Source organism: Austwickia sp. TVS 96-490-7B (genome assembly GCF_019331795.1).
GTDB lineage: Bacteria > Actinomycetota > Actinomycetes > Actinomycetales > Dermatophilaceae > Austwickia.
Genome location: NZ_JAHPZL010000004.1, coordinates 169,212 through 226,007 on the forward strand (window position 1 = coordinate 169,212; position 56,796 = coordinate 226,007).

Here is a 56,796-nt window from a genome sequence, read left to right on the forward strand (position 1 = left end):
CCCCGCTGCGGATCCGGATCAGCACCCCGATCACACCGATTCCCCGAAACAAAACTACTGCCGTCGGTAAACGTCGATGTCGTCAAGGGGCACGAGTTCTGGCACAACCGACAGGCTGACAAACTACTGCGATGCGCGAAGGAACCCAGCTCATCCACCGACAACAAGCCAGCACCAACGGGTGCCATCGACCCCGCGAGCGCTGTGTCGACGTACCGTTCCTGTGCGATCAGCGCCGCCCCGTATGCACCCATCAACCCGGCGATATCCGGGCGCACAACCTCACGCCCAGTCAACAATTCAAATGCGCGTAACACGGCGTCATTAAGGAATGTCCCACCCTGAACCACCACCAGATCTCCCAGATCCTGGGGGTCCTTCAAAGCAATCACCTTGTATAAGGCATTACGCACCACCGAATAGGACAACCCTGCCGCGATCTCCCCGACCTCAGCACCCTCCTTCTGCGCCTGCTTCACCGCAGAATTCATGAACACTGTGCACCGGCTACCTAAATCCACTGGTGCGACAGCGGTCATTGCGACCGCCGAGAAATCAGTGACATCAAGACCCATCGTCGTGGCAAAACTCGACAGGAATGAACCACACCCAGAACTGCACGCCTCATTGACGCAGATTGAATCGACAGCACCATCCTTGACGCGCAGATATTTCATGTCTTGACCGCCGATGTCGACGATCGAACTCACCCCCGGCGCCAATCGAGACGCAGCCCGATAATGCGCCATTGTCTCGATCTCTCCGTCCTCAGCCCGCAACGCCGCCTTGACCAGTCCCTCCCCATATCCCGTCACGCAGGTACGCGCAATCCTCGCCGCCGACGGCAGCTGCGAGTGCACCGCAGCGAGGATCCCCACGGCGCCGGTCACCGGGTCCCCCTCGTTGGAGGCGTAATGGCTGAACAACAGCTGACCGTGCTCGTCGACCAAGGCGGCTTTGATCGTTGTCGATCCAGCGTCGATACCGAGGAAACACGCGCCACTAGCCAGGTCTAGATCAGCCCGAGGCACTTGATGTTGGCGGTGCCGCGCGTCAAAGTCGTCACGATCGCGTCGATGAGCAAACAACGGTGGCATCCGGTGGGTCGGGTCAGCGTGCTGGTCGGCCTCCGTCGAGCGGCAAATTACCTCGGCCAACTCCACCGGCGGACCGGAGGCCGACAGTGCTGCACCGAGCGCGACGTATAGCTGCGCCCGAGGTGGTGAGGTGACGTGCCCTTTGCCGTCGAGTGCGCGTGCGAATGCCTCTCGCAACTGCGGGAGAAAAAACAGCGGGCCGCCGAGCAGGGCGACCTCGCCGCGGATGGGTCGGCCGCAGGCGAGGCCAGAGATGGTCTGGTTGACAACGGCGGTGAAGATTGACGCAGCAAGATCGGCGTGCGAGGCACCTTCGTTGAGCAGGGGTTGCAGGTCAGATTTAGCGAAGACCCCGCAGCGGGAAGCGATGGGGTAGAGCTGGGTAGCGGTGGCGGCCAACTCGTCCAGTCCGGTCGCATCGGTGTGGAGCAGCGTGGCCATCTGGTCGATGAAGGCACCGGTCCCGCCAGCGCAGCTGCCGTTCATCCGTTGTTCGAGGACGGGATGGAGGTAGGTGATCTTGGCGTCTTCACCGCCGAGCTCGATGATGACATCGGTGGTGGGTGCATACCGTCGGACCGCTTCGGTGCCAGCGACGACTTCCTGGACGAAGGGCACGCCGAGGCGTCCGGCGACAGACAGCCCTGCTGATCCGGTGACCGCGGGAATCACGGTGGTGCGCGGGAATTGTGCGGCGACATCAGCGAAGAGCGTGGCCAGTTCGCCAGCAACATCGGCGTGGTGACGCCGATAGGTCTGGAAGTGCAGTCGGTCGTGGGTTTCCCCCAGCTCCAGAAGCACCAGTTTGATGGTGGTGGATCCGATGTCCAGTCCCATCCGCAGCGGTGTCCGCGGATCGGGGGGAACCTCAGCAGTGGACAGGACATGGGCGCTCATCGGTGAACCTCCGACCCCAGAGGGGAATCCTCAGGCTGGTCCCGTCGACGCTAGTCCGGGTCAGGGCCCTTTTCAACGCGTTGAAATCATATATTTCATTGCGCAATAAAATGGTCCGCTGAGGGAGGAGTCGCACCCCGGGATATCCCTCCCCACACAGACCGGTCTATGGTGCGGACGTGACCATTGGTCCACGGACCCGCCGCGGCCCCCGACATGCCGACGCCGAGAGCACCCGAGCCGCTATCCTGCGTGCCGCCCGGAGCTCCTTCAGCCACCACGGCTACGCCGGAACCTCCCTGCGAGCGATCGCCCGTGATGTTGGCGTCGACGCTTCTCTCCTCTCCTACTACTTTGGCTCCAAAGAAAACCTGTTCAACCAGGCCATGGAGCTGCCGCCCAGCCCACGTGACGTCGTGGCCGACGCGCTCACCCACCCCCCACATGCCCTGGGAGAAGCGCTCACCCGCGGACTGCTGCGCGCCTGGGCCGAGGAAGATCACCGGGTCGCCGCTCAGGGCGTCCTGCAATCCCTCTCGACCCGTGACGACTTCGCCCACCATGTGCTCGACTACGCCATGCAACATGTGGTCGGTCCGCTCGCCGCAGCATTGGGAACTCCTGACGCGCTGGTACGCGCCAGTCTCGCCGTGACTCAACTCACCGGATTGGCAATCGCTCGCCATGCCATTCCGGTGCCCTCGGTGTCCTCCCTGGATGAAGACACCCTGGTCGCCGCGGTGGCGCCGGTCGTCCAGCATTACCTCACCGGGGATCTCACCTGCCATCCCATCGGTGAATGCTCCACTCGGTGATCCAGCTGGTGGGATCACCCGTGGGTTCCCCGTGAGGTGATCCGAGGGGCGGAGGGTGGCGCCGTCGGTGTTCCGTCGGACGCACAATAACGACAGCGACTCCTCGCAGATCCTGCGTCACCGCAGGTCAGCTGTGACAGTTGGGGTCATAGCCGAGGCTATGTACGTCCGACGGGACGGTGCGGGGTCTCACCTGGGCAGCACACTGGCATGTCAGGAGGCAGCTTTGAACACCCACCCGCCGCAGGACCAGACTGGACTGCTCCGTGCTGACATGACCACCCGTGCTGCCTACACCAGCGATGCCGGGCTCTACCGTCGCTTACCCGCTGCGGTCCTCGAACCCCGGGATGTCGCTGGGATCCGCGCCGGTCTGGAGCTGGCCCGGGAGCGGGGCTGGCCCGTGGTGGGCCGTGGCGGTGGCACCTCCGTTGCTGGCAATGCCGTGTCGACCGGCTTGGTGATCGACCTGTCTCGACATGTCGACCAGATCCTGGCGATCGAAGTGGCAACTCGCACCGCGCGAGTCGAACCGGGAGTGGTGTGTGATGCCTTGCGGAATGCTGCCACGCCACACGGATTGACATATGGACCTGACCCGTCAACGCATTCCCGAGCGACGATCGGGGGGATGGTGGCCAACAACGCGTGCGGTTCGCATTCGGTGGCCTGGGGGACCTCCGCGGCGAATCTGCGTCAGGTACGGATGATGCTGGCCGATGCCCGGGTGATCGACGCCGGTCAAGGGTGGTGTTCAGATCCGGTCATTGAGGCAGCGCTGCGGGACCTTGTTGCTCAGAACGAGGAGCTGATCCGTGCCGAGTTGGGACGTTTTCCCCGGCAGGTGTCCGGGTATGGCCTGCATTATCTGCTGCCCGAGCATGGATTCGATGTGGCGAAGGCGTTGGCGGGCAGCGAGGGCACGCTGGGGATTTTCACCGAGTTGACGGTGGCTTTGGTGGAGCCCCCTGCGGCGACGGCACTGCTGGTGTTGGGTTTCGATGACGTATTTGCTGCTGCTGGCGTCGCGGCCGGGTTACGTCGTCCAGGGGTGTTGACCATTGAGGGCATGGGTGCGGACCTGGTGGCGGCGTTGCGGACTCGCCCCGGACGGGAACAGGCTGGTAGAGAGTTACCCCCAGGTGGGGCGTGGTTGTACTGCGACGTCGCGGGAGCCACGGTGGTGGAGGCGGCTGCGGCCGCGCAGGAGGTGGCGGATTCGGCGGGGGCACGGCATCGGCGCATCGTGACTGATGATGCCCAGCGGCGCGCGCTGTGGCGGATCCGAGAGGAAGCGGCGGGGATCGCGACGCGTCGGGCTGACGGTGGCGAAGCGTGGCCTGGCTGGGAGGACTCTGCTGTGCCGGCAGAGCACCTGGCCGATTACTTGCGGGAGTTATACGCGTTGATGGCGTCCCGTGGGCTGCGGGGCATCCCGTTTGGGCATTTCGGGGAGGGCTGTGTGCATGTGCGCATCGATTTCCCGTTAGGGACCTCGCAGGGTGTCAGCGATTATCGGGAGTTCATCACTGCCGCTGCCGAGTTGGTCAGCAAGTATGGCGGTTCAGTGTCCGGGGAGCACGGTGATGGGCGAGCCCGCAGCGAGATGCTTGCCGTGATGTATTCGCCCCGAATGTTGGAGTTGTTTCGCCAGTTCAAGGCCATTTTCGATCCGGAGGGACTGTTCAATCCAGGAGTCTTGGTCGACCCTGAACCCCTCGACGACGGTCTACGTCCCGGGCCAGGCCTGACTCGCCATGACCGCGATATCGTCCACGCCCTGTCCAGGGATGGGGGGAGCTACGCCCGTGCGGTGACCCGCTGCGTCGGGGTGGGCTTGTGTCGGGACTCCTCTGGGGCGATGTGTCCGTCGTACCAGGCCACCAAAGATGAGGTGGCATCCACTCGGGGGCGGGCCAGAGTGTTAGCGGAGATGATTCGCGGCGAACACCTTGACGGGTGGCGCAGCGACGAGGCGCGCCAGGCTCTTGACCTGTGCCTATCGTGCAAGGCATGCGCCAGTGAGTGCCCGGTCAACGTGGATATGGCGACATACAAGTCAGAGTTTCTGCATCACCATTACGCGGGGCGGCGCCGACCGATGGCGCACTACTCGATGGGGTGGTTGCCGGTGGCTAGTGCGGCAGTGTCGGCGGTGCCAGGCCTGGGGTCGGCGCTCAACCGGGCGGTGCGGGTGCGCTGGGTCGAACGGGGCGTGATGCGACTGGCAGGGGTGGAGACCCGCCGCCGGATGATCGCGTTTGCGCCGGTGTCGTTCGTGCGATGGTGGCGGGGCCGTCAGCGTGATCAAAGCACGCCAGGGGAAGCGGTACGGCGCCAGGTGGTGTTGTGGCCGGACACTTTCAGCAACCATCACCGTCCATCCGTGGCGATCGCCGCGACGGAGGTGTTGGAAGCGTGCGGGTATGACGTGATCGTCCCGACCACGCCAGTGTGTTGCGGTCTGACATGGCATTCGACCGGACAGTTGACGATGGCGCGGCGGGCACTGACCCGCACCGTGGAGGTGCTGTCGCCGTACGTGCATGACGGCCTGCCGGTGGTTGTTTTGGAACCCAGCTGCGCGGCAATGCTCGCCGACGCTCCTGAGGTGGTGCCGCACGATCCGCGGGTGCGCGCGGTGGCAGAGGCAGTCACGTCCTTCGCGGAGCTGTTGGCCTCTCATGACGGGCCGTGGCCGTTCGGGACCTTAGATGTGTCGGCGGTCGCGCAGGTCCATTGTCACCAGCGAGCCACCCGCGGCTATGACGCGGATCGGGCGGTGCTGCAGCGTTTGGGTGTGGACCTGTCTGAAGTAGACGCTGGGTGTTGCGGATTGGCGGGCAACTGGGGTTTTGAGCCGGGACATTTTGAGGTCAGCCAGGCCTGCGCCGAGCGGGACCTCTTTCCCAAAATTCGGGAGCACGGCGGCGCGGACGCTGTCGTCACCGCGGATGGGTTCAGTTGTCGCACCCAGATCGAGCAGGGCACCGGGGCGCACGGACGTCACCTCGCTGAGCTGGCACGGATGGCGTTACGTCGATGAGCAAAAAGCACTGGCTGTCAGGTCAGGTCACCGCGTAGGTCGATGGACTGGTCCAGCTGCGGTGAGTGGACCGGTGGAGATGTCCCACGCCATCCGAGCTGCACCGACCAGTGCAGCGTCATGTCCGAGGGTTGCTCGACGAACGGGGAGTTCCCACAGTTCGGGGATGAGAGTGGCTCGGAAAGCGCTTTCCATCGGGGTCCACCATGTCGCGCCAGCTTCCGGGATGGGGCCGCCCACGACGACGATCTCGCAGTCCAATGCGTTGGCCAGGTCACCGGCGGCGACCCCTAACGCGGCGGCGCAGTGGGAGACGACTGCGGTGGCCTGCGGATCGCCGCGTTCGGCGGCGAAGATGACAGCTTGCCCAGTGGGGAGCCGGTGTCCGCTGCGCCGTTCGTATTCGTCGCGGATCCCCGGCCCGGAAGCGATGGCCTCAACATGGTTGGGTTTGCCGCAGGAACAGGTCAGTCCCAGAGCACCTGGAGAGGCAAGATGACCAATTTGACCTGCGACATTATGCGCCCCATACCAGGGGCGACCCTGAGTGAGGACCGAACCGTAGACGCCGGAGCCGACACCGACAAAGATCGCGGTCTGTGCTCCGGCAGCTGCTCCTCGCCACGCCTCCCCCAAGGCGTAGGTGTGGACGTCGTTGCTGGCAGACACCGGGAGTCGAGTGTGCCGAGAGACCACATCGGCAAGATCGGTGCCGGCGTATCCGCTGTAGTGGGTGGGTGCGGACAAGACCCGACCACTCGGGGAGATCACCCCCTCACTGCCGATGCCAATACCGATGGGAAAGCGCCCGGCCGGTGCCTGGATCCGGGCGCGTTCGATGAGGTGGATGGTCTCAGTGAGGATGCCTTCTCCACCACGACGAGTCGGAGTGGGAGATTGCTGGACGGCTCCGCGGGCACGTTCGGCGACGAGTTCCCCGGAGCGGTCCACCAGCGCCACCGAGATGGAGATGCCGTCGATGTGGACCGCGATGACGAGTTCTCGTTTGCCTCCGACTGTCATGACTTCAGGTTCGACCGGACGGCACGGCGTTGTAGCGGATAATCCCGCTGGTCTCGTCCAGGGGCGTTGCCGGGGTCAGCTGCGGCGAGTGTCGACGTGAAAACCCTGGGCCCGCAACCGGTCAGCCAGGACTGCGCCGATTCCTGTGGCTGGGGTCAGCACTCCAGCACGCTCAGGGAGCGCGTCCTGGTTCAGGACCAGGGCCAGCGCAGATTCGCCGAGCATGACGGCAGTGCCGCCGTACCCGGGGTCACGCAACGCCCCGACGCGAGTGATCCAGTGTGCACCACGCTCAGTGTCCGCGTGGACTTCCAGGAGGAACCGCCCGGAGGCCATCCGCCGCGGGGAGGGTCCTTCGCCAGGTTGGGGCAGCACTCGCGACAGGATGGATCGGCCGGTGGGAGTGCCAAATCCAGCAGTCAAGGCTTCTTGCCCCACAGCGAAAGCAGCGGCTTTAACCGGTGCCAACAGGGACTTCTCAAGGTAGAGACCCTCTTGATAGCGCAGGCCCCGGCCGTAGGACCAGTCGGTGAGGGCGTTGCTTCGGCGCACCACTTGCCCGTTGTACGGCGAAAGCAGGTAGGGCGCTTCCCACCCGGGAAGGTCCCGGCTGCGTCCCACCCCGGAGTGGCTGTGGCTGGGGTCGTACGCCGGTTCGGCAGCCCGGTCAGGGCTCAATGCGTAAGGGTCGTCGCCGAGCCTGGCTTGGGCAGGGTCGCTACGGCGGATCCGGATGTCATGTTCGAGAGAAGCCAACGTGCCCCCAGAGGCACCGCCGCGCACGTGACGCCAATACCCCTGAGTGACGGAGAGGTCACCGTCACCAGCCTCGCGGGCAGCGAGTGCGGTCAGGAGCACGGCCAGGTCGGAGGGCAGGGCATCCGCGCCACAGCTGTGAATGATGCGGGCGCCGCTGTCATGGGCGGCAGCGTCGTACCGGTCGATGCTGTCCCGCACGAAGAAGACTTCTCCAGTGAGGTCGACGTAATGGGTGCCTGCGGCAGCGCAAGCAGCGACCAGGGGCAGGCCATGTTCGGCGTAGGGCCCGACGGTGGTGACGACCACGGTGGCGCGGCGGGCCATCTCGTCGAGGGTGTCGTGCCGGGTGGAGTCGACCTCTAAGAGCGGCCAGTCTTGGGCGGTGTCGCCGAGTTCGCGTCGTACGGCGGTGAGTTTGTCCCGGGAGCGTCCGGCGAGTGCGACGGTGATGGTGCGGGGGGCATGCGCGGCGAGATGGCGGGCGGTGAGCCGGCCGACGAATCCGGTGGCGCCGAACAGGACGATGTCGATCTCTCGCGTGCTCATAGCCTGGACCTTACCGATCGGGGCAGACGAGACGGGTCGGGGAGTCGAAGTTTCGGTGGTCGGGGAGTCGCTGTCCACCGGACACGCCGAAGGTCCTTGCAAAAGTGATGCGGGAGAAGCCTTCAGCCGGGATGGTCGCCGCCGATGGGGTAGCCGACAACGCCGGAAGGTGACGGCGTGACCTATTCGTTGCGGAATCTGACGAGGGAGTCCCATGGACGTCACGACGACCACCCGGCCGCCCCGGCACGCCCACCTGGCTGATCTTCCTGCGTTGGCGGAACGGGACATGTTGACGTTGTATGCGGCTCACCTGGACGTGCCGCCGCTGGCGCCGAAAGCGGTCCGGGTGGAGGGTGGCCAGTGCTTGCAGATCGATGGGGTGTCGCTGGATGAGGATTTGTTTGTCATCCCGATCTCGCATCAGGGGATGATGCCGGATGACGCGAATGCGCATCTGGCTCGGGATGTCTTTTCGCTGTCGTTGGTGACGTCGTCACGCCCAGGTGCTCGGGCGGTGTTGTTGTTTGCGTCGTCGGCGGCGTTGGAGTCAGCGCGCGGCATGATTGGCGGCCTGGGCCGGGACAGCGGGATCACTTTGGATCTGGTGGATCTGGGTCAGGAGTGGACGGAGCGACTGGTGGAGGCGCACCGACCGGCGGGGCGGCATCGCGCGGTCACCGAGGAGGCCCAGACACGCCGTCGTCCAGTCTGATCGGGTGCGGGGAACCCTGTCCACGCGTGCTGAGGCACAGCTGTTGACCGCGTGGCCTCACTGATGACGATGCGCTGACGGGAACTCAGTGACGCTCGTCGCGGGGGGTGGTGGGCCACCGACGACCGCCTCGACCGGACAAGCTACTGATGATCCGGGAGGTGTCGAGCCCTTGCAATTCGACGTGGTGCAGTTGACGGCGAGTCGTGCGGGTGACTTGGGCGCCACGCATACCGACAGGGTTGGCACTCATAATCGAGCCTCCATGTTCTTCACCGCTCGGCAGCATCCATGCCACCGGCCGGCCCTCACCGGCCGGATTAACTTTACCCAGTCTTTGAAGTTAATGCCAGCTTTTTTTCAGCTTAAACTGTCGATAGATGAACTGTTAAGCACGATGGCAGGCGAGATTAGCCATCACCTGCAAGCACAGCGGGACTGTTTGCAAAGACCTGGTGAAGTCTACTCGAGGCATCATCATGAAGCGACCCGCGAGATCGACCGGACAAGCCCCCTCACCAGCGGTTGTGGAAACGTTCCACGAGGGTTTCGCGGCTCACTCTGAGCCTGCATGGTCGAGATCGTTGACGGCTCCATCCAGGCTGGTGAGCGTCACCCCATGCCGCCCCAGCATCATCGGCTCACCTCCCGCACCTCGCCGGGACCAGCCTTCTCGCCGCAGCATCATCGCCATCAGGGAACACCACCAGCTCACCGTTCGTTGAAGCAGGTTCATGACCCTCCCCACTCACCCATAGGAAGGGCCTTATCGATGAGCGTCCCACTGACTGCATGGATCGCCGCCTTAGCATTGATCGTCGGGCTACTGGTTTACGACTTCTTCTTCCACGTCCGGAAGGCACATACTCCGACACTGCGCGAAGCTGCAGTCTGGTCTGCCGCCTATGTCGGCATTGCCCTTCTTTTCGGGATCGCGGTACTGATCCTCGGCGGCCAGGAAATGGGCGCCGAATACTTTGCCGGGTATATCACCGAAAAAGCACTTTCGGTGGATAACCTATTTGTCTTCCTCATCATCATGACCAGCTTCCGCGTCCCCAGCGCCGACCAGCAGAAGGTCCTCCTGTTCGGGATTGTCTTCTCACTGTTCGCCCGCACCGCGTTCATCTTCGTGGGGGCAGCGCTGATCAACTCGTTCGCCTGGATGTTCTACATCTTCGGTCTCATCTTGCTCTTCACCGCAGGTCACATGATCGTCGGTCATGACGACGGCGACGATGGGGCGGACAACGTCATCATCCGAGCGGCTCGCCGCTTCTTGCGCACCACCGAGCAGTACGACGGAGACCGGCTCTACACGGTCGTCGACGGCAAACGCATGCTCACTCCGATGCTGCTGGTGATGATCGCGATCGGCGGCACCGACATCCTCTTCGCCCTGGACTCGATCCCCGCGATCTTCGGGCTGACCCAGTCGACGTTCATCGTGTTCACGGCCACCGCGTTCTCGCTGATGGGGTTGCGCCAGCTGTACTTCCTGCTCGACGGCCTGCTCGACCGGTTGATCTACCTGAAGTGGGGTCTTTCGGCGATCCTGGCGTTCATTGGCGTGAAGTTGGTGCTGCACGCCTTGCACGAAAACACAGTCCCCATCATTAACGACGGGCACCCGGTGACGGTGGTCGAAGTTTCCACGCAGGTGTCGTTGACAGTCATCGTCGGAGTGCTGGCACTGACCGTGGTGGCCTCTCTGCTGAGTCCCAAGGGCAAGGCGCTCACCGTGATCAACAACACCCGCCGCCATGTCGATCAGTACCTTGACTTGACGTTCGAGTCCGATCCGGCACTGCGGGAGCGCAACTACCTGCGACTTCTCACCGAAGAAGCCGCCATGAAGAGCATCGCTCCTCGTTTCCGGCACCTGATCCGCCAAGAGCCACTCCTGCTCGATAGGCTGGCCGAAGCACACCAGACGCACGACGCCTATCTGGAACATCGCCCGGATCTTGCCGAGGGGATGAGGCAACGCGTCGACACTCACCGGGAGCAGCTTCCGTGATTTACGCCGCCGCACGCCGCCGCGCCGCTGTGATCAGCGCCACGGCGGCGTGTCTGGCACTGAGTGCCTGTGGCGAGGCGGGTCCACTCACTCAGGATCAGGTGGAGAAGGCGTTGCTGACCGAGGCCACCATCCCGGTGAAGGGCTGGACCGCAGGGGCACCTAATCATGTCGCCCCTGAGAAAGACGTCTCAGGCATCGGTGCGCTACTCGGGGACAATTCCGGCGTCAATCAGGCGTGCCAGGGGGCGTTGACCGCGTTTAGCGGCGGGCTACCGACGCCGCAAGGCTTCGGGACGGTTTCGTTCACCCACGCTGGAGACGGCCCGCTGGGACCCCATGAACTCGTGGTGACTGTGCGCTCGTTCGCCGATGAAACTCCAGAGATACCCAGTGGCCGTCAAGCGGTTCAGGACTGCCCGTCGTTCACGATCGATAAAGCTGGACAGCAGCTCGCGGTCACGATGGAGTCACCCGGCTATGACATCCCCGACTCTCAAGCCCTGGGCCTTGACTTGACCAGTGGTGATCAGCATGCCCGCTTGGATTTGCTTCGGGTACGCCGAGGTAGCTCCCTCGTCACCGCCAGCCTCACCGGTCCCAATGGTAAGACCAATCACGATATCCTCGACGCGGTGATCAAGGCACAGCTCGATCAAATCAAGCGCGTGTCAGACTGATCCGCCCCAGGTGGCCCCGCCCAGATCTGATCCCCACCACCTGGATGTCCCCCATGGCGGCTGGGTCGTGAGTTCCGCCTGCCGTCGCCCACCCGCGACGCCTGACACCAGGACGACGCATGACATCCAGATTCCGACGTACCACCACCATCGCCACCGCAGCCAGCCTGCTGACCCTCGCGATGGCCAGCACCGCCCAGGCCGCCGACCCCACCCCTGGGGCATCCGGCACCACCCCTGCTACCGCCAGCGCGTCACCCAGCCAGACCGCAACGCCACGTCAGCCAGCATCCAAGAGCCCTGTTGCTGGAACCTTCCAGAAAACCCTTGACACCATGGTCGCTCCGGCTGCCAAGGGCGGGGCACCAGGCGAGCTCGGGGCGTACGTCGCCGCGATGGGCCATTTTGAGAGCCCCAAGGGTTCTTGGTCTGGGACCGCTGGGGTCGCCAACCTCTCCACCAAACGCCAACCGGCCCTGACCGACCAATTCCGCGGCGCCAGCAACCTCAAACCCATGGTCGCGGTCTTGGCCCTGCAAGAGGTCGAAGCCGGCCGATGGAAGCTGGACACCACCGTCGAATCAGTCCTCCCCGGGCTACTCCCCGGCGACTACGGCAAAGTCACCCTCAAACAACTCCTCAGCCACACCAGCGGCATCCCCGAATACATGGCGGGCTACATCCCCAACGCCACTGATAGCAAGACCATCCTGATGGTCGCCAGCAAAAAATATCAGCCTGAAGAACTCATCAAAGTTGCTCGTCAACTCCCCTGGGATACTAAACCAGGCGAGAAGCATGACTATAGCAACACCAACTACGTCGTCGCCGGGATGATGGTGGAAAAGATCACCGGCAAGAAGATCAGCACCCTTCTGAAGGAACGCATCTTCCCCACCAGCGGCGGCATGCGCAGCTCCTACTATTCAGAGAAGCCAGAAATTTCCGGCAACCATCTGACCGACTACGGCTTCTACCAGAAAAAACGAGTCGACTTCACCCCGGATCACCCCAGCTTCCTATCCCACGCTGGCGCTCTCGTGACCACGCTGGCAGACCTCGAATCCTTCTTCCACGCCCTGGCTACCGGCAAACTCCTCAAGCCTGAGACCGTTGACCTGATGACCCAGCCGATAGACGAGCCTGGATCCTACGGGATGGGTCTGATCCGGTTCACTGACCGGTGCGCTGGGAAGGATGGGAAAGAAGGAGTGATGATCGGACACAGCGGCGGCACCTTCGGTACGTCCTCCTTCGGCATGGTCTCCCGCGACGGAACCCGTCGGCTCAGCTTGGTCTTCACGGGGCGGCACCACCCCGAAGGCCCCGATACCTTCAAAAAGTTCATCTGGGATGCACAACGTGCCACCTGCACCGGCAAGGCTCTTCCCAACCCTGCGCCCGCTCCAGGCAAGCCCACTAAGCCAGCCAACCCCTCAGCCACACCGACAGCTCCTTCTGCGACAGCATCCAGCCCCTCGGCGACACCGTCGGCCACCCCGGGCAAGCCTCAACCCACCACCACTCCTAGTGGGACACCGAGTACGGCCCCCCAGTTGCGCTCCAAGGACCTTTCAGTCCTAGAGATTCCGGACAGCCTGGATAACGCTCGACGCTCCCGCTGATCGCACCGTCGAGTCCAACTTAGCGAAGGCGTTCCTGGTCTGCAGCACACAGGCCAGGAACGCCTCCTGCGATCACCGCACCCTTTCACACACCTTGATCGCCAGCCGCTGCGCTAGCGACGCCTGACACCAGGACGACGCATGACATCCAGATTCCGACGTACCACCACCATCGCCACCGCAGCCAGCCTGCTGACCCTCGCGATGGCCAGCACCGCCCAGGCCGCCGACCCCACCCCTGGGACTATTCAGAGAAGCCAGAAATTTCCGGCAACCATCTGACCGACTACGGCTTCTACCAGAAAAAACGAGTCGACTTCACCCCGGATCACCCCAGCTTCCTATCCCACGCTGGCGCCCTCGTGACCACGCTGGCAGACCTCGAATCCTTCTACCACGCCCTGGCTACCGGCAAACTCCTCAAACCTGAGACCGTCACCATGATGACCACGCCCGTCGATCAAAATGGCACCTACGGAATGGGGCTCATCCTTTTCAAGGATCGATGTGCTGGCGCTGATGGAGAGGAAGGAGTGATGATTGGACACAGCGGCGGCTCTTTTGGCACCGGATCCTTTGGCATGGTCTCCCGCGACGGAACCCGTCGCATCAGCATGGTCATGACTGGCCGACACAACCCGAACGATCTCACCACCTTCAAGAATTTCCTCTGGGAAGCACAACGCGCCACCTGCACCGGCACAACCCTGCCCAACCCTGGCGCCACGCCATCCAAGCCCACCGGCCCCTCTGTGAAGCCGACACCGACGGTGACACCGTCCACCCCACGTCGCTCGCAGCCCACCACGGGCATCCCCTCCCCCAGCGTCAAGCCAGACACCGCAGCTCAGCTGCGCTCCAAGGACCTTTCAGTTCTAGAGGTCCCGGACGCTCTCGACGAGAGCACACGAGCCCGCTGACCGGGACCGTGTGGCTGTGATCCCACCGGGGCGCTCCTGGCTGACCCAGAGCAGACCAGGGGTGCCCCTCCTAGGGCCACCCCCGCCTCAGACAACAACATGATCACTATCAGCCCCAGCTGACTCATTGGTAAGACCAATCACGATAGTCTCACGGTGGTGATCAGGGCGCAGGTCGGCACCACCGACTCTGCGGCCGTCTGACCCGCCCCAGGTGGTCCATACTCAGGCCCGATCCCACCCACCTGGATGTCCCCCGCGGCGTGGCAGGGCCGACCGTTCCGCCTGCCGTCGCCCACCGGCGACGCCCGACACCAGGACGATCTATGACATCGAGTTCACGACGTACCACTATCGCTGTCGCCGCCAGCCTGTTGACCCTCTCGTTGGCGGGTACCGCCAACGCTGCTACCCCCACCCCCGCGCCGCCCACGACCGGCACGCCCACCACGTCGGCGCCTGCCAAACCCACTTCGTCTGCCTCGTCCACCACGAAGCCCACCGCCGCCGGGCTGCCCGAGTCCACCCTGCGCAAAGCCCTCGACGATGCTGTCGCCGTCCCGCAGGGCGGCAAACCCGGCGATGGCGGCAATGCCATTGGCATCATGGTCGATGTCCGCAGCCCTAAGGGAAATTGGAGCGGCACTGCCGGCGTCTCCTCACTCCAAGACAAGCGCAAGGTGCAGATCACCGATCGCTTCCGCGCCGCGAGCAACACCAAGACCATGGTCGCCGTCCTGGCGATGCAGGAGGTCGAAGCGGGCCGATGGAAGCTGGACACCACGGTCGACAGCGTCCTGCCGGGACTGTTCCCCGAGTCGCACCGTAAGGTCACCCTCAAGCAGCTGCTCAACCACACCAGCGGCGCTCCGGATTATCTGCACACGATGATCCCCGACCTCTTCGACATCCCCGCCGTCCAGAAGAGCACCGCCACGGCCCGCAGCGATGAAGCCCTCATCAAGCTGGCCCGTGAGATGCCCTGGGATGACAAGCCGGGAGCCAAGCACGACTACAGCAACACTAATTACGTCGTCATCGGGATGATGTTGGAGAAGGTCACTGGCAAGAAGATGCCAGCCCTCCTTTCCGAGCGTATTTTCACCAAAGCTGGGATGACAGATAGTGTCTATGCGACCAGCGCTGGTATTAGTCAGGCCCATCTGACTGATTACGCCATCACAGATAAGGGGATTTTCGACTTCGATAAGCAGCACCCTTCGTACCTGAGCTCTTCTGGCGCGGTGGTCAGCACCATTAAAGACATGTCTGCTTTCTATGCGGCGTTGACCAGCGGAAAGTTTGTCAACCAGAAAACTCTCACGATGATGGCTGAGCCAGTCAGCGCCACAGAGCGCTATGGCCTGGGCATGATTGTTTTCGGTGACCTCTGCCGGGCCAAGGACGGCTCAAAGGGGATGATGATCGGTCACACCGGCGCATCATTGGGTACGTCATCTTTTGTGATGACCTCACTGGACGGGAGCCGTCAGATCACCCTGGCGCTGACCGGTCGCCAATACCAGAACCGCAAGCCCGGCGCTGAAATGTTCATCGCTCAGGCGCAGAAAGCCACCTGTTCCGGCCCCAGCGACGATCTGCCCAACATGAACCCTGCCCCGCCGAAGAGCACAGAGACCCCGAAACCCACCAGCAGCGCCAAGCCGACCAGCAGCGCCAAGCCGACCAGCAGCGCCAAGCCGCCAGCGGACAAGGCTCCGAGTGCCTCTGCGAAGCCGACGCCGCGCGCCGCGCTGCCCCAGCAGATGGAGATTCCGGTCCCTGACATCACCGAAGCTGACCGCGCGGCACGCTAACGCGATATCGCACCGCTTTGTCGTCCCCGCCACATCCGGCAGGGACGACAGAGCGGGTGGAGCCGACTGCCCGGGTGAGGCTGACCGGCCGAGCCGAGGTGAGCGCGCGCCCACCAGCTCAGGCGCCCACCCCCATCGACACCATCGCCAGCGGCTCGCACGAGACCGCCATGGTCCGCAGGTCGACTCGGGTGACGCTGTCGTGCGGAAGCTCTTTCCACCCCGCCGTGTCCAGTCCGGCTGAGGCCACGACCAATGATCCGTCCACGAGCCGACGCCACCGCATCGTGAAATAACGCTCGTCGTGGTGCAGCGGCAAGTCGTCGACCTGCCAGTGCGGGATCTGCGCTTCGCGGCTGCTGTTGACCACGACCATCTCGGTGGCCGACAAGGTCACTGAGTTCAGGCTGACCTGCGGGTACGCGGTACGAATTCGCCGTACGGCGAGCGCTGCTGCTTCGGTGAGCGGCAGTCCAGCAGCGACTCCCTCGCGGATCAACGCGAAGTAGAGTTCGGAATCGGTGGTGCCGGTCACTTTGGCTAATGCTGCTGGGCCGACCATGGCGCGTAGCACGGCGGTGGGGGCGATCGAGCCGTTGTGGGCGAAGGCCATGCCGTCGGCTCGGAACGGGTGGCTGTTGTCTTTCATCACCGCCATCTGGTCGGTGGCCATCCGCAGGTGAAAGATGCGCGATCGGGATCGGGGCCGATCCATCATCTGGGTGAGACGGTCGTCGTCGTATCCGGGGCGCACTGTCCGGCGGCGGCGAACAACGGGGCCACGCGAGCCGTCCTCGATCCAGGCTGTGCCCCATCCGTCGTCGTGGAGGCGGGCCATGAGTCGATAGGTCTGGCACTGCTCGGTCCCGATCAGCTCCTCGACCGCCACGGCGTGGGGTGCGGCGTAAGCGAGCAATCGGCACATGATGTTCTGCTCCTCTAGCACGGTGGGGGCGTGATGTCCACCGCTCCCATCGGCAGGCGTGCGGCACTCCCGACCGTGAACATCAGATTCCTGGGGTGAGGCTGTTGCGTAAGGCCCAGGATCAGCGGGAATACGGCGGAAGAGGGGTCTGTGCTCTCTCGCCTAGCATCGACGGTGTGTAGATCCGACGACATCAAGGTCGCCGAACGCGGAGAGACGGGATCGCGACGTGAACCGGCAGGACATCCTCGATCAGGCCCTGACCATCCTGGATCAGTATGGTTTTGCCGACCTGTCGATGCGTCGGTTAGCGACCGCGTTGGGCGTCCAACCCGGCGCGCTGTATTGGCATTTCGCCAATAAACAAACTCTGCTGTCTGCGGTGGCAGAAGTGATCTTGGCTGACGTGCCGACCGGGGGTATCTGCGATACGGGTTCGTGGCAGGACGGTGTCCGAGAGTGGGCGACCTCGTTGCACCATGCTTTGCTGGCTCATCGGGATGGGGCAGAACTCGTCGCTTCCGTTTTGGCGTTGCGCCCTGAGCATGTCGATCCTGCCCGGATCGCTACCGCGATTCTGCATCGGGCCGGGCTGCCGGCTCTGCAGGCCGAAGCAGCGGCCGCCGCGCTGGTGCATTACGTCGTAGGCCACGCGGTGGATGCCCAAAACCGTGCGCAGGCGAGGCTTCTCGGGGTGCAGGAGGCGGTGAGGGACGGCGGTGAGGACTGGGCGGGGGATTCTCGGTTCCGTTATGGGCTTGATCTGTTCATCGACGGTCTCGACCGCAGACTCACCGAGCGGACACCTCCCTGCAGCACCGTGTCGGCGCTACTGTGAGGTCACACCGACCGCTGGAGGCCCGTGCGCATGGAACCGATCAGGCTCATCGTGCCGCCTCGCCCCGCCGACAACCACCGCATCTTGCGGCCCCGGCACGCCGAGACGCCGGACGGACGGGCGACATCTGAGGGACACCGCAGTCTCCTGGGTCCGGTCATTCGACATACGCTCCCGGAGCGACGTCTGGCGGCGATCGGCGCTTGGTGTCTGGTGGAACATTTCGGTGACCCTGAGACTCGACCGGAACGGCTGGAGTCCCCGGCGTATCCCGAGGTGGGCCTTCAGTCGTTGGTGTGGCCGTTGGATGGGCTGATCCGGCGCCGGGACAGTGCTGGCACTGATGTCCTCATCCATCGGGGGCATGTTGCGTTGGGCACTGCTGGCCGGGGAGTCACCGTCACCGAAATGGGGGTGGACGACCCACGCGGTGGGCGTCACGCGCGCCGTTCGTTGCACGGAGTACGGCTGGCGGCGGCGCTGCCGAGCCGATTTCGGGACATGGATCCGGTTTTTCAGCAGGTCGACGAGCCGCCACGTGTGGCGACTCCGACGATGCAAGCCACCGTGTTGGTGGGCGCGTTGGCCGGTCCCCACGAGGATCGGATCTCACCGGCGGTCGTACATACCCCGCTGATGGCGGCGGACCTCACGTTGAGCACGGGGACCGAGCGGCTTGCTCTCGATCCGACGTACGAGCATGGCATTTTGCTGTTGGACGGGCAGGTGTCAGTCGGAGGGACTCCCCTGTCCCGGGGGGAATTGGGCTATGTCCCGATTGGTCGGGCCCGCCTGGACCTGGCGACCTTGACCGGTTGCCATCTGCTGATGATCGGGGGGACCCCGTTCACTGAGGAGTTCATCTTGTGGTGGAACCTACTCGCGGCCAGCCATGACGAAGTGGTCACGGCTCGCGCATCCTGGGAGCGCCAGGACGATCGTTTTGGCACGATCCCTGGTGGACCGCCTCGTGCGGGTGCGCCGCAGATGCCACCGGTGCGGTTGCGCCCTCGACGAGGGTCGGTCCGCCATGGCAGGCCGTCCTGAGCGACCTGGTCCCGGGCAAGCTGCGATCCGCGTCCTGACCGTGATGCCAGGACGCGGACCTCAGTGTCAGCGGCTCTGCAAGGCGTCCAGGGCGATCCCGACGGCGGCGGCGACGCGCCAGTCCAACGGGCGACCGTTGACCACGGGCGGCAGCGTCATCTCGTAGCGGTCCAGCAGCTTCGCCTGACGTTCGTGGGACAGCAGGTTGGTGCCGTCTTCAGTGACGAAGTCGAAATGGACCTGCCAGGGGATCATCTCGTTGAAGTCGTTGATCCCGGGGATGAAGTTGGTGACTCGACGCAAGGTGGCGACGGCCTGGTTGCGTTCGGTGCCGGTGGCGGCGTAGCCCGGACCTTCCAGGTGCCAGGTGGAGCTCTTCAGTGAGGCGGTGCCGTCCTTGCGGATCTTCGCGATCGGCTGGCCGTCAGCGTCCAGGATGTCGCTGGTGGTGGCGAAGGCATTGATCCCGCGGGAGTAGACGGACACCAGTTCGGTGGTGCGGGTCTCGTCGGTGTAGATGTGGATTTCGCCGCGTAGGGTCAGCACCTTCTCCTGGGCGAAGGCGATCACTTCGCCGGGTTCGCCGGATTCGTCTACGGCGTGCACCCAGTATTTGTTGACGACCGCGGTGATCTTCTGCTTGATGAACAACCGGGAATGGTCGGTGTCTAGCGGGGTGCGGCCCAGCTCGCCACCGTCATCGTATTGTCTTCTCTCCGACGTCATGGGGCACAGTATGGACGACCTAGATCAGCGTTTTCCGGGATAAAACGGCAGGCTGGCGACGCCAGTGGCACTCACCGGCGTTAATGGAGCGGACTCCGGAGCGGGATCGATCAGGGCCAGTGACCCGCGAGCGCCACCACAACAGAGCTGACAACCCGTGGACCAGCGGTTTTGACGGAATGACCGGAATCAGTCGGGATCGTCCGTGGCATCACCAGCGCGCATCACATCCAGCAAATCGTCATAGAACTCTCAGTGAATTCGTGGTCACCGTAGGGGACTGGTCCCGACACTTCGGACCCCACCCACCCCCGGCGCATCATCTCGGACCAGAATGGCCCCATGACCGACGCGCTGTGGCCCGCACCCCCGATCACCTTGACCATCGCTGGCTCCGAAGCGACCGGCGGCGCCGGGGCTCAGGCCGACCTGAAAACCTTCCACGCTCTCGGCACCTTCGGGATGGCGGCGCTGACCTGCATCGTCAGCGTCGATCCGGCTGCCAACTGGGGGCACCGATTCGTCCCGATCGACCCGCAGGTCATCGCTGATCAGCTGGAAGCACAACTGGCTTGTTACGACGTACACACCGTCAAGATCGGCATGCTCGGCACCCCCGCGACCATCGACACCGTCGCCCAGGTCCTCAGCTCACGCCCCTGGACCCATGTCGTCCTCGACCCAGTCCTGATCTGTAAGGGACAAGAGCCTGGCGCCGCGCTCGACACTGACCGGGCCCTCATGGACCAGATCCTGCCGCAGGCCACCTTTGTCACCCCGAACCAGTTCGAAGCGATGACGTTGTCGGGGATGACCTCAATCACCTGCGAGGCCGACCTGGTCGAGGCCGCCCGCCGAATCCACGAGCGTAGCGGCGCAGCCGTCCTCGTGAAGGGCGGAGTGCGCATCAGTGGCCCGGAGGCGGTGGATGTGTTCTACGACGGCGACATCCTGGAGGTGCTTCGCGTCGACAAGATCGGTGAGCACGCAGTCAGCGGCGCCGGATGCACCTTGGCCGCTGCAGTGACCGCCGAACTCGCCAAAGGCGCGTCCCCCGTCCATGCCGCCCGTACGGCGAAGGCTTTTGTCACCCGAGGCATCCAGGCCCGGATCAGCGGCAATGCCCCCTTCGATGCACTGTGGCAAGGTTCACCGTCATCCCAGAGGTCAGCGCCGTCACAGGGATAAACCCCATCCCAACGACCCGACCTGTCACAGAGAGACGCCCGGAACAGCGCCTGACGAGGCGTCAGGCATGGCAGCATGACGGTGTGACCGATGTGCTGCCGCTGACCGAGTTCGATGACGACCCAGTCGACGTCATCACTTCCGCTGTCGACCACTCCCTGTTGTCCTTGCCACCGCGGGGTGTCCTCACTCTGCTGGGTGCGACCACTCCGACGTGGGCTGCCGATCACGGCTTCACTACCGTGGCGCAGATCCCCACCATCACGATGGATTTCCCAGTCTGGGTGGGCCAACACCGCGGCGTGGACGTGGCCCTGTTGGAAGTGCCTCTCGGTGCGCCCGCAGCGACGATCGTGGCTGATCATGTGTTCCGCCACGGCATCCGCGCCGCGGTAGCTGTGGGGTCATGCGGGGGCCTGGTGCACTTCGACGAAGGTGAATTCGTCGTACCCACTCGGGCCCTGCGCGACGAAGGCACGTCCTTCCATTACCGCCCGCCGTCGCGATGGATTGAGCTGGACGAGGACATGGTGCACGCCTGCACCTCCGCCATCGATGACGCTGGCTTCGCCCACGCGACCGCCTCGACCTGGACCACTGACGCTTTCTTCCGGGAGACCCGCAGCAAGATCGACGCCCGCCAGCAGGAAGGGTGCACCGTCGTCGACATGGAATGCTCGGCGCTGGCCGCCTGCGCCCGATTCCGAGGTGCCCGATACGGGCAGATTCTCTTTACGGCGGACACCCTCGCCTCCGAGGTCCATGACGTTCGGGACTGGGGCCGGGCCAGTCACTCCACCGCATTGCGACTTGCCTTGGACGCGGTGACCCGCGCCCCACTGCCTAGCTGAGCTGAGCAGCCCCCGGAGGGGAAGCTGCTGGGGGCCGCGCCACTCGCGGGGACCGGCCGACGCTGACACTAGACCTCAGCGACCCAGCTCGCACGCTGACTTCAGCTCCGTCAGGATTCGCACCCGACGGCGACGTCCTGGCAAAGCGATGGGCGGGCATCGCACCTGCGCTGGGCTCGCGGGTTCTCGCCGGTCCACCACCAGAGCACACCCTCGAGATGTCAGGTCAAGGACACGCCCGTCCTCATACCAGGACAGGTCCGCGATCTCCGCGACGTCGACATCGACGAGGACGCTGTCTCGAACCGCGACGACAAACCGCTCCCCCACTCGGTATTCGGTCCCCGAAAGATGCCTGCTGGTTGCCCGGGAGCTCAAATACATCATCACTCCCTGTCCAACGGTGTACGCCGAGCCCCAGAGCACCCCAATGGATGCGGCACTGGCCCAGCTCGCGTCCTCACCACCGAGTTCCGCCATACCCACCGCAATCACCAAGGACACCAAGGCTCCCAGCCCCACCGAACTCACGATGATCATCGGCCAGGCCAGGTCGGTCGAGGACCGGACCACATAACGCCACGTCCCTGCGGTGCCCGCCACCTCAGGAGCTTGGTCGCCGCTGATCTCGGTGGCTCCAGCTGTGTCCGTAGACTCATTCGACGAAGCAGCCTCGTGCTGACCGGGTCCATCCGGTGAGGCTCGCCTCCTTGACCTTCCATTCATGTGACGATGGTGGCACCTCTTTGGGGCACAGGGCAGTAGGAACTCACCACCACTTCGTCGGACGTCCCACCCACCACGCCTACCGCCCTACCCGCGAACACCCGCCCCATCGCCGCGACCCACGCCAGGCCGGTCACCGAAAAGCCTTAACCGTCAACCCCCTTCGGAGGGATCACCAGTCCCGCGGATTAACATATGCGTCATGATGAATGTCGCCGCTTACGCCGCCCCCGCCCCCGCCGCCCCGTTGGAGAAAACGACTATCACCCGACGGGACGTCCGTGAGACCGACGTGCTCATCGAAATCTCGTACGCCGGGATCTGCCATTCCGACATCCACACCGTGCGTGATGAATGGGGCAAGATGCGCTACCCGCTCGCCCCGGGACACGAGATCGTCGGCGTGGTGCGTGAAGTGGGCTCCGGTGTGACCCGGCACCAGGTCGGAGACATGGTCGGGGTCGGCTGCATGGTCGATTCCTGCCGGGAATGCGACGCCTGCGCTGATGGCCTGGAGCAGTACTGCACCCAGGGCAATGTCGGCACGTATGGCTCCACTGGATTCGACGGTGAGATGACTCAGGGTGGCTATTCCACCCACATCGTGGTCGAGGAACGGTTTGTGGTGAGCATCCCAGAGGCCCTACAGGGTGACCGTCTCGCTGCGGCCACTCCGCTGTTGTGCGCTGGTGTGACCCTGTTCAGCCCGCTCAAGCACTGGGGGGTGCGTCCCGGTACGAAGGTCGGCATTATCGGCATGGGCGGTTTGGGCCACGTCGGGGTGAAGATCGCCGCCGCGATGGGCGCCGAGGTCACGGTCTTGTCGCACAGCCTGTCCAAGAAAGAAGACGGGTTGCGTTTCGGGGCGACCAACTACATCTCCACCAGCGATGAAGAAGCCATGAAGGGCCTGCGTGGCAGCCTCGACCTGATCATCAACACGGTCTCGGTCAACCTGCCCATGCACCAATACCTCGGGTTGCTTCGGTACGACGGCACCATGGTCGAGTTGGGAGTGCCGACCCAGCCGTTGGAGGTGCCAGCGTTCGCGCTGATCGGTGCCCGCAAGTCGCTGTCTGGGTCCTGCATCGGCGGTATGCCGGAGACCCAGGAGATGCTCGACTTCTGCGCCGAGCACGGCATCACCTGCGAGGTAGAAATGATCCCCGCGGAGAAGATCAACGAAGCATACGACCGGGTGGTGGCTTCCGATGTCCGCTACCGCTTCGTCATTGACGCGAAGACCTTCTGAGCACGTCCGCCTTCACCAGAGCTGGCTGACGATCCGGCTCACCTTGAGTCGGCAGCTCCCTCTGGGCGCGGCATCCGAATCTCGATCCGGGTGCCGCCCAGAGGGCTGGCACCAGCCTTGATGGTCCCACCATGCCGTTCGACGATACGGCGGCAAATCGCCAGGCCCAAGCCGCTGCCAGCATAGTGAGCGGCGTGTTCCTGGGCGCGATGAAACTCGGTGAAGACAGCTTCTTCTTCCCCTGCCGGGATACCGACCCCAGCATCATCAATGCGCAGGACAACGTCATCTGCTTCCACCGCAGCGCTGACGTCGACTCGGGGTGCCTGCCCCTCCTGGACATACTTCATGGCATTACTGATCACATTGTCGACAACCTGCCGCATCATCACCGGATCTGCTGACATCTCCACCGGGGCATCGACATCGACGCTGGCCGGCGGCCCCGACATACGGACAAGCCGTTCGGTGATGACCTGACGGACCAAGTCCTCCACCACAAACCGGGAGGGTTGGGGTACGCCGTCACGGGCCACCGAATAGTCGGTCAGGTCATTGAGAAACGTTTCCATGCGTTCGGTCGCTGCCCGAAGGGGCGCCAACATATCCCGCGTTGAGGTCCCGTCCGGGGGCGCGGGCAGGTCATCAGCGAGAATTTCGAGCCACATCACCAGCGCCGCTAACGGTTGCCGCAGGTCGTGTGCGGCAACTCGGGCAAAGGTCCGCAGGTCATCGACATGACGCCGTTCGACGGTCACATCCCGCACGATCAGCACGGTCCGGGCGATGTCATCGGTGTCGATCCTGGTCACGGCCACCTCCAGCGTCCCATGTCCGGAATGGTGCGGCCCAGACAGTCCCGGACGGTCCATGTCGGTCGGCCCCTCGGACTCGGTGTTGACGATGTCCACCAAAGCCGGGCACAGATCGAGAGGCTGATCGCCTGGCGACAACCCGACAAGCCGGGTTGCTGCGTCGTTGACTACCACCGCTCGCCCCGCCTCATCCAGCACCACCACGCCTTCGTGCATGGCAGCCACGACTGTGCTCAACAGGCGCGCCTGCAACCCGGCGCGATTGCCCGCTTGTCTCGCCGCGACAGCTTCTCGACGGACCTGATGCAGCAGCGCAACCCGTTCTTCACGATCCAACGAGGTCGACATCGCCACCACAAACACGATGAGAATCACCGAATGCGCCAAACCAGCTTGGTCAGCGGCGGTGTCCCCACCAAACGGCGGATGTCCGGTGGTGGCCATCACCGTGATCACGAGCGCCACCACCAGCACATAGGCGTATACCTGCCGGGGGGAGAAAAGAGTGGCCGTACCGATCCCAATGATGATCACCGCGAAAGACACGGCGCGTTCTGCTTGGAATTGAGTGGCGCCGACGATCAACGCTCCGGACAATCCGGCCGCGATCACGGCGATGGCCCAGCTGCCACGGGTCATCATCCGGTGGCTGGAGGTCCCGAGGAAAAGCAACGCGCCGGCCCCCAGCACCACAATGCTGACAACATTGCGCAGCATCCAGAACATCGTGGTCAAGAAGCTGAGACGTCCCGACACTAGGCCAGATAGCGGGAACGTGAACCACGCTGCGCTGACGCCGATCAGGCACGATCCGACAAAACAGCGAAGTTCCCGTGCCGTAGTCAACTGCGGCAACCCGTTGCAGCGGGCGATGAACACCAGACTCGTCACCAGCGCGCCCACCACATTGCTCAATCCGGCAAAAGGCACGATCACCCAGGGCAGACCGGTGACCAGATTGACAGTGACCGACCCGGTCCAGATGAGCCCCGCTGCCACCCACAGCGTTGGCTGGGTCCACCATCGGCGATGGCACGCTAACGGAAACAACCACGCAAAGGCCACCCCCACCGCCGGCCAGGTCGCCGAAATCAAACTCCCCGGGATGATCAGGGATCGGCCAGCAATGACTGCGACGACGTACGTCGGAAAAAACAACAAGCAGGCACGTACCGGCGAGACAGCCGGATTCAGTCGATGACGCCATCCGGTGTCGTCGAAAAGTTGACGAGAGATGGGTGAGATCTCAGCGACCTCAGGCTCGCGAGAATCCTCATCCAGGAACGTCTCAACGAACCCTTCCATCAGCACAGCCTGATGTGGGGGGTCGGGACGTCGCCGGTGGAAGCGAACCCCACTGACCTCGGGACCTCGCGACACGGGACAGCTCGGGGGCACGGCAACCTCCAGCGAGCGTGGATCCCCGAGGAAACCAGAATAAACACTGACCCGCGGTGAGCGGGCAGACCGGAGAGACTTACTGATCCGGGTCGATCTCCTCAAGCTGTCCGGCGTCAACCTCCCAGCGCCTCGTCAACCGGACGGTCTCCACCATGCGGCGGTCATGGGTCACCAACAACACTGTCCCCTCGAAGGCGTCGATGGCGTGTTCGAGTTGTTCGATGGCAGCCAGGTCAAGGTGGTTGGTGGGTTCATCGAGGACCAACAGGTTGACTCCGTTGGCTTGAAGCAGCCCCAGACCGGCGCGGGTCCGCTCCCCCGGCGACAGCGTGTCGCACGGGCGAGTGATGTGGTCTGCGAGCAGGCCGAATTTAGCCAACACGGTCCGTACGTCGGCGGTGGGCCAGGTCGGCACCTGGAGTGCAAAAACCCGGCCGAGTTCCTCAGGAGTATCAAAAACCGCCCGGGCTTGATCGATTTCTCCGATGACGACGGCTGATCCCGGCGCGACATTCCCTTCATCAGGGGTGATACGCCCTAACAGCAGGCCGAGCAGGGTGGTTTTCCCCGCACCGTTGGGCCCGGTGATCGCGATGCGGTCACCGCGGTTGATCTGCAGATCCACTGGCCCTAAGCAGAAGTCACCGCGGCGTACCACGGCGGATCGGGCCGTGCAGACCACATCTCCAGATCGGGCGGCGGCAGCGATTGTCATCTGGAGCTGCCACTCCTTGCGGGGTTCGACCACCACATCGAGCCGCTCCAACATCCGATCCGACTGCCGGGCTTTCGATGCTTGTTTCTCTGCGTTAGCTCGATGACGATGCGCGATGAACTTATCTTTCTCCGCGCCAGATTTCTTCGCGCGCACCGCTGCTTTGACACCTTTACTCATCCAGGCGCGCTGCCGACGAGCACGGGCTTCCAACTCGGATTTGCGTTCGGCGTACTGTTCGTAGCTTTCCTGGGCGCGCCGCCGGGCGATGCTGCGTTCCTCCAGGTAGGCGTCGTAGGAGCCGCCGTACACAGTGACCTGCTGCAATGCCCGGTCGATGTCGACGACTGAGGTGACCATCCGGGACAGGAACTCGCGGTCGTGGCTGACCAGGACGCAGGGGACGTCGAGTCCGGCGACGAAATCCTCCAGACGAGCTAGACCGGCACCGTCGAGGTCGTTGGTGGGTTCGTCGAGGAGGTAGGCGTCATATCGGGAGAGCAGCAAAGCGGCGAGCCCAACTCGGGCTGTTTGTCCACCGGAGAGGGAGGCCATACGGCGGTCCAGGTCCACCGTCAGACCCAGGTCTGCGGCGACGACGTCCAGGCGGTCGTCGAAGTCAGCGCCGCCTAGGGCCAGCCAGTCTTCTAATGCGGTGGAGTAGGTGTCGTCCGCGTCGGCCAGGCCAGCCGCGAGATCATGAGCGGTGTCTTCCAACGCCTGGCTGGCTGCGGCGACTCCGGTACGTCGGGCTAGCTGGTCGCGGATGGTCTCGCCGGGGCGGATGTCAGGTTGCTGGCGCAGGTAGCCCAGATGCGCGTGGCGCGGGACGACACTCACTGTGCCACTCTCCGGTGGTCGCTCTCCGGCGAGGATCTGCAGCAAGGTGGTTTTGCCTGCACCGTTGGGGCCGACCAGGCCGATGACATCGCCGGGGGCGACAATCAGATCCAGACCGGTGAAGAGTTCACGGTCCCCGACGGCGGCGGTCACGGACCTGGCCTGGAGGGTAGCGCTCATGTCCCCCATCCTGGGGTAAGTGGTGGTGAGCGCAAACCAGTTATCCCGCAGGGGCGCCGCAGCGCGCACAGACCGCGATGGGCCCATCCTCAGGAACCTGGCGTGCCACTACCATCGTTGCAGGAAGTGGATGTGACTTCCGTGGCGTGGGCGCCGGCGCCCCGACACCTCCGGGAAAGGCGAGGCATGGGCCTGTTCGACGGTATTCGTAACCAGTTCATCGACATCATCGAGTGGCTGGACGACAGTCGCGACACGATCGTGTGGCGGTATCCCCGCAATGACAATGAGATCAAAAATGGCGCGAAGCTGATTGTGCGGGAATCTCAGGTCGCGGTGTTTGTCAATGAGGGCCAGATCGCGGACTCATTCAAGCCAGGCACCTACGAGCTAACGACCCAGAACCTGCCGATCCTGTCTGACTTGAAGGGCTGGAAGTACGGTTTCAACTCGCCGTTTAAGGCTGAGGTGTACTTCGTGAATACCCGCCAGTTCACCGACCTGAAGTGGGGCACGCAGAACCCCATTATGGTCCGTGACCCGGAATTCGGGATGGTACGTCTACGGGCATTCGGTGGATATTCGATGCGGGTGATCGAACCGACCCGATTGCTGCGTGAATTGGTCGGGACTGACCCGCAGTTCCGTACCGAGGAGGTCGGCGAGTACCTGCGGCAGATGGTCGTTGCCCGCTTGTCGAAGGCGTTGGCGACATCTGGGGTCAGCATGCTCGATCTGGCTGCCCGGCAGTCTGAGATCGGCAACTCAGTGGCTGCGGTGCTCTCGGAGGACTTGGATTCGGTGGGGATCACCATTCCGGCGTTCTTCATCGAGAACATCTCGGCCCCGCGTGAGGTCGAGGCGGCGCTGGATAAACGCACCTCGATGGGCGTGTTGGGCAACTTGGACAATTACGTGAAGTACCAGGGTGGGCAGGCGTTGGAGTCAGCCGCGGAGAACCCTGGCGGCGGAATGGGCTCCACGGTGGGCATGGGCATGGGCATGGGGATGGGGCAGGCGATGGCAGACGCGATGCGTCCGGCCGCGCCCGCACCGGCGCCGAGCGCTCCGGCGGCTCCTGCTCCCGGTGGGCCACCGCCACTGCCAGTTCAGGAGCAGTGGTATGCCGGGGTTGATGGGCAGCAGGTCGGCCCGATGGGTCGTTCGGAGCTGATGGACCGGTTGCGCACTGGTCAATATCCAGGGTCAACGCTGGTGTGGCGGGCCGGGATGGCGGCGTGGACTGCGGCCGGTGAGGTCGCGGAGCTGACTGACCCGAATCGTCCTCCGGCTCTTCCCGGCCAGTGAGTCAGCCTCCTGTCCCACCGCTCCCGCCGTTTCCAGGGTCAGGAAACGGCGGAGCGGGGCCTGCCGGGGGTGGGGCGCCCGGACCTGCCGGGCCTGGTCCGATGCCGACACCTTCCGGTCCTGCGCCGAGCTGGCCTGGTCCGGATGCCCCGGCCGGTACGGCAGCGCCAACACCAGCTGTTCCGGTATCAACGACGTTCCCCTGTGTGGCTTGCGGGGCACATCTGGCTTTCCAGCCCGGCGCGCACTCCTTGCGATGTCCTTATTGTGGCGCTGACCAGCCGGTCCCCGACGATGGTTCAGACGATTCCATCGATGAGCATGACTACGAAGCGTGGCTGCGATCAGCAGATAAGCCCCGCGGGCTGACTGGGCCACATGTGGTGTCCTGTCCGCGGTGCGCGGCAACGACCACCACCACTGACATTTCGCTGCCATGTCCGTTCTGTAGCGCGCCAATTGTGGTGGCAGTCGACCCTGGGGAGCAGATCGTCCCAGAAGGGGTGGTGCCTTTCGGGATCGACAAGTCCGCAGCGAACACCTCGATCCGGCAGTGGACGGGGTCACGCTGGTTTGCACCGAACGATTTGAAAAAAGTCGGGACGGCGGAGCGGTTAAACGGCACCTATGTGCCGCATTGGACGTACGACGCAGCGACGACGTCACAGTACTCGGGGATGCGTGGCATCTATTACTACGTCACGGAGACTTACACCGACAGTGACGGGCGGACCCAAACTAGGCAGGTGCGGCACACCCAGTGGTGGCCAGTGTCGGGCACGGTGTATCGGGGTTTTGACGATGTCTTGGTGATCGGGTCCAACAGACTGGCACCTGATGACGTGGAGCGGTTGACTCCGTGGGTGCTGGATTCGGCTGTTCCCTTCAAGCAAGGTTTCCTCGCCGGATATCAAACATTGCGATACGACGTGGAACCCGAGCAGGGATTGGAGGTCGCCAAGGAGCGGATGCAGTCGGTGATCCACAACGACTGTCTCGCGGATATCGGTGGCGATGAGCAGCAGGTGTTGTCGGTAAACACCGCCTACAGTCAAGTGACTTTCAAATTAATGCTGTTGCCGGTGTGGGTTGCCGGATATCTCTATCGCGGGAAGACGTATACCGTTTACGTCAATGCGCACACTGGTTCTGTGGTGGGTGAGCGGCCGTACAGCATCCCAAAGATCGTTGCCGCTGTGTTGGCCGCGCTGCTGGTGTTGGGTGTGATCGTGGGTGTCTACCTCAGTCAGCAGAAGAAGTCACCGCGTCCGTCCAAGTCGTCGATCAACCGGTCCCAGGTGATGGACGTGCCAGCTGACATGCTCCACCGCATGGCTTTTGCCCCATGAGTCCGTCTTGTCCTTGGGGTCGGGGCGTGCTTCTGCACGTCCTAGCCCTACGCTGAGTCGCATGCCGTCGCTGCCGTTGTTTCCGCTGGGTGCAGTCCTGATCCCTGGGCAGGAGATGCCGTTGCGCATCGTCGAAGGCCGGTATCTGGTGCTGTTGCGGGATCTGCTGCGACGCCGGTCTGCGCAGGAATGCGACGAGGTGGGGATCATTGGCGTCCAGGCCGGTCACCAGCGCGGCCCTGAGGGCACCATGGCGCTGCACGATGTGGGCTGCGCTGCGTCGTTGGTGGCAGTCGATGAGGGCGATTCAGGCTCCTTTGAAGTGGTGGTGCGTGGGGTGCGTCGGTTCCGGCTGGATGGGGTGGAGGAGCACCGCCGTACGCCGTACCTGACGGGCTTTGTGACGTGGCTGCCGGAACGCATCAGGGACACCGAGTCGGTGGTGGCGCTGTCTGAGCGGCTGCGGACCGCGATCCGGGGATACCGGGACGAATTGGGGATGGAGGAATCAGCGCTGCCGTTGGATCCGGTGGAGCTGTCCTGGCAGACGATGGAGCACGTGCTGATGGACCTTCCTGATCGTCAGCGCCTCCTGGCTGCGAAGGATGTGGATTCCCGATTGCGGCTGGGGCTGACTCTGGTCCGCCAGGAGATGATCCTCCAGCGGGAGCTGCTCGCTTTCCCGGGTGCCTATGCGCCTATCGAACCGGCACTGAACTGAAGACCCTATCGCGGCACTTCAACAGTCGAAATGATGTCATCATCATGACTTCTCAATCAGAGAAAGCATGAACATGCGGGCTTTATATACGTGATAGTGCACCCTTTGATGACAATCTGACCAATGTGGAGACTCATCACAACTACTTTTGATGGATTCCTCACTGCGCCAGCGCGTCTCATGCTAGGGTGCACACATCGACATTGCGCAACAAAAAGGGACGGTGGCCTTTTGATTCATTATGCCGAGCCAGCAACTGGTGAGATCAGGAGAGGATAATGTCAAACATTTCCTTATCGCTGATGCTATCCGTCGTGGTCACAGTGGTGATCGGATCTCCCCTCAACAACCCCTTGGGTGATCCATTGAGCATCGCCGTGACGTCGATGCTCTTCGCTGTCACGTGGGGCACCGCTTATGCCTTGATGGCGGGGTTTGATAAGTACGTCACCCCCCGATTGTCCGGCAATAAGGGCATCGCTGATTAATTGAGGTGCACCGCCCGTGAGGCCGGGGATATCCTGAAGGTATCCCTGGCCTCACCGCCACGATAAATTGAATAATTGAGGGCGGTATTCACGAGGCGTTAGCGACCCACCCCCTACACCCCGGGAAGCAATCGATACACGCTTGTCACCATGCACATATATAAAAACATCGGCCGCTTTGAGCTCATTGGGTTAGCTGACTCAAATCTCTCAGGGAAGCGGCCGATGCGGTGCCAGTTTACAACAGGACTCGATCACGATGCACTCGCCAGGCGGGTAATCGAGATTTTTCACTCCCGGGGAGAGGACTTCAGCAGACACCGGTTGGCCATCAAAGAACAAGTTATCCTCACCATGGAACTCCTACGGAACAATCTGTCACAGATATTCCTTGCTGATCTGCTAGATATTTCACAACCCACCACCTCTCGCATCTATCGCAGGATGCTCCTCGTCATCGATGAAGCCCTGACCTTCACCGGCATCTCCTTTGAGGAAGCCGCTAGTGATGGACGAGTGATCTTGATCGACGGCACGTAAGTCCCAACTGGCAACCGCCCAGCTCAGGGGCAAGAGGTCACCAAAGCCAGCTACTCCGGCAAACGCCGGTGCCAGTGTGTAAGCATCCAGGTTGCCTCAACTTTGACCGGACAACTCCTTGCCACGTCTATGCCCGTTCCTGGAGCTCGACACGACTCCCCTGCCCTCGACCTCACCGGCTGGTCACACATCCGCACGAAACACCACACACCATGGATCGCCGACACCGCCTACATCGCCCAGGGCGCACTGGCACCCCTCAAAAAGAAGAAATGAAAAGAGCGAACCGACAATGAAAAACATTACAACAAAGGGCGTTATTCACGAGGCATTAGCGGCTCGCGCCCTGAAATTATGTCGACTTCCGAATGATCTGCATGAAATAACCTCGGAATACATAAAGCAGCGCCGCGCTCCCCAATGGAGCCCACTCCGTTTTAAAGAATGCCAGGGTGCCCTTCCGTCGGACCTTCCTCCATGCCATCATGTCTCTTTGTGTCCAGGAGTCAGATCACAGCATGCGGGCGCCAAAATGAGCAGAGGAACCAACATTCATTAACCGTCACCATGTCGTTAAATTAATCGCCACGGAGGTCTTGTCGCAGACAAGTATCTTTGGTATGGTTCGATTACTTCCTTGACACACATTCTTAGGGGGTAAAAGTGCGATATGTAAGTCTCATCTCTTATTCTCTTTGCTCTACTCTATTCTTCGGAATTTCTTCTACCGCAGACGCTTCTGCATCAAATCTAGCCGACAACTCTCACAAAAAAATCAGTTTCATTAGCTACAGCTGATAATACTGTCGATACCGTAAAGCTCCAGCGGCTTTTATCACAGTGGGAATCAATGTCTCCGGAATCTGCAGCAAGGTGGCTGTTCCCGAACGACATCTCTTTACAAAAAGAGTACATTGAGGCCGAGCATGCACTTCAAAAAGCTAAAAAATCAAATCGATCCAATGGATATGCATTGCCTGCGGTAATTGCGGTAGCAATTCCAGTTGTTGGCGCCTGCGCAATGGGTGCACTCGGGTCGGCTGGCGCCCATACGGTAGTTCACTATGTAAGAGCAAAAAAATTGACTCAGCAGAAAATTATGCATGGGGTGCGGTTGAAGGGTGCCTTTCATCTTCTATACCGGGTGGTGTGGCTCTTTCTTGGATGTTTAAAAAGTTTAAGAAACCTATCATGAATGCCGTCATTGCGATAATTATTAAGGCGACTCAATGATCGACACCTCTCGCGCAAATCAGGAAAAGAACGAAAAGCACTGGGTTTTACATGTCCAGGCTTTCTCATATGCGCTGCTTTTTCTGGCAGTTTATGTTGCCGACAAGAGCTTAAGAGTGGGTGGCTATGGATTCCACGACTATGTGATTGCCGCAATAGTACACTTGGCGCTAGGTTACCCATTTGCGCTTTGTGCGATTATATTCATAAACAAACTTAAGGAGAAATATAAATAATTGAGGGCGTTATTCACGAGGACGGCGCCGGTGTTCGTGCGCGGGATACACCCCGAGCAGACGCAGCTCGGTGGTGAAGAACTCCAGCTCTTCCAGAGCTAACGCCACCGGCCGGTCCTCCGGATGACCTTCGACGTCGACCATAAACATGGTGACCGCGAACTCGTCTCCCACCATGTAACTCTCCAGGCGGGTCATGTTGACCCCGTTGGTAGCAAACCCGCCCAAAGCCTTGTACAACGCAGCGGGGATGTTGCGGACCCGGAAGACGAAACTCGTCATCGTCGGCCCGCGTAGCTCTTCCCGAGTGGGGAAGCGCCCCTCCCTGGCCAGCACCACGAACCGGGTGGTGTTGGTCGGATCGTCCTCCACATCGGTGGCGAGGACGTCCAGGCCGTATAAGTCCGCGGCACCTCGTGGAGCGATCGACAAACGCGTCGGGTCACCCCAGTCGAGGACTTCCCGCGCCGATCCCGCGGTGTCCCCCGAAATCACCGGACGCAGACCATGTCGGGAGATGATCCGCCGACACTGCCCCAGCGCGTGCACGTGGCTGTGCACCGTCGTGGCCCCGTCCAGGGTGGCCCCTGGAATCCCGAGCAGGTCAAACCGGATCGGCAGAAAAAACTCCCCGACGATATGCAATCCCGCGGTCGGCAACAAGGTATGGATGTCAGCGACCCGCCCTGCCAGCGAATTGTCCAAGGGGATCATCGCCAACTCGGCGGCACCGTCCGTCACAGCACCGAACGCATCCTCAAAACTGGCGCAGGCCACCGGCTCCCAGGTCGGGAACATCTGTTGGCAGGCAAGGTGCCCATTGCATCCTCGTTCGCCCTGATAGACGATCCGTGGCTGCCCGCGGTCCACGATCACTTCACGCAGGGGATGCCACCACCAGAGAGCGCGGTCATCGCGCCAGTGGACGTGTCCTCGTTCTTCCCACCGCCACCGACCGTCTTCGGCGCCAACGGTGCCGCCGACGTGGAACTCCCGGAAGCACCCGGCTTACTCGGTGCTGCTTTGGCTGAACCGCTCGGGGTGGCAGCCTCACCGAACTTCGCCGGCACGTGGAAACCGATACCAATGACAACTCGCATCGTTCCCGCAGGAAGCGTAGATACTTCTTCTGCAGTCACACCCAATGAGGTCGCCAGAGCTTCAGCAGCTGGCCCCTGCCCGGGCGCATACTCGATGAGGGTCTTGCCCTTCGGCGTGGGCGAGGTGGATGCGCTGCCCTTGCCGTAGCCCTCTTTGGCGAGGCCCTCAAGCATCTTGGTCCCGGCTCCATCTTGTCCGGACGCATTCATCACGTTCACGGTGGGCTTGGGACCGGTAGGGGTGGCACTGCCGCTGGGCTTGACGCCACCTTTAGCGACCTTTTCGCCAGCCAACAACTTGGCCACGGTCGCCTGGACGACGGGGATGTCTACCTTGTTGGACCAGCCGCCGTACTTGTCGATGAAGTCACCCTGAATCGGCAGGGTGTAGAAGGTCATTTTTCCGTCGGCTAGCTGAGGTGCTTGAGCGCCCAAGCTCAACAGATTCAGACCATCCACGACGATGTTGTCCTTGGCGACTCCGACCAGCCCATTCAACTTCACTGGGTTGACGAAGGTGCCCTTTTGCTTCAGCTGGTGAGCCAAGGAGGCGATGAACGCCTGCTGACGCCGCTCCCGGTCCAGGTCGGTGAAGCTGAGGTCACCCAGCTGGTCACGACGCTGGCGAACGAAGGCCACGGCCTGCTCCGCGGAGATCTCCTGCTTGCCTGCCTTGAAATCGGCCCCCGAGTAGCTGTCTTTGGTCGCCTGCTTCAAACAGACCTGGATCGGTTGGACCACTTTGGCAAGCTGGTAGAAGGCCACCATGGTGACCTCGATGAACGCGTTGATCCGCACGGACGGACCGAGGAACTTCTCGACGGTCTTGATCTCCTGAGCACGTCCAGCTTCCCGGCCCTGCTTGTGTTTTTCCACGTCAGACATGGATTTGTCGTTCTTCAAGGACGCTGTCTTGGCATCGAAGGCCGACCCGTAGGCTTCCTTGATTTTGCCGTCACATCGGTTATTAGGACAGCCGGGGAACTCAACGAAATTGTCCCGAGGGATCTGGATGACCGTGGCGTTCTTCCCGTTAGCCGGGATATGCAGGAGCATGAGCACGTTGGTGTTCATGCCACCGATCGTCTCGTTGCCGGTGTGCATCAACTGATACATCTCTTTGGGCAGCGGTTTGCCATCGATGTCGAGGCGGCTGTCCAAACCCATGACCAGGATGTTCAGGTCGTCGGTGAGTGACTTAGCTCCACCGTGTGCGTCCTCCAACGCATTCGAGCGACGAACGCCGGAGTCCAGGTTGAAGTAGGTCCATCCCACGTAGGTGATCAACGCGCACACCACCACCATCGCGGTGCCGCCCACCCAGTTCATCGCTCGCCGCAGTGGCCCACGCTTGGGCGCAGGACGGCGATCTGATGGCGGCTTCGGCGTCGGACGACGCTCCTGTGGCTGTTTCTTCGCCGAGGTGGGACGGTCCGGGCTCGACGCCTGCACGCGCGGTTTCTCGCGCGGCGACGTGGGACGAGCTTTGTTATCCATGGCGCTCCTGATCGACCCCTTCCTGACCCCTCTCCAACGCGCGGCTGGTGGGCGTCGTTCTGCCCACCATAACCGGACGAGCTGGGTGGCGTGGTCAGGCCCTGGGGGAAGTGACGAGACGAAGTCGGATCGTGACATCCAACGCGCGTAGTTGATCGAGTACTGACTGCGGGACTTCATCGTGGGTATCGATGACGACGTATCCGACCTGACCCAAGGTGCCGAGGAACTGCCCCTCGACGTTAACTCCCTGCTCAGCGAGGTGCGCATTGAGCGTTGCTAGGACGCCAGGAACGTTCTCGTGAACATAGGCGAGTCGGCTACCACCGGGCTCTTGACGCAAGGTCACCGGCGGGAGATTAACCGACATCGACGTATTGCCCAGGACTGTGTGATCCCGCAATTTTTGGGCAACGAACCGGCCGATGTCTTCCTGAGCTTCCTCGGTCGACCCACCGATGTGCGGGGTGAGGATGACATTGGGCACACCTTGCAACGGCGAGGTGAACGGGTCTCCCGCAGATTTGGGTTCGTTGGCGAACACATCGACAGCCGCCCCAGCGATATGTCCGGAGGAGACATGCTGGGCCAAGGCCTCATAGTCGACGACAAAACCACGCGACAGATTGAGGAACAAACTACGACGGCGCATCCGCGCGAACTGCTCCTCACCGAAAAACCCGGCGTTGGCGCCGCGTCCATCAACATGCAATGACACCGTCTCGCACACATCGAGGAGGTCATCAAGGCTGTTGCACCGCCGGGCGTTGCCCAACGCCAATCGGTCTTCGACGTCGTAATAGAAGACCTTCATGCCGAGCATCTCGGCCACCACCGACAACTGCGAACCGATGTTGCCGTATCCGACGATCCCCAACGTGCGGCCGCGGATCTCGTGCGAACCGCTGGTCTGCTTGTCCCAGACCCCGGCGTGCATCGTGTCGTCCTTCTCTGAGAGACGACGAGCCAGCATGATGATCTCTGCGATCGCGAGCTCCACCACCGACCGGGTGTTGGAGAACGGGGCGTTGAACACCGCCACCCCGCTCCGAGCGGCGGCGTCCAGGTCGATCTGGTTGGTCCCGATGCAGAAAGCACCGATGCTTTCCAGCTGGGGACAAGCAGCCAACACCCGCTCAGTGACCTGGGTGTTAGAGCGAATCCCTAACGCGGTGACGCCCCGCAGCGCCGCGATGAGCTCGTCCTCGTCGAGGGAACCGCTGCGGGTCTCCACGTCGAAACCGGCATCGGACAGGATCTCTCCGGCAAGCGAGTGCACGTTCTCCAGCAGCAGTGCCTTCATGACCTCATTGTCCTCACGTCACACTCGGAGCAGGCAGCTGGGTCCGCGCTTCGGGACACCCTCGCCTCGGATCAGGACCGATCTCTTCTCTTGTCGGGTCTGGCAACTCGCCCTGGTTGAACCGGTGACAATCCCCTGGCTTCCCCCGCAGCGCCGCAGCCCTGATCCCGAAAACGCCAGGACACTGCGGCCCGCTCCCATGCCTCGATCCCCATCGAGAATTCCGCAGACAACACAGCGAATTTCAGCTCATGTCAGGAGGCTCCCGGTCGATTCTTTTCACTGTCAGCCACCGATGATCCCCCAGGATCACCGCCTCTCCCTCGACGACGCGGAGCCCCTCATGCGGATCGAGTTCCAAGCCACAGATGGCAGCCGGGTACGGGTCCTGAACCTCTCGATCCACGACCCCCGCCGTAACAACCCCCGATTTTTTGTGATTGAACCCGGACAGGTGGGCGAAACCACCACCCCGGATCAGCCCGGATTCGATCGCTCTCACACCAGCCGGGAAGCCGTGGCAACGGCCTTGGCTAAGGCTGTTGCTCGAGACAGCGCCACCTCAGCGTTGTTGGTGGCACACCGGGACACCGCCGAAGAAGGCGAGGTCGTTGACCGCACGGTCTTCGCACCTGGCGCCTGGCCGGTCCTGACCATCGTCGACGTCTGAACTGTCGACCCTCCAGCACCCGCCCGTCCTCGATGACGCCAGCTTGGGGTACGGGTGGGGATCCACGTGCGAAGGCCCTCTCACGTTCACGGCCGTGAGGGGGCCTTCGTCTGTGTCCAGTCGGATCCACCGCCAGAAAGTCAATCCTCCTCAAAGGGCGCCGGGTCACCCGCGCCGTACCGGAGGATCTCAGCGACTCCGGAGGAGAGATCCACCACCGTGGTCGGCTCTGTCCCGCACTCACCGCTGTCAATCACCACATCAACCTGGTGGCCCAGGTCGTCCTGCACGAGCCAACCTTCGGTCATGGGGTGCTCCTGATCGGGCAGGATCAGCGTCGAGGTGAGCATCGCTTCGCCGTGCTCACCGAGGAGAGCTTGCACGACGGGGTCCGCACTGATCCGCACTCCCACGGTGTGCTTCTTCGGATGCATCAGTCGGCGCGGCACCTCGGAGGTGGCCTTCAAGACGAAGGTGTACGGGCCGGGAGTGGCAGCTTTGACGGCCCGGAATACCGCGTTACTCACCTGGACGAACTGCCCGAGTTGCGAGAAATCGGCGCACATCAACGAGAAGTGATGATTGGCGGTCAGTTTTCTGATCGCCACGATTCGGTCCCGGCCAGCGGCGTTACCCAGTGCGCACCCCAGCGCATACCCAGAATCCGTGGGGTAGGCGATCAAACCACCGTCCCGGACCACGTCCACTGCGCTGGTGATCGCTCGCCGCTGAGGATTGCGTGGATGTACGTCGAGATACCGGGCCATCGGCACAGCCTACGTCGCACCCGGGCAGGTGTTCATCTGATGGTCGTGGACCGCAGAGCAGCCGGGCCAGGAGCGCAAACCGACATTGACCCTCGTTTTCACTCTCACACAAGGCCATGAGAACTACTGGCAAGCAATGGGGTTCATTAACTTCACAGCCTGAGAGAGGAGTGAGGAAGACCGCTGCGATGAGCGGCATCAGCTGTGCAACGATGTGAGCAGCCCGGCACCGGGAGGTCCCATGCAAGAGGTCAGCGACCGCGACTTCGCGGAGACGCTGCGACTCGCGGTCGAGGCACGTGGGCTCAGCCTCGACCGAGTACGCGCCCACCTGCTGGCCTACGGACACGACGTCTCCGTCGCCACGTTGTCGTACTGGCAAACCGGTCGGAGCATCCCGGTACGACGAGCGTCGCTGCAGGCCCTGGGTGCCCTCGAAGTCATCCTTCAAGTCCCCCGTGGGTCACTGGCTGCCAAACTCCCCAGCCAGCACACGCGCCGACGTACCAGGACTAGTGGCACCCGCGAAGCCATCCCGCAACGCTTCTCCCCCCACACCACTCGGCGAATCGCCGCCGAAATGGGGCTGTCCTGGTATGAGGGCTACCGCACCGTCGCGCATGACGACATCATCACCGTGGCCACCGACCGCAGCATTGGCCATCATCTGGTCCGAGAATTGATCATTGCCGAACGTGACGGCATGGACCGCCTCCTCGTGGGCTACTCCTCCGAGATCCCCGGCGTACTGATGACGATCGGACAAACCCGCGGGTGCACCGTGGGACGCACCATGACCTTGCTCCGGGAAACGCTCGCCGTCACCGAACTTCTCTTGGACCAGCCGTTACGTGCTGGCGAGCCTTACCTCTTTGAGCATTGTGTCGCCTATGACACTCCCGCCACGGTGATCCGCGACTGGCAGCGCAATGTGCACGCCAATGCCCACGCGGTGGGCATCAATGTCCGCTTTGACCACGGCGACCCGCCATCTCAGGTGGAGATCTATATCGGCCCGGACCAAGAATTCCCGGCGTTCGAGCATCGAGAACTCAGCGGACAGGAAGTGTTCCTGCACGGCCTCGATTTCGGGCCCGGAATCCTCGCTGTCCGCTGGAACTGGGCGGACGACGCCCCGGAACTGCAGCCCCGCCCGGTGAGCTGACTGCCCCTCGTTAGGCGGTTGCGTCGACCAGGCGATATCCGGCCTCGTCGACGGCTTCGGCAAGTTCCGCCGGAGCCAGCGCTGACGTCGAACGCACCACCGCGGTGGACACGCCATCGGCAACCAGATCCACGGTGACCTCGGTGACCCCGGCCAGTGCCATCAGCTCTTCGGTGACATGTTTCACGCAGTGTTCGCATGTCATGCCGTCAATGCGCAGTTCAGTGGTGATCATCGTCGTCCTCCATGACGGTCGGTTCAGCTCGGACGGTGGGTTCCCGCCTGATGCGCAGCAACGTATCCCATTGCCTGCAGCTGACAGTGCGCCCCCTCAGCTACGGACCAACCGGGCGATCGCCGCAGAGGCCTCCGCCACTTTGGCGCGGCCCTCCTCCTCAGAGGAGGCCGCTGCTGCCAGCACACAATGCCCCATGTGGTCTTCGACGAGTCCTAAGGCCACAGCCTGTAACGCTTTAGTCGCAGCGGTGATCTGGGTGAGGATGTCGATGCAGTAGACGTCTTCGTCGACCATGCGGGCGATGCCGCGGACCTGACCTTCGATCCTGCGCAGCCGTTTGGCGTAGTCGTCCTTGGTGGCACTGTAGCCGTGCACGTCGACTCCTTCGGGTACTCGTCGTGGACCAGCAGGCTACGCCGACAAGATCTCAGGACGTGGGGACCAACTGCCATGCGGTCCGTAAGACTCGGGACGCGCTCGAGGGGTTAGCGCCGGTCACGATCATGCCGTCCCGGACCACATAGGGCAGGAACGGCACCGGCGCCGGCCGATAACGAGCACCAGCTCGGGCCAGGGCATCGGGCAAGCTGTACGGAAGGTTGTCGGCCATGTGGACCAGACGTTCCTCAGAGGTGCTGAACGACGTGATCTTCCGGCTCGCCACGACGGGGCGTTCACCGTTTCGAGTGGCGAGCAGCCCAGCAACACCATGCCCGACAGCCGCGACCGGGCGGCCAGCCTGGGTGACCTCACGAATGAGACGGGCGATGTGGTCATCGGCGACAAAGTCGACCATCGCCCCATGCCCACTCGCCAGATAAAGCAGGTCACAATCGGCAGCGCTGACGTCAGCAACAGATTCGGTGTGTTCGAGCAGCAGCGACAGATCGGCGTACGGATGGGACCCAGCACGGCCATCCATGCTGATCGAACACGCAGGGTCGAGTGGGACACGACCGCCTTGGATACTGACCACGCGCGGTTCAACACCTAACCCTCGACAGGACGCAAACGTCCGGGCCGCCTCCGGGAACCACAGTCCCGTGAGTTTGCCCGTTCGTTCTAGCCGTCCGTGACTGGTGACGACCATGACGACTCGCACAGGCACGACGCCCCAATCTCTGCGCAGGTCCACCCCCGTTGTGCCCTTCCCACAGGGCACAACAACGGTTGTCATCCTACGGCGTGAACTACCGCTACCAGCGGTATGCGTCATCGGCGGGTTCTTCTGCTTCGCCCGCACCTCAAAACCCGGCGTACCCCAGCATCCGCTGCCGCCAGCTCTCGGCCATCGGCATGGGTTGGCCATCGAGAATACGCACTGGTGCCGGCCCTCGACCGCTGGACACCAACCAGATCCCGTCAGCGTGCAGGAGGTCAGCGACCGGAATCAACGTGTCCTCGGCGATCAGTCCGTCCTGGCGAGCCGCCGTGACAATCCGCTCCACCGTCACCGACGGAAGCAATCCGGTCGCCCCGGTGGGAGTGGTGCGCAACCGTTCGCCGTGCCGGACAATCAGGCCCGAGGTCGGCCCGTCAAGGCAATACCCGTCCGTGGAGACAAACAGCACATCGTCAGCTCCCCTCCGAATCGCTTCCCGCTGAGCAGCAGCGTTGACGGCGTACGACAGTGTTTTGACCCCGCCGAGCAGCCACGGCGCCGCCGCATACGCATCGCTGGGATGCCCTTTGGACAGCGTGACCACACTGATCCCTTCCCGAGCGGCAAAAGGCACCGCGTCACGACCGGGTCGGCCACGATGAGTGAGCGTCACATAAGCAGTCGGCCCGTCAGCATGTCGCTCCCGCCCGCGGGTCAGCACCATCTTCAGCACCGCTTCCCCCGGGGTGTGCCAGGCCGTGAGCAGATCACCGATCAGTTCCGCCCATTGGTCGTACGTCGGGGAAACGATGTCCATCGCCGCAGCCGACGCCGCCAACCTGTCGAGATGAGCGGCCAACCCGGTGATGCGCGCGACACCGTCATCGTCCGTGACAACCCGAGCCGTGTCGAAGCAACCGTCACCCCTGGTCACACCCAGATCATCGGCGTACAACACCGGCTCGTCAGCTGCAAGCACCCCTCGCCCCCGGACCGCAACCAGCGCGAGCGGAGTCAGCTCAAGTCCCATGGCGCCCACGACTCGTCCTGATCGTGCGGTGACGTCTCTGCGGTGATCCCGGCAAAAAGGATCTCTCCCACCGCAGCAGAGGCCCGACGGGGCAGGTCCTGCCCCTGCCCCGGAAGTCGATGTACCTGCGCGGCGGGGATCAACGTCGTCCAGGCTTTCGCCGCAGCCAGAGAGGCCTTGTCATCCTCGCCGACCACCAAGGTCAGCGGAACGGACAGATCACGCAACGCCTCAGTGTCGGTCGCCGTACCCACCTGACGCATCGCAGCCAACAACCGATCCTTGTCAATATTGCGGGCCGCCAACGCCCGGCGCGGCATCAACCGAACCACCCCGCGTTGCCAGGCCATCGCGCGAGCGGAGGGGTGCATCGGCGCAGATAAAGCCACCACTCGGTTCACCCGGTCTGGACATCTCGCTGCGGCATACACCGCGACCAGACCACCAACACCGGCACCAACCACATCAGCGCGGGCTGCACCGTTCTCATCCAACGCAGTGATCACGTCGGCAGCCGCATCAGCAAGGCTGAACTCGACCTGACGACCACCCGGTCTGGTGCCGCGCAGCCAAGGGCACGTCGCCCCCACCCCGGCGGGCAAGGCCGTCACCAACTCTTCCCACTGCAGCGGGGTCTGCCCCAGGTCGTGCACCAACACAAAAAACGGTGGCCGTGACATGGCCTCGACGCTACCGGGTCGGCGAGGGAGCCGGGATCCCAGGCGACGGCTCAGCCCCATCAGGGTGCGGCGCACTGTCGGTAGGAGCGCTCGCAGCGGGAGCTTCGGCGGAAGCCGCGCCCGAAGGCTGTGGGACAGCTGGCGTCGGGGTCGAAGCGGCCGGAGTAGACGTAGGAGCTGGCGACGGACTCGGGGCAGGTGTGACCGCGGCTGGCGGGGTCGGCACGGCCGGAGCAGTCGGGGGTGAGACCACCGTGACAGGAGGCGGCGAGACCACCGGAGGACTCACGGGGACCGTGGGGATCGGGGGCACCGGCGCCGGGATCGGTGTCGGCACCGCCGCAGGTGACGGCGGGTGGACATCAGTGGTGGCGGCGCTCTTGGTCGACGACATCATCGCAGGCACCGGCGAGGCACCACCGTTGTCTGGAGCCATCTTCTCGACCATTTCCGTGGACAGCTGACCACTGTCGAAGGCCCGCAGGATGGCCACACGTTGCGCTTCAGAGATCCGTCCGTTGTCTACCCCACGATGCAGCCGAGCCGCTAAGACCTCCCGAACGGTAAACCGCTTGATCCGGGGGTTTTGGGTGACGACCTCGCGGACCTTGGCCACCGGCATCTGGAACCGCTCAGCAAGGGTGACGATCAAGACATCTTCGCGTTTTTCTGCGGCCACCGCGTTGGCCCGAGTCCCGGCATACTCGAGCTCGCTGAGAAGCCGCTCCTCGTCCACGCCGAGAGCAGAAGCAAACTCCTGCACCTCACGCTGATTGACCCGTACGGCGGACCAGCCACGGCCCTGATGGACCTGGGTCGTGGTGATCTCCTCGGTGTGCGCTTCCTCCAGCACAATCACGGCCGCCATGAGGACGGCGACCACCCACATTGCGCCGAGTCCAATATGACGCGCGAACGGTCGCACCGAATCCTCCTGGGCCTTCCTTGACAACACCGGCCCGCCATCCAGCATCCGTCCGGACAGTGCTGTGCTCCAAGCCGACTCCGGTCACGAATCGGTCACCTGGGCAGCGCAGTCAGGTCGTCTCAGCCCTCAGGAGGGCCTCCTTCACAGCGAGCCCATAAGCATATCCCCCCAGGCCACCACCGGTCTTGATGGCACGATGACAGGGAACGAACGGCGCAATCCGGTTACGAGCACAGGCCGAAGCCACCGCACGAACCGCGCGGGGCGCCCCCGCTATTCGCGCTAATTCGGCGTACGAGACCGGTGCACCTGGGGTGACCTGACGCAGCGCTCGCCACGTCGACTGCATCAACTCAGTACCCGGTTGGCTGACCGGATACCGGTCCAGGGCGCGGTGATCCCCATCCCGGTACGCCGCCGCGGCGTCCCGCACCGGATGAGCACCGGCGTACTCGACCCACTGCCACCCGGCTGACGGTCCGGTGAGCAGACGCTCAGCAACGTGCCCTATCGGGCCAAATCCCGCCGCCCGCAGCACCTCGTCATCGTCGACAAACGCAGTGACCGTTCCGCCAGGCAGGGTCTCCTCGATCGCCCGCAGCATCAGACTCTCCGCCGTGGCAGAGGAACCCGGTGATGTCGTGCTGTCAGAACCCATGGGGCCAATTGTGCCGCTTCTCCCCCGGCGCGGACACTGGCTGTGCCAGCCTGGAACTGGCCCAGACCCAGTCGGTGCGGATCAGGGCTAACGTCCCTGATTCCGCCATACCCCTAGGGGTATGGTCGCACTGTCAGGAGCCCCGACAACAGCGGGATCATCCCAGGCAGGAGGAAGGCCATGCACCGGCTCGTCATCCTGGGTGGTGGCACAGCAGGCACCATGGCGGCCAACATGCTGCGGAAGCGGCTGTCCCGTCACCAGTGGCAGATCACCATCGTCGATCGCGACGACGAACACCACTACCAGCCGGGATACCTCTTCATCCCCTTTGGCACCTACCGACGCGAGCAGGTGGTGCGGTCTCGGCATGCCTTCATCCGCGACGGTATCGAGCTCGTGCTCTCCGCCATCGACACTGTCGATGCCTCCGCACGGACCGTGCATCTCGACGATGGCCGCACCCTGAACTATGACCTCCTGATCGTCGCCACCGGATGTGAACCACGCCCCGATCAGACCCCTGGCCTGGCCGACGCTCTCAACGGCCCCGCAGCTGACCGCGCCGTCCACGAGTTCTATACCCTTCCTGGGGCGTTGGGACTGCACGAGGCCCTGAAGAGGTTCACCGGTGGACATCTGGTGGTCCAGCTCACCGAGCTCCCGATCAAATGTCCCGTCGCTCCCCTGGAGTTCGCTTTCCTCGCGGAAGACCACCTCTCCCGACGGGGGCTCGGTGCCGCCACCCGAATCACCTATGTCACCCCCCTCGATGGAGCTTTCACCAAAGCCACCTGCTCCCGCGCCCTGAGCCATCTGCTCGACGACCGGGACATCTCCCTAGAGACCGACTTCATGACCGAGTCAGTCGAGCTGAGCCCTGACGGCCCCGCCCGTGGAGTGCTGCGGTCCTACGACGACCGCGAGATCCCCTTCGACATGCTGGTCACCGTCCCCGTCAACATGGGACAGAAATGGGTCGCCCGCAGTGGGCTCGGCGATGACCTCAACTTCATCCCCACCGACAAGCACACCCTGCGCTCCCGCGACCACGACGACATCTGGGTGCTCGGCGACGCCTCCGACATCCCCACCTCCAAAGCCGGGTCTGTCGCTCACTTCGCCTGCGAAACCCTCGTCGACAACATCGTCGCCCAGATCTCCGGGACCAAACTCCCCTCCGTTTTCGACGGACACGCCAACTGCTTCATCGAAACCGGACGCGGAAAAGCACTGCTCATCGACTTCAATTACGACGTCGAGCCGTTGCCCGGCACCTTCCCCATCCCGGCAGTGGGTCCGATGCGGCTGCTCACCGAGACCCGTGCCAACCACGCCGGGAAAATGGCCTTCCGCCACATCTACTGGAATGTGCTCCTGCCAGGACGGACCCTTCCGATCGGTGCGCACATGTCCATGGCTGGCAAAAAGCCCCTCGCCGTACCCCCTGAACCCACCGAATCCCACCATCAGGATGGACCGGCCATCCCCACGTTTTGATCAGCACCGTCAAGGAAGGACACCATGCCCACCACGACCGTTGGCGGCCGCACTGTCGCCATCAATGATGAAGGGTTCATGACCGACCCCAGCCAGTGGGACGAAACCCTGGGCGCCGAACTAGCCCGCCTCATCAACGTCGAGATGACCGAACGTCACTGGCAGGCCATCCGTTTCCTGCGCGGCGATCACGCTGCCCGCGGCGAGACCCCCACCTTGCGGCGGGTCGCCACCGAAAGCGGCATCCCCACCAAGGAACTCTTCGAACTGTTTCCCGGCAAGCCGGCCAAAAAGATGGCGTACGTCGCCGGGCTACCCAAACCCAAAGGCTGCGTCTGACTTTCCCCCATCGCCCCGACCCGACCCCACCGGCAGGAGCACGACATGAGCGAGACCCCCTTCGTCCCCGATTTCGGCACCAGCGACGGCCCCACTCGCAAGATGTGTTTCATCTGCAGTAAGGGCAACCTCGACATGGCTTACCCCGCACTGATCATGGGTAACGCCGCGCTCGGTGAAGGCTGCGAGGTCCATATCTTCTTCACGTTCTGGGGCTTCGACATCATCAACACCGCCACCTGGGACAAGCTGAAGTTCACGATGACCGGCAACACCGCCATGCACATGCCCCAGCTGGACAAGATCCGTCCAGGCCTGGGCTCCATGTCGATGCCCCAACCCTTGGGGGTGCTGCCCGGCATGACCGCAGCCGCGACGGCGATGATGCGCAACCAGCTCAAGGACCTTGGCATCCCCACGGTCCCGGAGATGCTGGAGCAGATCACCGAGGCTGGCGGTCACCTGTGGGGCTGCAAGCTTTCCGCCGACATGATGGGCTTGACCAAAGACGACCTGTACGACGGAGTTGAGGACATCATCAGCGCCTCCGACTTCATCGAACTGAGCGAAGGCGCACAGGTCATCTTCATCTGATCCCCACGTCCGGAGGGCTACCTGAGCCTCCGGTGGCGCTCCCACTCTGCGACGATGGCGCAGTGCCATCTCCCGCTCCCCCACAGTGGGACCTCCAGGCCGACTGCTCCCAATGCACCGGCCTGTGCTGCGTCGCGCTGCCCTACACCCGGTCCGCGGACTTCCCTGCCACCAAGACGGCTGACACTGCTTGCCCTCACCTCGACGACAGTTGTGGCTGCCGCATCCATGACCGGCTGACCGCCGACGGGTGGCATGGTTGCCGAGCCTTTCACTGTGCCGGGGCGGGACCACACACCGCCCAGGTGCTGTTCCCGCAGCGGTCCTGGCGCACAGATGATGAACCAGCGGTGCAGTTCGACACCTTCCGGATGATGCTCGGCATGTTTGAGATCGCCCGGTACGTCGAGGAGGCCCGAGCCCGCGTCGCGCCTGGTGCCCCTTGCGCCGACCCCGATCTGGCAGCCGCATTAGCCCAGGTGAGTGCCGACCTGCATCACGAGGTCCACCGCGCACCGCCCGTGGATCGGGATGACGCGCTGCAGTACCGCGCCCGCGCTGCACCGCTGCTGCATCAGGTCGCTGCCGCCGTACGAGACGCACATGCGTGCAGAGCGGCACTGTCACCGCTTGCCCGCAGGCTCACCCGGCAAGCACCCGGCGCTGATCTCGCCGGACGCAACCTTCGTGGAGCTGACCTGCGTGGCAGTGATCTCACTGGTGCTCTGTTGATCGGAACTGACCTGCGCGGCGCTGACCTGGCTGAGGCCACGTTGCTCGGCGTCGACCCTCGCGGGGCTCTCCTCGACGGAACAAAGCTGGATAGCGCACTGTTCGCACCACCGGGCTGGGGCTGACCGCAGCAGCCATGCCTGATTTCTCCGATCGACGCTAGGGCCGCAAGCCCCGAGAAATGCACCGAATCGGCCCCACTCGCTGCGGCGACAGCAACGGCTGGTTACGCTGCTGCCAGCGATCACAGTCACGAAGGAGACGACGGTATGAGCAATGCAGCTCGCATCGAACTGGACGGTAAGTCCTACGAGTTCCCGGTCGTCGAAGGCACCGAACACGAAAAAGCCATCGACATCAGCAAGCTCCGGGCTCAGACCGGCCACATCACGTTGGACGACGGCTACGGCAACACCGGATCATGCGCATCGTCGATCACCTACATCGACGGCGATGCCGGCATCCTGCGGTACCGAGGCATCCCCATCGAAGACCTCGCTGGAAAATGCTCTTTCGTGGAAGTGGCCTGGCTGATCATCTTTGGTCGCCTTCCTACGCTCGCCGACCGGGACCGGTTCACCGACCTGCTCACCGAGAGTTCCCGCCTCGATGAGAACATGAAAAAACACTTCGACGGGTTCCCCACGTATGCGCCACCCATGGCGATCCTGTCAGCCATGATCAACACCCTCTCCGCGCACAACGAAGAGGTTTGGGAAGCTCACGACGACAAATCCATCGAGATCGCTGCGGCCGTCTTGATGAGCAAAGTCCGCACCATTGCCGCCGCGGCGTACAAATCGAGCATCGGTGAACCGCTCGTCTACCCCCGGTACGACCTGAAGTACGTCGAGAACTTCCTGCACATGATGTTCTCAGTGCCTTACCGCAATTACGAGCCCAGTGAGACGGTCACCAAGGCGCTCAACCTGTTTTTCCTGCTCCATGCCGATCACGAGCAGAACTGCTCGACATCCACCGTGCGGATGGTCGCCTCATCGAAAGCCAATATGTTTGCGTCCTGCTCCGCAGGGGTCTGCGCACTCTGGGGTCCCTTGCACGGTGGCGCCAACGTGGCCGTGATCGACATGCTCCAGGAAATTCAGGAATCCGGGATTTCAGTCAAGGAATATGTCCGAAAGGTCAAGGACAAGGAAGACGGGGTGAAGCTCATGGGCTTCGGTCACCGCGTCTACCGCAACTTCGACCCACGCAGCAAGATCCTCAAGCAGGCCGCTGAAGAGCTACTCACCGAGATGAACATCAGCGACCCCATGCTCGACCTGTCCCAAGAGCTCGCAGATGCCGCTCTGAACGACGACTACTTCATTGAGCGCAAGCTTTACCCGAACGTCGACTACTACTCAGGCGTGATCCTGCGCGCCATTGGCATCCCGTTGAACATGTTCACGGTGATGTTTGCTATTGGCCGGATGCCCGGCTGGATCGCAAACTGGAAAGAGATCCACGACGACCCACAGGGCCGGATCTACCGCCCCCGCCAGGTCTACACCGGACCGGTCAACCAGACCTGGGTCCCCAAGGAAGAGCGCACCTACCCGCCGCTCTACTGAGCACGCTGGGGTTCGGACCCGGGTCAGATCAGGACATCGACGTGGTGAGCTATCCCGCACCTGATGCAGGACAGCTCACCACCGGATGATCAGCATCTCGCAGGGTCACCTCGGGGGGAGGACGTCACCGACGCCCTCCCCCCGAGTCGTGTCAGGATCGCCCCGACCGGCGTACGCTGAGCGTCACTTCTTCGGCTGAGCCTGGGATACGGCGCGGAAGACGTTAGTGCCGCAGTGGATGTTGCCACCGCCCATCTGATAGACGTCCTTGTCCCGCACGACGACCATCTTCACCCCAGCCTTGGTGTAGGCCTCCTTGACGGCATCGGCGAAGATGTTCTTCTTGTCCTTACCGACGACCGGGCCAACCTGCAACGGAGTGATGAGCGAACCATCACCCATCGCCAGCGAGTTCACCGCGTTGGAGATGAACGCCGTCGCTCCCCGGAAGCCGGCGTCCTCGTCCTGGTCCTCAATGTGACCGAACAGGCCCCGGAGGAACACGGGAACTTTCACGATCTCAGCGTCGGACAAGCCCAGGTTGTCCTTGAGGGTCTTGATGTTCTTCTCCATGGCCTTGGCGGCCTGAGCGTTGATCGACAAGATCTCCGCATCTTCGGCGTAGTCCTTGAGCTTGGCCCTTCCCGGTTCAGTCTCATCAAAGAAGAACGGCACATTGCCATGCCCGTCAGCCATCGCCTTCTTCAACAGATTCACGCCAGCCTGGGGGTCGGCTACGGCAATTTTCCAGCCGCGCTCGTTCTTTGCCGGGATCACATTGACGATCTCGTCAACGTGTCCGACACCCATGAATCCGGTGTCAATCACCAGCGGTTCCGCCAAGTTCTGAGCTTTGATGAAGGACAAGGTGTCCTTGGACATCTTGTCGCCCTGCTCCTCCTTGGGTGCGCTCTTCCCGCCCTTGTCTTTAGGGTCGGCTTTACCCTTGAGGTCGGCTTTACCCTTGGGGTCAGCCTTAGCGGCATCGCCACCCTTGTCGCTCTTCTCGACAGCGGCCGGTGCAGTGGTCGCATCTTTACCAGTGGGGGTGGGTTTGGCCGAAGAAGTGGGCTTCGTCGATCCAGTGGGGCTCGGTTTAGCAGTCCCGGTGGGGCTCGGTTTCACAGAGCCTGTGGGCTTGGGCTTGTCACCTGGCTTCTTATCCAACACAATCTTGGATTGCCGGGCGCCAATGAGTGGGCGTCCTTCGGGGAAATTCTTACCTCCGTGACTGTACGGCGGGAGGTTTTCCAGGTTGCCCATCGCGTTGATGCTGTCTTGGACCTTTTTGGAGCCGATCCGAACGACACCGACATCCTTGCCGCGGAGCTGATAGACCGAAGGGCTGCCATCGCGCTCCATGTCAGCACTGACCGCGACCCGCATCATCTGGGTGGCGCCCTTCGCTGCAGGCATCTGCTGGTACATCGGTTCAAACAGGTCTTGGACCCATTCGTCACCCAAAGTGTCCAGCTCGGTGATTTTGGCCCCTGACGGTTTCAATGCGTTTCGGAACTCTTTCAGAAAGGCGACCATCGTGTCTTTGCCGCCAGCAGAGGAAACGCTGACCTGCTCAACCTTTTGCAGGTCGTGCTGAAGTTTCAGCGGAGCTTGACGCAAAGTCACCGACTCGCTCTGCGATTTTCCTTTGGAGGTGACTGTGAGAGTGACCTTCGCCTGGCCATCCCACACCGAGGTGTCACGCAGGATGTCAGTGCCTTCTAAGCCCAACCGCAACCCGGCGCGCAAATCGGTCGCGCTGATCTTCATGTCTGGGCGGACCTTGACCCATTCCTTGTCCCGTTTCATGAACAGGCGGGTCCGCTTCGCGGCAGCTCCTTCAATCTTCAGCTGTCCTACCGCATCCACTGGCAATGTTCCCGGAACTCCGGTGCGCAGTGGTGCCAGGTCTTTCTCGTCCTCAGGGCCGTTGACGATCTCGTCGGTGCCGTCGTGGCAGCCTGCCAACGTGGACATGGGAAGGAACTTCTTCCCGTCTTTGACCTTGCAGCGACCGGAGTCGTCGTCGACATTGGCCAGGAAGACCGCGCCGCGACCGGCGGAATTCTGCCCAGGCTCCTTGTCACCATCGCCATCGATGTCAACGACGCCATCCCGGTTAGCGTCGGCCCGTAGGACCACCCACTTCTGATCCTTCTCCGCGGCGTTCGCCGTACCGACCAATCCTGGGATCGGACCCACCACACCCAAGGCGACGATCAGAGCGACCGTGCGACGGGAACGAGCTTGAACTCCAGAAAACATGAGTTTCCTTCTCTCATAGGGAAAGAGGAGTCCAAGCATAAAAGGGGGCCATCACCACTTCCTGGACGTTACCTGAAAAAGAATTACTCCGATAAGACTTGCGCTCTCACATAGATGATTGAGGGATCTACGAGACCGTGACAGACATACCACGCCTATGACAGCAGATGGCGGCCCTGACAGGATGGCTCCATGAAGTATGTCGACAACAAGGTGGTCCTGATCGGTACCGGAGCGGTGGGCATGGCCTACGCCTACTCCGTGGTGAACCAGGGACTGGCTGACGAACTCGTCCTCATTGACCTCAACGAACGCAAGTCTCGGGCTGACGTCCTAGACCTCAACCACGGCGAGGCCTGGGCACCACACCCGGTGAGTGTGGAATTTGGCGACTACACCGACTGTCGCGACGCCGCGATGGTGGTGATCTGTGCGGGCGTGGCCCAGAGGCCGGGCCAGACTCGACTGGAACTGCTGGAAACCAATCTGCGCATCTTCCGCGACATCGTCGACCGGGTCATGGCTGAAGGTTTTGACGGAATCTTCCTGGTGGCAACCAACCCGGTCGACATCCTCACCTATGCCACCTGGAAGTTCTCCGGACTCCCCTCAGCTCAGGTGCTCGGCTCCGGGACGACCTTGGACACCGCCCGGCTGCGCTTCAATCTGGCGCAATATTTTGAAGTTGCCACCACCAACGTGCACGCCACCATCATCGGTGAACACGGCGACTCTGAATTACCCGCCTGGAGTGCTGCTTCGGTAGCGGGACGGTCCATCCACCGGCGCGTCGCCCAACATCCTGAATTGCAGTCCGACCTGGACCGGATCTTTGCCGCGACCCGGGACGCGGCGTACGACATCATCGACGCGAAAGGCTCAACCAGTTACGGCGTCGGGATGGCCTTGGCGCGGATCACTCGCGCCATTATGCGCAACGAGAAGGTGACCCTGCCGGTATCGGCGCTGCTGGAGGGCGAATACGGTCACGAGGACATCTACATCGGAGTTCCGGCCAGCATTGGTCGTCGGGGCGTGCGGCAGATCATCGAACTGGACCTGGACGACGCTGAGCAGGCGGCGTTCTCCCAGAGCGTGGCCAGCCTGGAGGCTGCAATGGCTCCGGCTCGTCAGGACGGAACTCTGCCTGCAGCGGAGTGACCTGGCAGGGTTAGTTAATAGACACCCGGCTGAAGTTAGGTTAGACTAACCTTACCTTGCCCAGGGTGGTCGGCGTGGCGATCAAAGACCGTCTGGTTCACACTGTCTGATTCGCATGCCACGCCGACCATCCGCCCTCTTCGGGCCCCAGCTCCCCAATCAGAGCTGCTCCACCTCAGCGGTGATCGCCGCAATCTTGTCCTGGCCGATCATGCCACCGGCCATCCCAATCGCCTGAGCAGCAGTCATCCCCTTCGCCATCCCGATCATCGGGTTGCTGGTCAGCCCCGGAGCATACTTATCGAATATCGCCACCACCTGCGGATCGTCGAGAAGTTCACCGAGCTTCGTCGTGTTCACGTCGTACTTGGCCATGTGCGACCTCCTGGGATTCGTCACGTCAGACACCTCAGTGGCGCCGTACCCCCTCATCGTCACCCATCACCCGGGCAAGCCCTTCCCAGGACCGCGCCCAGGGGAAGCGACATTCATCACGTCACCTCCCCGGCACCCCGCCCACGGGCGACATCACACCCAACGCACCCCGCCCACGGGCGACATTCCGGCGCAAAACCCCAGGACCACCCCCACCAAACCCGCCCACGGGCGACATCACACCCAACGCACCCCGCCCACGGGCGGAGTGTGGCGGCCGAAAGTCGCCCGTGGGCGGGTTGCCGTGGGGCGTGTCAGTGACGCTCACCTGGCATTGAGTGGCAGGCATCAGAGATGAGGCACCGGACCCCAGCAGGGATCAAGCATCTGACATTGGCGGTCTGGCACCGGACCCCAGCAGGGATCAGGCATCGGTGATCAGGGGTCAGTCGCCTGACATCAGGCGTCGGGGACCATCGGCGCGCCCCGCCACCACACCCCGCCACCACACACAAATATGCTCAGTGCAATAATTGCACTATGCATACAAACTCCAGCCTAGGGACATCAGAGTCCCATCCCGCCCCGCCCACATCTGACCACCGGCAGACAGCCGTCGACGCCATTGTCACCGGGAGCCGCACCCTCGTCGCAGTGGCGGCGCGATCCCTCAGTTCTTTAGAGGGCGAGGTGACCTTGCCCCAATATCGTGCCTTGGTCGTCCTTCGCCTCAACGGCCCGGCCCGGCCCGGCGATCTGGCCGCTGAGCTTGATGTTCACCCTTCTACTGCAGGTCGGATGGTGGACCGACTGGTCCGTAAAGGCTTGGTGCTGCGCCATGACGATCCTCAGGATCGGCGGGCTTCGACGGTCAGTCTCACCGCGATGGGGACCGGACTCGTCGATCGGGTCACTGGTCACCGCCGCGAAGACATCTCTTGCCTGGTCGACGAGCTCACCGCCGAAGAGTGCCAGCAGGTGGTGACTGGGCTGACGTTGCTGGCGCGGGCAGGTGCGACGTTAGGCCATGTCAGCCACGACCGGTGGGAGTTGTGAGCCTTCGCCACCGCCTGCGCACCCTCATAGCGCCGCGTCGGCCTGGTCGGTGGCGGGATTCGGTGAGCCGCTGGTTGTGGTGGGGCACCATCATTGGGGTGGTCTCTGGTGGCGGAGCCGTCCTGTTTTTTTGCTGCCTGGAACATGGCACTCACCTGTTGCTGCACACCGTGGCTGGACATCATCCGCCAGGCACGGTCGGCGAGGGGGGCGGTTTCCCTGGGACTGGGTTTGAACGTCCGTGGGCTATTCCGTTGGTGGCCGGTGGCGGGGCGTTGCTAGCTGGCCTGATCGTGGCATGGCTGGCCCCGGAAGCTGAAGGGCATGGCACGGACGCCGCGATTGATGCTGTCCACCACGAACCGACAAGTTTACGGGGCCGGGTCGCGGCGGTGAAGATTATCGCGTCGACGTTGGTCATTGGTTCAGGCGGCTCCGGGGGCCGTGAAGGCCCGACAGCCCAAATCAGCGCGACCGTGATTTCTCAGCTCTGCCGATGGCTCCGTGTGCCCACCCCGGATGCTCGGTTAGCGGTCGCTGCGGCGATGGCGTCTGGGATTGGCGCGATCTTTCGGGCACCTCTGGGTGGGGCGCTGTTGGGCGCGGAATTATTGTATCGAGATGACCTCGAAGCAGACGCGATCATGCCCTCCTTGATCAGCAGTATCGTCGCGTATTGCGTCTTTGGCAGCGTGTACGGGTTTCAACCCATCTTCGGCAATCTCGGCACCACTGAATTCACCGCTCCGACGGAGCTGCCTGGTTTTGCCGTCTTGGGGGCGGCGGCTGGTGCGATGGGATGGTTGTACGCCGCCTTGTTTTACCGCACCACTGGCATGTTTTCCCGCAGTCGGATCCCCGCTGCCATACGTCCCGCCATCGGGGGCCTTGTCGTGGGCGTTCTGGGGTTGTTAGTCCCAGCGGCTTTAGGCACCGGCTATGGCTGGATTCAGAAAGAAATGTCAGCTGACCTGCTGACAGCTTTACCGCTGTGGCTCGTGGTGGCGATTCCCTTCGCGAAGGTCGCCGCGACGTCCCTGTCGATCGGTTCGGGTGGCTCAGGTGGCGTGTTCGGTCCGGGCATGGTCATCGGTGGGGCAACGGGCGCCGCGGTATGGCGCCTCGCCCAGGACATCCCGGGGGTGCCATCGTCGCCAACGCCGTACGTCGTGGTTGGCATGATCGCCTGTTTTGGAGCGATCGCGCATGCCCCGCTCGGGGTGATGTTGATGGTCGGGGAGATGACGGCCAATCTGTCGCTGCTGGCCCCGGCAATGATCGCCGTAGCCGTGGCAGGCCGAGTCGTCGGTGACTCTTCGATTTACTCCAGCCAAATCAAGGACCGCCGTACGGCGCGAGCGATGCGCACCGCCGCGCCGCAGCCAGCGGCACCGTCCGATGCGCTGGCGCTACCCCACCAGGGGTGACGCCAGCGGGACACCTCGATGGGGAGGTGCCCCGCCTGCTGCTCTTCCGGTCGTCAGGCCAGTCGGCGTCTCTGGTGGGGTTTCCGTCGCCGTCCGCAGCGCTCGACGGACGTCGTACGGCGATCAGTCGTTTTGCGGGAACCCCAAGTTCAGGCCACCGTGGCTGGGGTCGAGCCACCGGGCCGTGACGGCTTTGGTGCGGGTGAAGAAGTGCACCCCTTCCATGCCGTGCGCGTGGGTGTCGCCAAACAGGGACGCTTTCCAGCCACCGAAGCTGTAGTACGCCATGGGGGTGGGGATCGGCACGTTCACTCCGACCATGCCGACCTGCACTTCGTGCTGGAAGCGGCGGGCGGCGCCACCGTCGTTGGTGAAGATGGCGGTGCCATTGCCGAACGGGTTGTCGTTGATGAGTTGCAGGCCCTCGTCGTACGAGGAGATGCGCACCACGGACAGCACCGGCCCGAAGATCTCATCGGTGTACACCGACATCTGCGGGGTGACCTTGTCAAACAGGGTGGGCAGCACGAAGTATCCGTTGTCGCTGCCTCCGACCCAGGTGCCTTCCCGGCCATCGACCACCAGGTCTGCGCCCTCAGCGACGCCAGCGTCGATGTAGCCACGGACCTTGTCGCGGTGCGCGGCGGTGACCAGCGGCCCCATGTCGACGCCGTCACCCATGCCGTCACCGGTGGTGAGGCTGGCCATCCGCTCGGTGATTTTGGCGATGAGTTCATCAGCGATGGAGTCCACGGCCAGCAGCACCGAGATCGCCATGCAGCGTTCACCGGCGGCGCCGAAGCCAGCGTTGACAGCAGCGTCAGCGGCCAAGTCAAGGTCAGCGTCGGGCAGCACCAGCATGTGGTTTTTGGCCCCGCCGAGTGCTTGCACGCGTTTACCGGCGGCGACACCCCGTTCGTAGACATAACGGGCGATCGGGGTCGACCCGACGAAGGAGATCGACTTCACTGTGGGGTTGTCCAGGAGTGCGTCGACAGCTTCTTTGTCACCGTGGACGACGTTCATGACGCCGTCGGGCAGACCTGCTTCCCGCCAGAGTTCGGCGATCGCGACGACTGCTGAGGGGTCTTTTTCGCTGGGTTTGATGACTACCGCGTTGCCGCAGGCAATGGCGACCGGCACGAACCACAATGGCACCATCGCCGGGAAGTTGAACGGAGAAATGACCCCGACGACGCCGAGGGGTTGCAGGATCGAGTAGGCGTCCACATCGGTGGACACATTCTCCGAGAAACCGCCCTTGAGGATGTGACCGATGCCGCAAGCGAATTCAGC

At 62.9% G+C, this 56,796-nt stretch carries 54 protein-coding genes and 1 pseudogene (2 of these 55 running past the window's edge); 31 read left to right on the forward strand and 24 right to left on the reverse strand.

Annotated elements, in window-relative coordinates; genetic code table 11:
* A protein-coding gene (locus tag KEM60_RS06645; protein ID WP_219106740.1) for an acyl-CoA dehydratase activase-related protein crosses the window boundary here: on the reverse strand, positions 1–1,994 show its 5' end (the start). 2,416 nt of this gene lie to the left of the window's left edge; 1,994 of the gene's 4,410 nt are visible here — the first part of the coding sequence; the start codon lies at positions 1,992–1,994; its stop codon lies beyond the left edge, outside the window.
* Between the two features lie 179 nt (positions 1,995–2,173).
* Here KEM60_RS06645 and KEM60_RS06650 point away from each other — a divergent pair, with 179 nt between their 5' ends.
* A complete protein-coding gene (locus KEM60_RS06650) occupies positions 2,174–2,809 on the forward strand; it encodes a TetR family transcriptional regulator (protein ID WP_219106741.1) in 636 nt (211 codons plus the stop codon).
* 274 nt (positions 2,810–3,083) lie between these two features.
* Positions 3,084–5,855 carry an FAD-binding and (Fe-S)-binding domain-containing protein gene (locus KEM60_RS06655; protein ID WP_255574337.1) on the forward strand — a complete coding sequence of 924 codons (2,772 nt, stop codon included), beginning with the start codon at positions 3,084–3,086 and terminating at the stop codon, positions 5,853–5,855.
* A 27-nt stretch (positions 5,856–5,882) separates the two neighbouring features.
* Here KEM60_RS06655 and KEM60_RS06660 read toward each other — a convergent pair whose 3' ends face one another.
* Positions 5,883–6,878 (reverse strand): ROK family protein, encoded by a 996-nt coding sequence (locus KEM60_RS06660; protein ID WP_219106742.1) that lies wholly within the window; start codon positions 6,876–6,878, stop codon positions 5,883–5,885.
* A 75-nt stretch (positions 6,879–6,953) separates the two neighbouring features.
* The gene (locus KEM60_RS06665; protein WP_219106743.1) at positions 6,954–8,183 is read right to left on the reverse strand and encodes a trans-acting enoyl reductase family protein; all 1,230 of its coding nucleotides are present in this window, start codon (positions 8,181–8,183) and stop codon (positions 6,954–6,956) included.
* Positions 8,184–8,397: 214 nt separating this feature from the next.
* Here KEM60_RS06665 and KEM60_RS06670 point away from each other — a divergent pair, with 214 nt between their 5' ends.
* Positions 8,398–8,898 (forward strand): hypothetical protein, encoded by a 501-nt coding sequence (locus KEM60_RS06670; protein WP_219106744.1) that lies wholly within the window; start codon positions 8,398–8,400, stop codon positions 8,896–8,898.
* Between the two features lie 85 nt (positions 8,899–8,983).
* Here KEM60_RS06670 and KEM60_RS06675 read toward each other — a convergent pair whose 3' ends face one another.
* Positions 8,984–9,151, reverse strand: coding sequence for a hypothetical protein (locus KEM60_RS06675; protein ID WP_219106745.1), 168 nt, complete (start codon positions 9,149–9,151; stop codon positions 8,984–8,986).
* A 303-nt stretch (positions 9,152–9,454) separates the two neighbouring features.
* Complete coding sequence (locus KEM60_RS06680) at positions 9,455–9,634, reverse strand: hypothetical protein (RefSeq protein ID WP_219106746.1); 180 nt, start codon at positions 9,632–9,634, stop codon at positions 9,455–9,457.
* 36 nt (positions 9,635–9,670) lie between these two features.
* Here KEM60_RS06680 and KEM60_RS06685 point away from each other — a divergent pair, with 36 nt between their 5' ends.
* From KEM60_RS06685 to KEM60_RS06705, 5 genes are all read left to right on the forward strand, one after another.
* Positions 9,671–10,918 (forward strand): TerC family protein, encoded by a 1,248-nt coding sequence (locus KEM60_RS06685; protein WP_219106747.1) that lies wholly within the window; start codon positions 9,671–9,673, stop codon positions 10,916–10,918.
* Positions 10,915–11,598, forward strand: a complete 684-nt coding sequence (locus KEM60_RS06690; protein WP_219106748.1) for a hypothetical protein — start codon at positions 10,915–10,917, stop codon at positions 11,596–11,598. Before KEM60_RS06685 ends, KEM60_RS06690 begins: the two co-directional genes overlap by 4 nt.
* A gap of 119 nt (positions 11,599–11,717) precedes the next feature.
* The gene (locus tag KEM60_RS06695) at positions 11,718–13,223 is read left to right on the forward strand and encodes a serine hydrolase (protein ID WP_219106749.1); all 1,506 of its coding nucleotides are present in this window, start codon (positions 11,718–11,720) and stop codon (positions 13,221–13,223) included.
* Between the two features lie 152 nt (positions 13,224–13,375).
* Entirely contained in the window at positions 13,376–14,143 is a 768-nt protein-coding gene (locus KEM60_RS06700; protein ID WP_255574369.1) for a serine hydrolase, read from the forward strand.
* 326 nt (positions 14,144–14,469) lie between these two features.
* The gene (locus KEM60_RS06705) at positions 14,470–15,960 is read left to right on the forward strand and encodes a serine hydrolase domain-containing protein (protein ID WP_219106750.1); all 1,491 of its coding nucleotides are present in this window, start codon (positions 14,470–14,472) and stop codon (positions 15,958–15,960) included.
* A gap of 118 nt (positions 15,961–16,078) precedes the next feature.
* Here the strand turns inward: KEM60_RS06705 and KEM60_RS06710 are convergent, their stop codons facing one another.
* Positions 16,079–16,885, reverse strand: a complete 807-nt coding sequence (locus KEM60_RS06710) for a class II glutamine amidotransferase (RefSeq protein WP_219106751.1) — start codon at positions 16,883–16,885, stop codon at positions 16,079–16,081.
* A 229-nt stretch (positions 16,886–17,114) separates the two neighbouring features.
* Between KEM60_RS06710 and KEM60_RS06715 the strand changes: the two genes are divergently transcribed.
* Together KEM60_RS06715 and KEM60_RS06720 are read left to right on the forward strand one after the other, a co-directional pair.
* Positions 17,115–17,723, forward strand: coding sequence for a TetR/AcrR family transcriptional regulator C-terminal domain-containing protein (locus tag KEM60_RS06715; RefSeq protein ID WP_255574338.1), 609 nt, complete (start codon positions 17,115–17,117; stop codon positions 17,721–17,723).
* Positions 17,724–17,753: 30 nt separating this feature from the next.
* Complete coding sequence (locus KEM60_RS06720; RefSeq protein WP_219106752.1) at positions 17,754–18,770, forward strand: pirin family protein; 1,017 nt, start codon at positions 17,754–17,756, stop codon at positions 18,768–18,770.
* 66 nt (positions 18,771–18,836) lie between these two features.
* Here the strand turns inward: KEM60_RS06720 and KEM60_RS06725 are convergent, their stop codons facing one another.
* Positions 18,837–19,496, reverse strand: coding sequence for a lactonase family protein (locus KEM60_RS06725; protein WP_219106753.1), 660 nt, complete (start codon positions 19,494–19,496; stop codon positions 18,837–18,839).
* Between the two features lie 342 nt (positions 19,497–19,838).
* Here KEM60_RS06725 and KEM60_RS06730 point away from each other — a divergent pair, with 342 nt between their 5' ends.
* Positions 19,839–20,684 carry a hydroxymethylpyrimidine/phosphomethylpyrimidine kinase gene (locus tag KEM60_RS06730; protein ID WP_219106754.1) on the forward strand — a complete coding sequence of 282 codons (846 nt, stop codon included), beginning with the start codon at positions 19,839–19,841 and terminating at the stop codon, positions 20,682–20,684.
* An 83-nt stretch (positions 20,685–20,767) separates the two neighbouring features.
* Positions 20,768–21,535: a nucleoside phosphorylase gene (locus KEM60_RS06735; RefSeq protein ID WP_219106755.1), complete on the forward strand. Its 768-nt coding sequence runs from the start codon at positions 20,768–20,770 to the stop codon at positions 21,533–21,535.
* A 75-nt stretch (positions 21,536–21,610) separates the two neighbouring features.
* Here KEM60_RS06735 and KEM60_RS06740 read toward each other — a convergent pair whose 3' ends face one another.
* Positions 21,611–22,138 (reverse strand): hypothetical protein, encoded by a 528-nt coding sequence (locus KEM60_RS06740; RefSeq protein ID WP_219106756.1) that lies wholly within the window; start codon positions 22,136–22,138, stop codon positions 21,611–21,613.
* Positions 22,139–22,463: 325 nt separating this feature from the next.
* On the opposite strand from KEM60_RS06740, the gene KEM60_RS06745 reads away from it, so the two are divergent.
* On the forward strand, positions 22,464–23,513 hold the full coding sequence (locus KEM60_RS06745) for an NAD(P)-dependent alcohol dehydrogenase (RefSeq protein ID WP_219106757.1): 1,050 nt from the start codon (positions 22,464–22,466) through the stop codon (positions 23,511–23,513).
* Between the two features lie 38 nt (positions 23,514–23,551).
* Here KEM60_RS06745 and KEM60_RS06750 read toward each other — a convergent pair whose 3' ends face one another.
* Together KEM60_RS06750 and KEM60_RS06755 are read right to left on the reverse strand one after the other, a co-directional pair.
* Positions 23,552–25,633 carry an ATP-binding protein gene (locus KEM60_RS06750; RefSeq protein WP_219106758.1) on the reverse strand — a complete coding sequence of 694 codons (2,082 nt, stop codon included), beginning with the start codon at positions 25,631–25,633 and terminating at the stop codon, positions 23,552–23,554.
* A gap of 172 nt (positions 25,634–25,805) precedes the next feature.
* Positions 25,806–27,464, reverse strand: coding sequence for an ABC-F family ATP-binding cassette domain-containing protein (locus KEM60_RS06755; RefSeq protein ID WP_219106759.1), 1,659 nt, complete (start codon positions 27,462–27,464; stop codon positions 25,806–25,808).
* 102 nt (positions 27,465–27,566) lie between these two features.
* Between KEM60_RS06755 and KEM60_RS06760 the strand changes: the two genes are divergently transcribed.
* The 8 genes and pseudogenes from KEM60_RS06760 (at position 27,567) to KEM60_RS06795 (ending at position 33,339) form a co-directional block, all read left to right on the forward strand.
* Positions 27,567–28,772: an SPFH domain-containing protein gene (locus tag KEM60_RS06760; protein ID WP_255574340.1), complete on the forward strand. Its 1,206-nt coding sequence runs from the start codon at positions 27,567–27,569 to the stop codon at positions 28,770–28,772.
* A gap of 101 nt (positions 28,773–28,873) precedes the next feature.
* The gene (locus tag KEM60_RS06765; RefSeq protein ID WP_219106760.1) at positions 28,874–30,121 is read left to right on the forward strand and encodes a hypothetical protein; all 1,248 of its coding nucleotides are present in this window, start codon (positions 28,874–28,876) and stop codon (positions 30,119–30,121) included.
* 61 nt (positions 30,122–30,182) lie between these two features.
* Positions 30,183–30,842, forward strand: a complete 660-nt coding sequence (locus KEM60_RS06770; protein WP_219106761.1) for an LON peptidase substrate-binding domain-containing protein — start codon at positions 30,183–30,185, stop codon at positions 30,840–30,842.
* A 278-nt stretch (positions 30,843–31,120) separates the two neighbouring features.
* Entirely contained in the window at positions 31,121–31,330 is a 210-nt protein-coding gene (locus tag KEM60_RS06775; protein ID WP_219106762.1) for a hypothetical protein, read from the forward strand.
* A gap of 225 nt (positions 31,331–31,555) precedes the next feature.
* Positions 31,556–31,870, forward strand: coding sequence for a transposase family protein (locus KEM60_RS16505; protein WP_255574341.1), 315 nt, complete (start codon positions 31,556–31,558; stop codon positions 31,868–31,870).
* 45 nt (positions 31,871–31,915) lie between these two features.
* Positions 31,916–32,146, forward strand: a pseudogene (locus KEM60_RS06785) (transposase family protein); the annotation flags it as partial.
* A 574-nt stretch (positions 32,147–32,720) separates the two neighbouring features.
* Complete coding sequence (locus KEM60_RS06790; protein WP_219106764.1) at positions 32,721–33,065, forward strand: hypothetical protein; 345 nt, start codon at positions 32,721–32,723, stop codon at positions 33,063–33,065.
* A 34-nt stretch (positions 33,066–33,099) separates the two neighbouring features.
* The gene (locus tag KEM60_RS06795; protein ID WP_219106765.1) at positions 33,100–33,339 is read left to right on the forward strand and encodes a hypothetical protein; all 240 of its coding nucleotides are present in this window, start codon (positions 33,100–33,102) and stop codon (positions 33,337–33,339) included.
* A gap of 9 nt (positions 33,340–33,348) precedes the next feature.
* On the opposite strand, the gene KEM60_RS06800 is transcribed toward KEM60_RS06795, so the two are convergent.
* The 3 genes from KEM60_RS06800 to serA all read right to left on the reverse strand — a co-directional run bounded on the left by KEM60_RS06800 (position 33,349) and on the right by serA (position 37,239).
* On the reverse strand, positions 33,349–34,215 hold the full coding sequence (locus KEM60_RS06800; protein ID WP_255574343.1) for a prephenate dehydratase: 867 nt from the start codon (positions 34,213–34,215) through the stop codon (positions 33,349–33,351).
* Positions 34,212–35,936, reverse strand: coding sequence for an LCP family protein (locus KEM60_RS06805; protein WP_219106766.1), 1,725 nt, complete (start codon positions 35,934–35,936; stop codon positions 34,212–34,214). The genes KEM60_RS06800 and KEM60_RS06805 overlap by 4 nt, the downstream gene beginning before the upstream one ends.
* 94 nt (positions 35,937–36,030) lie before the next feature.
* Positions 36,031–37,239 (reverse strand): phosphoglycerate dehydrogenase, encoded by a 1,209-nt coding sequence (gene serA, locus KEM60_RS06810; RefSeq protein ID WP_219106767.1) that lies wholly within the window; start codon positions 37,237–37,239, stop codon positions 36,031–36,033.
* Between the two features lie 295 nt (positions 37,240–37,534).
* On the opposite strand from serA, the gene KEM60_RS06815 reads away from it, so the two are divergent.
* Positions 37,535–37,909: a hypothetical protein gene (locus tag KEM60_RS06815; protein WP_219106768.1), complete on the forward strand. Its 375-nt coding sequence runs from the start codon at positions 37,535–37,537 to the stop codon at positions 37,907–37,909.
* Positions 37,910–38,049: 140 nt separating this feature from the next.
* Here the strand turns inward: KEM60_RS06815 and KEM60_RS06820 are convergent, their stop codons facing one another.
* Positions 38,050–38,676 carry an L-threonylcarbamoyladenylate synthase gene (locus KEM60_RS06820; RefSeq protein WP_219106769.1) on the reverse strand — a complete coding sequence of 209 codons (627 nt, stop codon included), beginning with the start codon at positions 38,674–38,676 and terminating at the stop codon, positions 38,050–38,052.
* A gap of 241 nt (positions 38,677–38,917) precedes the next feature.
* On the opposite strand from KEM60_RS06820, the gene KEM60_RS06825 reads away from it, so the two are divergent.
* Positions 38,918–39,841: a helix-turn-helix transcriptional regulator gene (locus tag KEM60_RS06825; RefSeq protein ID WP_219106770.1), complete on the forward strand. Its 924-nt coding sequence runs from the start codon at positions 38,918–38,920 to the stop codon at positions 39,839–39,841.
* A gap of 10 nt (positions 39,842–39,851) precedes the next feature.
* On the opposite strand, the gene KEM60_RS06830 is transcribed toward KEM60_RS06825, so the two are convergent.
* The 7 genes from KEM60_RS06830 to KEM60_RS06860 form a co-directional block, all read right to left on the reverse strand.
* Positions 39,852–40,076, reverse strand: a complete 225-nt coding sequence (locus tag KEM60_RS06830) for a heavy-metal-associated domain-containing protein (protein ID WP_219106771.1) — start codon at positions 40,074–40,076, stop codon at positions 39,852–39,854.
* A gap of 96 nt (positions 40,077–40,172) precedes the next feature.
* Complete coding sequence (locus KEM60_RS06835) at positions 40,173–40,454, reverse strand: metal-sensitive transcriptional regulator (protein ID WP_219106772.1); 282 nt, start codon at positions 40,452–40,454, stop codon at positions 40,173–40,175.
* Between the two features lie 52 nt (positions 40,455–40,506).
* Positions 40,507–41,001, reverse strand: a complete 495-nt coding sequence (locus KEM60_RS06840; protein WP_219106773.1) for a DJ-1/PfpI family protein — start codon at positions 40,999–41,001, stop codon at positions 40,507–40,509.
* A gap of 322 nt (positions 41,002–41,323) precedes the next feature.
* Positions 41,324–42,211 (reverse strand): aminodeoxychorismate lyase, encoded by an 888-nt coding sequence (locus tag KEM60_RS06845; protein ID WP_219106925.1) that lies wholly within the window; start codon positions 42,209–42,211, stop codon positions 41,324–41,326.
* On the reverse strand, positions 42,196–42,891 hold the full coding sequence (locus KEM60_RS06850) for an alpha/beta fold hydrolase (RefSeq protein WP_219106774.1): 696 nt from the start codon (positions 42,889–42,891) through the stop codon (positions 42,196–42,198). Before KEM60_RS06850 ends, KEM60_RS06845 begins: the two co-directional genes overlap by 16 nt.
* A 10-nt stretch (positions 42,892–42,901) precedes the next feature.
* The gene (locus KEM60_RS06855) at positions 42,902–43,816 is read right to left on the reverse strand and encodes a hypothetical protein (RefSeq protein WP_219106775.1); all 915 of its coding nucleotides are present in this window, start codon (positions 43,814–43,816) and stop codon (positions 42,902–42,904) included.
* A 112-nt stretch (positions 43,817–43,928) separates the two neighbouring features.
* Complete coding sequence (locus tag KEM60_RS06860) at positions 43,929–44,477, reverse strand: methylated-DNA--[protein]-cysteine S-methyltransferase (RefSeq protein ID WP_255574344.1); 549 nt, start codon at positions 44,475–44,477, stop codon at positions 43,929–43,931.
* Between the two features lie 180 nt (positions 44,478–44,657).
* Between KEM60_RS06860 and KEM60_RS06865 the strand changes: the two genes are divergently transcribed.
* The 5 genes from KEM60_RS06865 (at position 44,658) to KEM60_RS06885 (ending at position 49,216) form a co-directional block, all read left to right on the forward strand.
* On the forward strand, positions 44,658–45,977 hold the full coding sequence (locus tag KEM60_RS06865) for an NAD(P)/FAD-dependent oxidoreductase (RefSeq protein WP_219106776.1): 1,320 nt from the start codon (positions 44,658–44,660) through the stop codon (positions 45,975–45,977).
* Positions 45,978–46,001: 24 nt separating this feature from the next.
* Entirely contained in the window at positions 46,002–46,316 is a 315-nt protein-coding gene (locus tag KEM60_RS06870; RefSeq protein WP_219106777.1) for a TusE/DsrC/DsvC family sulfur relay protein, read from the forward strand.
* Positions 46,317–46,361: 45 nt separating this feature from the next.
* The gene (locus KEM60_RS06875; RefSeq protein WP_219106778.1) at positions 46,362–46,910 is read left to right on the forward strand and encodes a DsrE/DsrF/DrsH-like family protein; all 549 of its coding nucleotides are present in this window, start codon (positions 46,362–46,364) and stop codon (positions 46,908–46,910) included.
* A 62-nt stretch (positions 46,911–46,972) separates the two neighbouring features.
* Complete coding sequence (locus KEM60_RS06880; protein WP_219106779.1) at positions 46,973–47,767, forward strand: pentapeptide repeat-containing protein; 795 nt, start codon at positions 46,973–46,975, stop codon at positions 47,765–47,767.
* 144 nt (positions 47,768–47,911) lie between these two features.
* Positions 47,912–49,216: a citrate synthase gene (locus KEM60_RS06885; protein WP_219106780.1), complete on the forward strand. Its 1,305-nt coding sequence runs from the start codon at positions 47,912–47,914 to the stop codon at positions 49,214–49,216.
* Between the two features lie 183 nt (positions 49,217–49,399).
* Here the strand turns inward: KEM60_RS06885 and KEM60_RS06890 are convergent, their stop codons facing one another.
* Positions 49,400–51,481, reverse strand: coding sequence for a protein-arginine deiminase family protein (locus KEM60_RS06890; RefSeq protein WP_219106781.1), 2,082 nt, complete (start codon positions 51,479–51,481; stop codon positions 49,400–49,402).
* 192 nt (positions 51,482–51,673) lie between these two features.
* Here KEM60_RS06890 and KEM60_RS06895 point away from each other — a divergent pair, with 192 nt between their 5' ends.
* Positions 51,674–52,642: an L-lactate dehydrogenase gene (locus tag KEM60_RS06895; protein ID WP_219106782.1), complete on the forward strand. Its 969-nt coding sequence runs from the start codon at positions 51,674–51,676 to the stop codon at positions 52,640–52,642.
* Between the two features lie 159 nt (positions 52,643–52,801).
* Here KEM60_RS06895 and KEM60_RS06900 read toward each other — a convergent pair whose 3' ends face one another.
* The gene (locus KEM60_RS06900; RefSeq protein ID WP_219106783.1) at positions 52,802–53,017 is read right to left on the reverse strand and encodes a hypothetical protein; all 216 of its coding nucleotides are present in this window, start codon (positions 53,015–53,017) and stop codon (positions 52,802–52,804) included.
* A gap of 540 nt (positions 53,018–53,557) precedes the next feature.
* Between KEM60_RS06900 and KEM60_RS06905 the strand changes: the two genes are divergently transcribed.
* Together KEM60_RS06905 and KEM60_RS06910 are read left to right on the forward strand one after the other, a co-directional pair.
* Positions 53,558–54,073: a MarR family winged helix-turn-helix transcriptional regulator gene (locus KEM60_RS06905; protein ID WP_219106784.1), complete on the forward strand. Its 516-nt coding sequence runs from the start codon at positions 53,558–53,560 to the stop codon at positions 54,071–54,073.
* Positions 54,061–55,500, forward strand: coding sequence for a chloride channel protein (locus KEM60_RS06910; RefSeq protein WP_219106785.1), 1,440 nt, complete (start codon positions 54,061–54,063; stop codon positions 55,498–55,500). The genes KEM60_RS06905 and KEM60_RS06910 overlap by 13 nt, the downstream gene beginning before the upstream one ends.
* A gap of 123 nt (positions 55,501–55,623) precedes the next feature.
* Here KEM60_RS06910 and KEM60_RS06915 read toward each other — a convergent pair whose 3' ends face one another.
* On the reverse strand, positions 55,624–56,796 hold the 3' portion of the coding sequence (locus tag KEM60_RS06915; RefSeq protein WP_219106786.1) for a CoA-acylating methylmalonate-semialdehyde dehydrogenase. It continues 330 nt past the right edge of the window; only the last 1,173 of its 1,503 coding nucleotides appear in the window; its start codon lies beyond the right edge, outside the window — the gene reads right to left on this strand; its stop codon occupies positions 55,624–55,626.

Bases quoted from the DNA above. Each gene is read 5' to 3' on its own strand.
- KEM60_RS06845 (WP_219106925.1), bottom strand. From the start codon at position 42,211: ATGGGACTTGAGCTGACTCCGCTCGCGCTGGTTGCGGTCCGGGGGCGA.
- KEM60_RS06695 (WP_219106749.1), top strand. From the start codon at position 11,718: ATGACATCCAGATTCCGACGTACCACCACCATCGCCACCGCAGCCAGC.
- KEM60_RS06725 (WP_219106753.1), bottom strand. From the start codon at position 19,496: ATGACGTCGGAGAGAAGACAATACGATGACGGTGGCGAGCTGGGCCGC.
- KEM60_RS06900 (WP_219106783.1), bottom strand. From the start codon at position 53,017: ATGGCCAAGTACGACGTGAACACGACGAAGCTCGGTGAACTTCTCGAC.
- KEM60_RS06905 (WP_219106784.1), top strand. From the start codon at position 53,558: ATGCATACAAACTCCAGCCTAGGGACATCAGAGTCCCATCCCGCCCCG.
- KEM60_RS06805 (WP_219106766.1), bottom strand. From the start codon at position 35,936: ATGGATAACAAAGCTCGTCCCACGTCGCCGCGCGAGAAACCGCGCGTG.
- KEM60_RS06670 (WP_219106744.1), top strand. From the start codon at position 8,398: ATGGACGTCACGACGACCACCCGGCCGCCCCGGCACGCCCACCTGGCT.
- KEM60_RS06865 (WP_219106776.1), top strand. From the start codon at position 44,658: ATGCACCGGCTCGTCATCCTGGGTGGTGGCACAGCAGGCACCATGGCG.
- KEM60_RS06815 (WP_219106768.1), top strand. From the start codon at position 37,535: ATGATCCCCCAGGATCACCGCCTCTCCCTCGACGACGCGGAGCCCCTC.
- KEM60_RS06680 (WP_219106746.1), bottom strand. From the start codon at position 9,634: ATGAACCTGCTTCAACGAACGGTGAGCTGGTGGTGTTCCCTGATGGCG.
- KEM60_RS06665 (WP_219106743.1), bottom strand. From the start codon at position 8,183: ATGAGCACGCGAGAGATCGACATCGTCCTGTTCGGCGCCACCGGATTC.
- KEM60_RS06890 (WP_219106781.1), bottom strand. From the start codon at position 51,481: ATGTTTTCTGGAGTTCAAGCTCGTTCCCGTCGCACGGTCGCTCTGATC.
- KEM60_RS06775 (WP_219106762.1), top strand. From the start codon at position 31,121: ATGTCAAACATTTCCTTATCGCTGATGCTATCCGTCGTGGTCACAGTG.
- serA (WP_219106767.1), bottom strand. From the start codon at position 37,239: ATGAAGGCACTGCTGCTGGAGAACGTGCACTCGCTTGCCGGAGAGATC.
- KEM60_RS06685 (WP_219106747.1), top strand. From the start codon at position 9,671: ATGAGCGTCCCACTGACTGCATGGATCGCCGCCTTAGCATTGATCGTC.
- KEM60_RS06850 (WP_219106774.1), bottom strand. From the start codon at position 42,891: ATGTCACGGCCACCGTTTTTTGTGTTGGTGCACGACCTGGGGCAGACC.
- KEM60_RS06750 (WP_219106758.1), bottom strand. From the start codon at position 25,633: ATGGAAGGGTTCGTTGAGACGTTCCTGGATGAGGATTCTCGCGAGCCT.
- KEM60_RS06655 (WP_255574337.1), top strand. From the start codon at position 3,084: ATGACCACCCGTGCTGCCTACACCAGCGATGCCGGGCTCTACCGTCGC.
- KEM60_RS06885 (WP_219106780.1), top strand. From the start codon at position 47,912: ATGAGCAATGCAGCTCGCATCGAACTGGACGGTAAGTCCTACGAGTTC.
- KEM60_RS06660 (WP_219106742.1), bottom strand. From the start codon at position 6,878: ATGACAGTCGGAGGCAAACGAGAACTCGTCATCGCGGTCCACATCGAC.
- KEM60_RS06825 (WP_219106770.1), top strand. From the start codon at position 38,918: ATGCAAGAGGTCAGCGACCGCGACTTCGCGGAGACGCTGCGACTCGCG.
- KEM60_RS06870 (WP_219106777.1), top strand. From the start codon at position 46,002: ATGCCCACCACGACCGTTGGCGGCCGCACTGTCGCCATCAATGATGAA.
- KEM60_RS06795 (WP_219106765.1), top strand. From the start codon at position 33,100: ATGATCGACACCTCTCGCGCAAATCAGGAAAAGAACGAAAAGCACTGG.
- KEM60_RS06765 (WP_219106760.1), top strand. From the start codon at position 28,874: ATGCCGACACCTTCCGGTCCTGCGCCGAGCTGGCCTGGTCCGGATGCC.
- KEM60_RS06875 (WP_219106778.1), top strand. From the start codon at position 46,362: ATGAGCGAGACCCCCTTCGTCCCCGATTTCGGCACCAGCGACGGCCCC.
- KEM60_RS06710 (WP_219106751.1), bottom strand. From the start codon at position 16,885: ATGTGCCGATTGCTCGCTTACGCCGCACCCCACGCCGTGGCGGTCGAG.
- KEM60_RS06720 (WP_219106752.1), top strand. From the start codon at position 17,754: ATGGAACCGATCAGGCTCATCGTGCCGCCTCGCCCCGCCGACAACCAC.
- KEM60_RS06755 (WP_219106759.1), bottom strand. From the start codon at position 27,464: ATGAGCGCTACCCTCCAGGCCAGGTCCGTGACCGCCGCCGTCGGGGAC.
- KEM60_RS06675 (WP_219106745.1), bottom strand. From the start codon at position 9,151: ATGAGTGCCAACCCTGTCGGTATGCGTGGCGCCCAAGTCACCCGCACG.
- KEM60_RS06830 (WP_219106771.1), bottom strand. From the start codon at position 40,076: ATGATCACCACTGAACTGCGCATTGACGGCATGACATGCGAACACTGC.
- KEM60_RS06820 (WP_219106769.1), bottom strand. From the start codon at position 38,676: ATGGCCCGGTATCTCGACGTACATCCACGCAATCCTCAGCGGCGAGCG.
- KEM60_RS06745 (WP_219106757.1), top strand. From the start codon at position 22,464: ATGATGAATGTCGCCGCTTACGCCGCCCCCGCCCCCGCCGCCCCGTTG.
- KEM60_RS06840 (WP_219106773.1), bottom strand. From the start codon at position 41,001: ATGGATGGCCGTGCTGGGTCCCATCCGTACGCCGATCTGTCGCTGCTG.
- KEM60_RS06790 (WP_219106764.1), top strand. From the start codon at position 32,721: ATGTCTCCGGAATCTGCAGCAAGGTGGCTGTTCCCGAACGACATCTCT.
- KEM60_RS06895 (WP_219106782.1), top strand. From the start codon at position 51,674: ATGAAGTATGTCGACAACAAGGTGGTCCTGATCGGTACCGGAGCGGTG.
- KEM60_RS06770 (WP_219106761.1), top strand. From the start codon at position 30,183: ATGCCGTCGCTGCCGTTGTTTCCGCTGGGTGCAGTCCTGATCCCTGGG.
- KEM60_RS06705 (WP_219106750.1), top strand. From the start codon at position 14,470: ATGACATCGAGTTCACGACGTACCACTATCGCTGTCGCCGCCAGCCTG.
- KEM60_RS06730 (WP_219106754.1), top strand. From the start codon at position 19,839: ATGACCGACGCGCTGTGGCCCGCACCCCCGATCACCTTGACCATCGCT.
- KEM60_RS06860 (WP_255574344.1), bottom strand. From the start codon at position 44,477: ATGGGTTCTGACAGCACGACATCACCGGGTTCCTCTGCCACGGCGGAG.
- KEM60_RS16505 (WP_255574341.1), top strand. From the start codon at position 31,556: ATGCGGTGCCAGTTTACAACAGGACTCGATCACGATGCACTCGCCAGG.